Source organism: Saccharicrinis aurantiacus (assembly GCF_001660705.2).
In the GTDB taxonomy this organism is placed as follows: Bacteria; Bacteroidota; Bacteroidia; order Bacteroidales; family Marinilabiliaceae; genus Saccharicrinis; species Saccharicrinis aurantiacus.
Window position 1 is genome coordinate 57,672 of sequence record NZ_LYBV02000035.1, and the last position, 57,671, is coordinate 115,342.

46 protein-coding genes and 1 riboswitch (1 of these 47 only partly in view) are annotated in these 57,671 nt (G+C 33.8%); of the genes, 24 read left to right on the forward strand and 22 right to left on the reverse strand.

All coding sequences use genetic code 11. The annotated features are described in order from the left end of the window. The 3 genes from A8B35_RS18155 to A8B35_RS18165 all read right to left on the reverse strand — a co-directional run. Positions 1-2,991, reverse strand: the 5' portion of a protein-coding gene (locus tag A8B35_RS18155; RefSeq protein WP_075603619.1) for an efflux RND transporter permease subunit. 174 nt of this gene lie to the left of the window's left edge; the window shows 2,991 of its 3,165 coding nt (coding positions 1-2,991); it begins with the start codon at positions 2,989-2,991; its stop codon lies beyond the left edge, outside the window. A 78-nt stretch (positions 2,992-3,069) separates the two neighbouring features. After that, entirely contained in the window at positions 3,070-4,179 is a 1,110-nt protein-coding gene (locus tag A8B35_RS18160) for an efflux RND transporter periplasmic adaptor subunit (protein ID WP_075603620.1), read from the reverse strand. 717 nt (positions 4,180-4,896) lie between these two features. Further along, positions 4,897-6,126 (reverse strand): cytochrome-c peroxidase, encoded by a 1,230-nt coding sequence (locus A8B35_RS18165; protein WP_075603621.1) that lies wholly within the window; start codon positions 6,124-6,126, stop codon positions 4,897-4,899. A 194-nt stretch (positions 6,127-6,320) separates the two neighbouring features. On the opposite strand from A8B35_RS18165, the gene A8B35_RS18170 reads away from it, so the two are divergent. Further along, on the forward strand, positions 6,321-6,539 hold the full coding sequence (locus A8B35_RS18170; protein ID WP_075603622.1) for a hypothetical protein: 219 nt from the start codon (positions 6,321-6,323) through the stop codon (positions 6,537-6,539). A gap of 111 nt (positions 6,540-6,650) precedes the next feature. Here A8B35_RS18170 and A8B35_RS18175 read toward each other — a convergent pair whose 3' ends face one another. From A8B35_RS18175 to A8B35_RS18210, 9 genes are all read right to left on the reverse strand, one after another. Continuing rightward, entirely contained in the window at positions 6,651-7,061 is a 411-nt protein-coding gene (locus A8B35_RS18175; RefSeq protein WP_075603623.1) for a hypothetical protein, read from the reverse strand. A gap of 67 nt (positions 7,062-7,128) precedes the next feature. After that, positions 7,129-7,665: an SDR family NAD(P)-dependent oxidoreductase gene (locus tag A8B35_RS18180; protein ID WP_222844179.1), complete on the reverse strand. Its 537-nt coding sequence runs from the start codon at positions 7,663-7,665 to the stop codon at positions 7,129-7,131. A gap of 11 nt (positions 7,666-7,676) precedes the next feature. After that, positions 7,677-7,844, reverse strand: a complete 168-nt coding sequence (locus A8B35_RS23780) for an SDR family NAD(P)-dependent oxidoreductase (RefSeq protein WP_222844180.1) — start codon at positions 7,842-7,844, stop codon at positions 7,677-7,679. Between the two features lie 172 nt (positions 7,845-8,016). Next, positions 8,017-8,511, reverse strand: a complete 495-nt coding sequence (locus A8B35_RS18185) for a hypothetical protein (protein ID WP_075603624.1) — start codon at positions 8,509-8,511, stop codon at positions 8,017-8,019. 250 nt (positions 8,512-8,761) lie between these two features. Next, positions 8,762-9,613: a hypothetical protein gene (locus A8B35_RS18190; RefSeq protein WP_075603625.1), complete on the reverse strand. Its 852-nt coding sequence runs from the start codon at positions 9,611-9,613 to the stop codon at positions 8,762-8,764. Positions 9,614-10,012: 399 nt separating this feature from the next. Beyond that, on the reverse strand, positions 10,013-11,230 hold the full coding sequence (locus A8B35_RS18195) for a thioredoxin family protein (RefSeq protein ID WP_075603626.1): 1,218 nt from the start codon (positions 11,228-11,230) through the stop codon (positions 10,013-10,015). Positions 11,231-11,548: 318 nt separating this feature from the next. After that, the gene (locus A8B35_RS18200) at positions 11,549-13,234 is read right to left on the reverse strand and encodes a mechanosensitive ion channel family protein (protein ID WP_075603627.1); all 1,686 of its coding nucleotides are present in this window, start codon (positions 13,232-13,234) and stop codon (positions 11,549-11,551) included. Between the two features lie 172 nt (positions 13,235-13,406). Continuing rightward, complete coding sequence (locus tag A8B35_RS18205) at positions 13,407-14,060, reverse strand: tetratricopeptide repeat protein (RefSeq protein WP_075603628.1); 654 nt, start codon at positions 14,058-14,060, stop codon at positions 13,407-13,409. A gap of 236 nt (positions 14,061-14,296) precedes the next feature. Beyond that, a complete protein-coding gene (locus A8B35_RS18210; protein ID WP_075603629.1) occupies positions 14,297-15,289 on the reverse strand; it encodes a sugar ABC transporter substrate-binding protein in 993 nt (330 codons plus the stop codon). A gap of 315 nt (positions 15,290-15,604) precedes the next feature. Between A8B35_RS18210 and A8B35_RS18215 the strand changes: the two genes are divergently transcribed. From A8B35_RS18215 to A8B35_RS18225, 3 genes are all read left to right on the forward strand, one after another. Further along, the gene (locus A8B35_RS18215; protein ID WP_075603630.1) at positions 15,605-17,485 is read left to right on the forward strand and encodes an alpha-1,3-galactosidase-related protein; all 1,881 of its coding nucleotides are present in this window, start codon (positions 15,605-15,607) and stop codon (positions 17,483-17,485) included. A 442-nt stretch (positions 17,486-17,927) separates the two neighbouring features. Beyond that, positions 17,928-18,374 carry a hypothetical protein gene (locus A8B35_RS18220; RefSeq protein WP_075603631.1) on the forward strand — a complete coding sequence of 149 codons (447 nt, stop codon included), beginning with the start codon at positions 17,928-17,930 and terminating at the stop codon, positions 18,372-18,374. A gap of 139 nt (positions 18,375-18,513) precedes the next feature. Continuing rightward, positions 18,514-19,695, forward strand: a complete 1,182-nt coding sequence (locus tag A8B35_RS18225) for a MalY/PatB family protein (protein WP_075603632.1) — start codon at positions 18,514-18,516, stop codon at positions 19,693-19,695. Positions 19,696-19,784: 89 nt separating this feature from the next. Here A8B35_RS18225 and A8B35_RS18230 read toward each other — a convergent pair whose 3' ends face one another. Further along, positions 19,785-20,669, reverse strand: a complete 885-nt coding sequence (locus A8B35_RS18230; RefSeq protein WP_075603633.1) for a DMT family transporter — start codon at positions 20,667-20,669, stop codon at positions 19,785-19,787. 390 nt (positions 20,670-21,059) lie between these two features. Here A8B35_RS18230 and pyrB point away from each other — a divergent pair, with 390 nt between their 5' ends. The 6 genes from pyrB to A8B35_RS18260 all read left to right on the forward strand — a co-directional run bounded on the left by pyrB (position 21,060) and on the right by A8B35_RS18260 (position 26,648). Further along, positions 21,060-21,968: an aspartate carbamoyltransferase gene (pyrB, locus tag A8B35_RS18235; protein WP_075603634.1), complete on the forward strand. Its 909-nt coding sequence runs from the start codon at positions 21,060-21,062 to the stop codon at positions 21,966-21,968. A gap of 16 nt (positions 21,969-21,984) precedes the next feature. Then, complete coding sequence (gene pyrI, locus A8B35_RS18240; RefSeq protein ID WP_083634517.1) at positions 21,985-22,443, forward strand: aspartate carbamoyltransferase regulatory subunit; 459 nt, start codon at positions 21,985-21,987, stop codon at positions 22,441-22,443. Between the two features lie 112 nt (positions 22,444-22,555). Further along, on the forward strand, positions 22,556-23,143 hold the full coding sequence (locus A8B35_RS18245) for a flavin reductase family protein (protein ID WP_075603636.1): 588 nt from the start codon (positions 22,556-22,558) through the stop codon (positions 23,141-23,143). Between the two features lie 79 nt (positions 23,144-23,222). After that, positions 23,223-23,428, forward strand: a riboswitch (cobalamin riboswitch). Positions 23,429-23,452: 24 nt separating this feature from the next. Continuing rightward, positions 23,453-24,586 carry an ABC transporter substrate-binding protein gene (locus A8B35_RS18250; RefSeq protein WP_075603637.1) on the forward strand — a complete coding sequence of 378 codons (1,134 nt, stop codon included), beginning with the start codon at positions 23,453-23,455 and terminating at the stop codon, positions 24,584-24,586. A gap of 1 nt (position 24,587) precedes the next feature. After that, positions 24,588-25,634, forward strand: coding sequence for an iron ABC transporter permease (locus A8B35_RS18255; protein ID WP_075603638.1), 1,047 nt, complete (start codon positions 24,588-24,590; stop codon positions 25,632-25,634). A gap of 12 nt (positions 25,635-25,646) precedes the next feature. Next, entirely contained in the window at positions 25,647-26,648 is a 1,002-nt protein-coding gene (locus A8B35_RS18260; protein WP_075603639.1) for an ABC transporter ATP-binding protein, read from the forward strand. Between the two features lie 109 nt (positions 26,649-26,757). On the opposite strand, the gene A8B35_RS18265 is transcribed toward A8B35_RS18260, so the two are convergent. After that, the gene (locus A8B35_RS18265; RefSeq protein WP_075603640.1) at positions 26,758-27,192 is read right to left on the reverse strand and encodes an FKBP-type peptidyl-prolyl cis-trans isomerase; all 435 of its coding nucleotides are present in this window, start codon (positions 27,190-27,192) and stop codon (positions 26,758-26,760) included. Positions 27,193-27,363: 171 nt separating this feature from the next. On the opposite strand from A8B35_RS18265, the gene A8B35_RS18270 reads away from it, so the two are divergent. Continuing rightward, positions 27,364-27,915 carry a glutathione peroxidase gene (locus A8B35_RS18270; RefSeq protein ID WP_075603641.1) on the forward strand — a complete coding sequence of 184 codons (552 nt, stop codon included), beginning with the start codon at positions 27,364-27,366 and terminating at the stop codon, positions 27,913-27,915. A 15-nt stretch (positions 27,916-27,930) separates the two neighbouring features. Next, entirely contained in the window at positions 27,931-29,208 is a 1,278-nt protein-coding gene (locus A8B35_RS18275; RefSeq protein ID WP_075603642.1) for a cryptochrome/photolyase family protein, read from the forward strand. Here the strand turns inward: A8B35_RS18275 and A8B35_RS18280 are convergent. Both A8B35_RS18280 and A8B35_RS18285 read right to left on the reverse strand, forming a co-directional pair. Continuing rightward, positions 29,205-32,267 (reverse strand): ATP-binding cassette domain-containing protein, encoded by a 3,063-nt coding sequence (locus tag A8B35_RS18280; protein ID WP_075603643.1) that lies wholly within the window; start codon positions 32,265-32,267, stop codon positions 29,205-29,207. The genes A8B35_RS18275 and A8B35_RS18280 overlap by 4 nt on opposite strands. A gap of 54 nt (positions 32,268-32,321) precedes the next feature. Beyond that, a complete protein-coding gene (locus tag A8B35_RS18285; RefSeq protein ID WP_245820817.1) occupies positions 32,322-32,753 on the reverse strand; it encodes a hypothetical protein in 432 nt (143 codons plus the stop codon). 269 nt (positions 32,754-33,022) lie between these two features. Between A8B35_RS18285 and A8B35_RS18290 the strand changes: the two genes are divergently transcribed. The 8 genes from A8B35_RS18290 to A8B35_RS18325 all read left to right on the forward strand — a co-directional run bounded on the left by A8B35_RS18290 (position 33,023) and on the right by A8B35_RS18325 (position 45,014). Further along, positions 33,023-35,155: a S9 family peptidase gene (locus tag A8B35_RS18290; protein WP_075603645.1), complete on the forward strand. Its 2,133-nt coding sequence runs from the start codon at positions 33,023-33,025 to the stop codon at positions 35,153-35,155. Between the two features lie 93 nt (positions 35,156-35,248). Beyond that, the gene (locus tag A8B35_RS18295) at positions 35,249-36,061 is read left to right on the forward strand and encodes a hypothetical protein (protein ID WP_075603646.1); all 813 of its coding nucleotides are present in this window, start codon (positions 35,249-35,251) and stop codon (positions 36,059-36,061) included. 111 nt (positions 36,062-36,172) lie between these two features. Further along, positions 36,173-37,156 (forward strand): gliding motility-associated C-terminal domain-containing protein, encoded by a 984-nt coding sequence (locus tag A8B35_RS18300; RefSeq protein WP_075603647.1) that lies wholly within the window; start codon positions 36,173-36,175, stop codon positions 37,154-37,156. A gap of 5 nt (positions 37,157-37,161) precedes the next feature. Then, on the forward strand, positions 37,162-38,088 hold the full coding sequence (locus A8B35_RS18305) for a PorP/SprF family type IX secretion system membrane protein (protein ID WP_075603648.1): 927 nt from the start codon (positions 37,162-37,164) through the stop codon (positions 38,086-38,088). A 77-nt stretch (positions 38,089-38,165) separates the two neighbouring features. After that, positions 38,166-39,689: a tetratricopeptide repeat protein gene (locus A8B35_RS18310; protein ID WP_075603649.1), complete on the forward strand. Its 1,524-nt coding sequence runs from the start codon at positions 38,166-38,168 to the stop codon at positions 39,687-39,689. Between the two features lie 105 nt (positions 39,690-39,794). Then, positions 39,795-43,736 carry a T9SS type A sorting domain-containing protein gene (locus A8B35_RS18315; protein ID WP_075603650.1) on the forward strand — a complete coding sequence of 1,314 codons (3,942 nt, stop codon included), beginning with the start codon at positions 39,795-39,797 and terminating at the stop codon, positions 43,734-43,736. A 251-nt stretch (positions 43,737-43,987) separates the two neighbouring features. Beyond that, on the forward strand, positions 43,988-44,485 hold the full coding sequence (locus A8B35_RS18320; protein ID WP_075603651.1) for an RNA polymerase sigma factor: 498 nt from the start codon (positions 43,988-43,990) through the stop codon (positions 44,483-44,485). A 76-nt stretch (positions 44,486-44,561) separates the two neighbouring features. Continuing rightward, positions 44,562-45,014: a GAF domain-containing protein gene (locus tag A8B35_RS18325; RefSeq protein WP_075603652.1), complete on the forward strand. Its 453-nt coding sequence runs from the start codon at positions 44,562-44,564 to the stop codon at positions 45,012-45,014. A gap of 17 nt (positions 45,015-45,031) precedes the next feature. Here the strand turns inward: A8B35_RS18325 and A8B35_RS18330 are convergent, their stop codons facing one another. Continuing rightward, the gene (locus tag A8B35_RS18330) at positions 45,032-45,430 is read right to left on the reverse strand and encodes a NifB/NifX family molybdenum-iron cluster-binding protein (RefSeq protein WP_075603653.1); all 399 of its coding nucleotides are present in this window, start codon (positions 45,428-45,430) and stop codon (positions 45,032-45,034) included. 258 nt (positions 45,431-45,688) lie between these two features. On the opposite strand from A8B35_RS18330, the gene A8B35_RS18335 reads away from it, so the two are divergent. Both A8B35_RS18335 and A8B35_RS18340 read left to right on the forward strand, forming a co-directional pair. Beyond that, positions 45,689-46,981, forward strand: coding sequence for a carboxypeptidase-like regulatory domain-containing protein (locus tag A8B35_RS18335; RefSeq protein ID WP_075603654.1), 1,293 nt, complete (start codon positions 45,689-45,691; stop codon positions 46,979-46,981). A 76-nt stretch (positions 46,982-47,057) separates the two neighbouring features. Next, a complete protein-coding gene (locus A8B35_RS18340) occupies positions 47,058-48,086 on the forward strand; it encodes a threonine aldolase family protein (RefSeq protein ID WP_075603655.1) in 1,029 nt (342 codons plus the stop codon). A 257-nt stretch (positions 48,087-48,343) separates the two neighbouring features. Here A8B35_RS18340 and A8B35_RS18345 read toward each other — a convergent pair whose 3' ends face one another. From A8B35_RS18345 to A8B35_RS18365, 5 genes are all read right to left on the reverse strand, one after another. Further along, positions 48,344-48,994 (reverse strand): hypothetical protein, encoded by a 651-nt coding sequence (locus tag A8B35_RS18345; protein WP_075603656.1) that lies wholly within the window; start codon positions 48,992-48,994, stop codon positions 48,344-48,346. Continuing rightward, a complete protein-coding gene (locus A8B35_RS18350; RefSeq protein WP_075603657.1) occupies positions 48,978-49,484 on the reverse strand; it encodes an RNA polymerase sigma factor in 507 nt (168 codons plus the stop codon). Before A8B35_RS18350 ends, A8B35_RS18345 begins: the two co-directional genes overlap by 17 nt. A 14-nt stretch (positions 49,485-49,498) precedes the next feature. Continuing rightward, the gene (locus A8B35_RS18355) at positions 49,499-50,392 is read right to left on the reverse strand and encodes a TraB/GumN family protein (protein ID WP_075603658.1); all 894 of its coding nucleotides are present in this window, start codon (positions 50,390-50,392) and stop codon (positions 49,499-49,501) included. A 270-nt stretch (positions 50,393-50,662) separates the two neighbouring features. Continuing rightward, entirely contained in the window at positions 50,663-51,814 is a 1,152-nt protein-coding gene (locus A8B35_RS18360; RefSeq protein WP_075603659.1) for a BamA/TamA family outer membrane protein, read from the reverse strand. 219 nt (positions 51,815-52,033) lie between these two features. Then, the gene (locus A8B35_RS18365; RefSeq protein ID WP_075603660.1) at positions 52,034-52,915 is read right to left on the reverse strand and encodes a D-hexose-6-phosphate mutarotase; all 882 of its coding nucleotides are present in this window, start codon (positions 52,913-52,915) and stop codon (positions 52,034-52,036) included. A 451-nt stretch (positions 52,916-53,366) separates the two neighbouring features. On the opposite strand from A8B35_RS18365, the gene A8B35_RS18370 reads away from it, so the two are divergent. Both A8B35_RS18370 and A8B35_RS18375 read left to right on the forward strand, forming a co-directional pair. Continuing rightward, entirely contained in the window at positions 53,367-56,141 is a 2,775-nt protein-coding gene (locus A8B35_RS18370) for a TonB-dependent receptor (protein WP_075603661.1), read from the forward strand. A 34-nt stretch (positions 56,142-56,175) separates the two neighbouring features. Then, positions 56,176-57,606, forward strand: coding sequence for a right-handed parallel beta-helix repeat-containing protein (locus tag A8B35_RS18375; RefSeq protein WP_075603662.1), 1,431 nt, complete (start codon positions 56,176-56,178; stop codon positions 57,604-57,606). Positions 57,607-57,671: the final 65 nt, after the last annotated feature.

The window sequence follows — 57,671 nt, forward strand, 5'->3', positions numbered from 1 at the left end:
TAGTGATATAGCTACCGGAATTAAGAAACGTGCTTGCATACTTGTTTCAAGCAACATTGGCATCATACCCACTACTGTTGTTAAGGTGGTTAATATAATAGGGCGTAAACGCGATACTCCTGCATTAATCAAGGCATCTTGATATTTCATACCATCCTTAAGGTTAATATTGAGGGCATTAATGAGTACCAGAGCATCGTTAATCATAACTCCTACCAAGGCAATAATACCCATAAACGACATTAAACTAATGCTCATTCCGTGTATCCAGTGCCCAAACACTACACCCACAAAACTTAGCGGAATCATACCATAAACCAATATACTCTGACTTACTGAACGTAGTGTAAGTAATACGATACCAAACATCAGTAATAATACAACAGGTATTGTTGTTTTTGCAGAGTTGGCCACTTTGTCCGTTTCACGTTTCTGACCATCGTAAACTGCACTTACACTTGGATGCTCAAGGAATATAGGTTCAAAAACATCCTTTTGTAGTCCGGCAATGATATCAGGTAAGGAAGCCCTTGCATTGGTCATGTTTGCTTCAATCTGAACTTCTTTATCAAAATCGAGGTGGCGGATACTTGAAATACCATTTACTGTTTTAAGTGTGGCTAGTTCTGAAAGGGGATACGCTTTACCATCGCTTAAGCGAACTTTCATATTTTCTAGCTGACCGATAGAACGACGGTTTTCGATATCGTACTTCACCCAAACTTTAACTTCATCTTTACCACGTTGTAAACGCTGCGCCTCATTACCCCAGAAAGCCTCACGTACTTGTCCGATTACATCTTGAACGCTTACACCTAATAGGTGGGCTTTCTCTTTTAAAGTAATCTCTATTTCGCGGTTACCAATAGGTGTGTTATCCGAAATATCGGTTACCTCGGGGCGACTTTTCATGGCCAATTTAATTTTTTCCTTAGCAAGTTGAAGTTCTTTATTATCATCGCCAACCAGTGAAATTACAATGGCCTTACCAAATGGATTAAAGCCTGAGTATTGTAAAGTTTCGGCACCAGGGATATCACCTACAATGTTTCTAATTCGGTTGATGACTTCATCAGTAGTTGAGGTACGTAACTCGGCATCCTGCAATTGAACTTGCACAATAGCACTATTTCCGGCTCCCATGAAGCGTTGAAATACTTGTTTAATGATAGAAATATTTTCAGTACCATCTTGTTGTAACTCATCGTTAACTTGCCAAACGGCATTAAATATTCTATCGAGCTCAGCTTGCGTAACGGCATCTTCAGTACCAGCAGGTAATCCCAAGGTAATGGTGAAATCATCACCTTCAACATCAGGGAAGAAAGTGGTTGCCACCGTTCTTGAGGTGATCATACCAACTGATAAAATCATTAGGGCTGTAAATGTAGCCAAAGTAATGGTTCGGTGTTTAATAGTCCATTTTAGGATGGCCTTAAATTGGTTGTTGGCAAAATGCACAATACCACGTTCGGCCCAACCCATGTATTTATTCCACTTGGTTTCTGAATGATTTTGCATTGCCTTTGAGTGGGCAAGGTGAGAAGGCAATATGATTAAGCCTTCGATCAGTGAAACAAATAGAATAAATATTACAATAATGGATATCTCTTTAAACATATCACCCATTCTACCATCTAAGAAGATAAAAGTAGAGAAGGCCATCATAGTTGTAATAACTCCAGAAACCACAGCAGGTGTTACCTCAAGCGTACCATCAATAGCTGCTTTTATGGGCTTTTTACCCATCTGCCAGTGTCGGAAAACATTTTCAGCAACCACAATGGCATCATCAACCAAAATACCGAGTACCAATATTAATCCGAATAGGGATAACATATTTATGGTAGCGGTGGTGGCGGGAAGCAGAATAAACATACCAAATATTGAAATAGGTATACCCAGTGCTACCCAAAATGCAATACGCGGATTTAAGAAAAGAGATAGAAAAATGACTACCAGTATGATTCCGGTGATTCCGTTTTTATTTAATAAGTCGATACGCTGATTTAGCGTAACACTCATATCGTTGTTTATAATTCCTTGGAGGTGATGTTGTGATTGATTGAACTCTTCGAGGTACTCTTTTATTTGATCTGTTGATATTATAATATCTTCTTCAAAGGTATTGCTAATCTCAAATACAACAGCTTGTTTACCATTAAACAGTACCTGCGAAGGGGTATCGGCCCATTGATCTTTAATGGTAGCCACATCTTTTAGGCGAATAATACCATTGTTGGGCGAGCTTTTTATTACAATATTTTCAATGCCATCGCTATGGTATTCTTTATTACGCACACGTATAAAAAACTCTTCTTGTCCATCTTTTACACTTCCTCCCGTCATAATAAGGTTGGCACTTGCTACTGCACGCGCAATTTCAGTGAAAGTAAGTTGGTACGATTCTAATTTTTCTTCGTTTAATAAAATGGCTACTTCTTCATCGGGATAACCGCCTATTTCAATTTTTGATACACCCTTCATTTTAAGCATATCGTGCTCAATTTGTCGCGATACATCCTTCAACTGATGCAGACTAACCGATTGACCTTCTTTTGGCGTAATTACAAACGACATGGCTCTGTTTACATCATCGTGTTTGTAAGTAACCACCGACTCAATAGCAGCTGGGAAAGAGGCAATACGATCCACCGCATTTTTCACATCAACCAAGGCTTCATCCATATCCGTACCTTTCAGCATTTCAATGGTTACGGTACCTGTGTTTTCTCGTGAAACGGACGTAATTCTATCCATTCCTTCAAGGCCTTTCACATTTTCCTCAATCTTAAGTATGGCACCTTCTTCCACCTCTTCGGGCGAAGCACCAGGAAATAAAATATCAACATATATATTTCGGGTTGGTACGTTGGGGAAAAAGTTTTTCTGAATTCCTAACAAAGCAATAATACCGAAAATGGCTATAAAGCCCATTATTAGGTTAACGGCAAGCGGGAATTTTATAAAGTATTCTATAAGTTTCTTCATCTGTTTAAATTATTATTACAACACCACTGCTAACTAACTGTGTTTGTGGGTGAGCTATTAATGGTGTTATTAATAAATTTAGTTAATACGAACTGGCATACCTTCGTAAGCACTTTTAATAACAGTTTTCATAATCTGCGCATCTGCACTTAGGCCTTTAATAATGGCTTTATCGCCCTGTTTCATGAGTACTTCAACTTGTTTGTGGCGCAACACACCATTTTCCATCACAAATATCTTATTATCATCGCTTAGCATTTTACGTTGCACACTCATGGCATTTTCAAATGGCGACATACTAATAGATGCTGTTAAAAACATACCTTCTTTTAAATGCTCGCCCGAAACGCCTATGTACACTATTACGCTTTGCGATTGCTCATCGATATCACCACCAATTCTGATTACTTTACCTTGCCAGTTTCCCTTAATCTCAGAAGAATGTATTGTGGCTACAGTGCCCACTTTTACTTCGTCCATTGAGCTAAGCGGAAGTGTAATTTCTAATTCAAATTTATTTGGATTAATGAATACCCCTAACTCAGTACCTGAGCGCACAGCTTTTCCGGCCTCGGCAGTTGATTCTGTTACTATACCACTGTACGGAGCGGTAATCGTATACTTGTTTAGCTTCTCTTGTGCTGATTGAATTGAATAGTAACTGGTTAAGATACCCTTACCAGCCAAAAAGAATTTCTCCTGCGTGGTTTCTGACTTTGGTAAATCAGCCAAGGGTTTCTGTAAATCAAGATTCAATACATACTCTTTCCAAGCATTATAACTGTTTGGATAATCCGATTTTAAATCGGGTAGGATAGAAGTTATTGAAGTAATGAAATCACTTTTTTGTGCCAAAAGCGTCATCCTAAATTCCTCAACATCAACCTGAAGCATGGTTTCTCCCTTGCGATAGGTTTTACCCGGTCGGAATAAGTTGGCTGAGTTTAACAACTGTCCTTCTACCTGCGAAAAAATTTGCAAACGTTCTGAAGCAATTAGTTTACCTGTTGCTTCAAGTTCATAAGATACATCTTCAATTGCGGGCTTAACCACCTGAATTAAGGTAGCTTTTACTTTAGCGTTATTATCACCGGCTTTTTTCTTACCCGACGAAAGTGCTTTTACTATTAATATTGCTGCTATGATAATAGCAATAGATAAACCAATAGCAATTATTCTTCTCTTCATTATAAATGAGTTTATGTAAGTGTTTTAATAATTCAATTTTATGATGCTGCAAAAGTAGCTAGCTATTATATATAAGGAAACAAAAAAAAGATGAATAGGGTTTATTAGGGAGTGAAAACAAAATAAGTAGAGTTTAATGTAAAAACAATACTTACAAAAAAATATTAAAAAGCTTAATGTGCTATAGTTACAAAATATAACCAGAAGTTTTATATAATCTTGAAGTTTGGGCTAGTCGTTTTTTTAGAGGTTTAAGCTTTGTTTAATTATAGTAAATAGCTATAAGGATCATGACTTTTGATGTTATTTAATATTGGATAAAAAATCTTATTCAGGAACTGTATTAAGTATTCTCTAAGTAAGATTGAAGAAAGAGCTCATATATAACGAGTTAGTTAGTAATAGCAGACCGTTATCTTAATACTATGTATAATTATGGACATGCTTAGTGATTAGAAATGAATATAATAACACTAAATAGAACTACTAAGTAGTGCTAATAGATTTTGACTTTTATTTTTTTTTAAGTGTATTTATTAGATATTAAAAATCCCCAGAGTTATTAATACTGGGGATTCTCAAAGTAGTGTGTATGTCCTCGTTATAAATTCCTCATTCTACAACGGAATAAATGAAGCTGCATAAACCTTTGCAAAAGATACCTGTTTTTTTAATTGAGGTATTTAATAATTACAATTATCATTAACCATAATTTGACTAATTAAAAGGGTCACTATATTTTTCATCGTTAATCATATCTTCATCTGTTAGCGTTTTTAAGAAAGCAATTAAGGCATCTTTTTCTTCTTGCGTAAAATTAAATTGACCAACTTCCCCATCAGGGTTTACTAATGGAGAAATAAGATTTTGGTGATTTTGAATTCCTGAGCTATAGTGTTCAATTACTTCCTCCAAGGTTGAAAATCGACCATCATGCATATAAGGTGGACGAATGGCTATATTTTTTAAGGACGGAAATTTAAATTTTCCAATATCATTTACATTTCCAGTAGCTTCATTAACTCCTAGATCAGTAGTAGACGTAGCATCTAATCCGTTTGATGTCGCAAAGGTTGTAAGTCGACCTGGAGTACTAGGGAGAGGGCCTATAAATGCCTCTGTTTGGTGACAGCCAACGCAGTTTCCATTAACTCCATTTGTAAGTTGTCTTGGTAAATAAAAAAGTCGTTTTCCTTCATTCTCAAGTTCTGTAAATCCTGGAAAATTGAAAATGGGCGATTCAACTTCACTTCGTGCTTCGTCGTATTTTGAAGTAATACTCACCATACTTCTTATAAATTGTGCTAAAGCTTTTGAAATTCTGTCACTTGTTATTGTTGTATCCCCAAAAGCTTCAGCAAACAATGGAGGGTAATAAGCTTGTTCACTTGCAATGCTGATTAGTTCTGTTAGAGTTAAGCCCATTTCTACTTCATCTTGAAAAGGCATTAATACTTGCTCTTCTAGAGTTTCGGCTCTTTCATCCCAAAAGAATTGTCCGCCTGCATAAAATCGAGCATTTACAATTCCCATAGAGTGTCTGCGGGTTAAGTCACCTTCAAATCCTTCGCTGAATAAATTTGGATCAGAAAAACCATGTTCTGATTTGTGGCATGAAGCACAGGCAATTGTGCCATTTGCACTTAGTTTTATATCATAAAAAAGTACTCTGCCCAATGTTGCTCCTGCATCAGTTATTGGGTTATCAGCAGGTGTGTTATCATATGTTGTAATTGCCTCAAAATTAAATTGTGAAGGGAATTGATTTGATGTATAATAACTAGGTAGTTGTATATCGGCATAATTGAAGTGTTGATCTGGCAAATTTAGTTCAGTAAAGGGATCGTCGGCTAAAGTGTCAATTGAAACAGCATTATAACTGTCGTCTTTAGAGCATGGGCCAATTAATGTTATGGCGCTAATAAAGAATCCTGCAATTAATTTCATAGGGCATTGTTTTTAGTTAAAAATCACTTGTTAGTTAAATTTAGTGAAAAATAATGCGAGTTGGAAACAGAAATTAACAATTTTAGTAATTAGTAATTTTATTAAGTGAACCTAGCTTATCGGGCTGTAAAGATAGTTTTGATAATTTAGAAACAGCTGTAAACAATTTTTTAGAGAAACAGCGCTCTAATAATTTGTATAACGATGCCCGTAAAACCGAAGAGTCGGCTTCGAGCCTTAAAAAGAACTTGATTGCCATTATTAATGGCGATTTGATTGATTGCCTAAGGTATCAGCAAAAAGCCAATACCGCCTTGTATGGTGCCATTGCTCAATTTATTCATCAGCGTTTTAGCGAGGTGAATGCAGCAGTGCAGAGCAGAAGTAAAATGAAGGATGAAGTAGTCGCTTAAGCGGTGCCCCAATAAGAAATCCTGTAGCGTGGCTGCGGGATTTTTTTGTGGGGTAATAGGGATGCGTTATAGGTTTGGGCACTGGGGGCCTATTTAATGTGTGCGGTTTTTTTAATCAATCAATCCCACTTTTTTATAAAATTCATTCAATTTTGTCTTTTCCACCTCGTTATTTTCGTGTTCAATACGATTAATTAATCCTTCATTATTGAAAGTCAATATTTGTGCACATTTATGAACATGATTTTTGTTTTTATGAGTAAGGTAATCTGTAAAATGTACAACAAATTTTTTATCATCAATAACTTGCACCTTACTTTCTCCCCATTCCAGAACATCAAGCTTTCGTCTTCCTTCGATCATATTCTGTTTGTAAGCGTTACAAATTTTCTCAGGACCAATTATTAGATCATCTTCAATATAGTATTTACAATCATCACTGATGAGTTTCTTTGTCAACTCGAATTGGTCTTTATCAAGAGTTTGTCCAAACTTGATTGCTATTTCTTCATTTATTTTCATTGGAATTTTTTTACAGTAAAAAACCAAAATAGATTATTCAATATTGCTTTTTGTTGTTTTTAATCCATTACATTCTATCATATATAAATCGAGGTAGGATTTTTAATAGTCTACTTATCAATCCCCAACGTCTTGTTACGTAAACAACTTTTCTTCTTTTTTTAATTGCCTTAAAAATCTGTCTTGCAACTTTATCAACAGGCATTACCCAAAATAAGCCTTCTCCTTTAGCCATTTTGGTATCAACTAATCCTGGCCTAATGTCCGTTACAAAAATGGGCTTCTTTGATTTTGTTGATTTTTGTCTCAGTCCTTCTAAGTAGTTTATTTGATATGATTTGGTTGCATTATATGACGGAGCCTGACGACTTCCTCTTATTCCTGCCACAGAACTTATTGCCACGAGATGTCCAAAACCTTGTTTCTCATAATTATTAAATACCCAATCAGTGATATTAGTAAATCCTGTTACATTTAAATCAATGACTTTTCTTTCAATTTCAAAGTCCAATGTTTCATTTAAATCACCAATTCCTGAACTCAAAATCAACAAATCAAGTCCACCAAGTTCTGAGATAAGCTCTTCTAATTTTTTAATAGTCACTTTTGTGTCAGTTACATCAAAAGTCCTTGTAAAAAAAAATCAGGTTTTGTTTCTTTAAGTTCTTCTAATAATTCTGTTTTTCTTCCAGTAATTCCAACTTTATAGTCATTTTCGACCAACAGTTTTGCAAGCCCTTTTCCTATTCCAGATGATGCTCCTATTATTATTGCTTTTTTCATTCAATTTCTCACTTTTATTTTTTATGTGTGATGTCTATATTCAATAATCGCGAACCAAAATGTATCCCATCCAAAATGCAAATACATCTATATCATTTTTATTTTGTGTTAGGTATTTGTAAGTTAATAGCGCTGTATTCGATTGGAATGCGTTTTAATACATATTAGCTTTCTAAAATGCATATCCAAGTGAAATTCCACCAATTATTTTAGGAACAATACCTACGAATGCAGGATTTATACTTGTTCTAAAAATTAATCCTGATTTCTTTTGCTGGTATCGATAGCCTAATCTTAGAACATAAATATTACTAACAAGGCCAAATTTTTCATTATCTATTGCTATAGGCATACCAAAACCTGTCTCTAAATGATAATTCTTTTTTCCAAATAGAAAGTTTACTTGCAATGGAATAAAAAACTGATTGTCATTGATTGATTTAGTCCCACCAACATGAATAAAACTTGAAAGCGAAAATCCTAAACTTGGAGCAAAGACAACTTTGTCATTTAATGATATATTCCTTTCATAATTCAATGAAACCTCTCCATATCCAACTCCACCCAATTCGTAATAGATTAAATTGTTTGCTTTTTCTTGTCCATTGGTATTTAATCCTAAAAATAGGTTGATTACTAATATTACAAATATTTTTTGTCTAGTCATAGTTCTTTATTGAAGTCAAGGTTTTACTGTAATTTCGTATGGGTAACTATCAAAAATCATTATTCAGTTCAACTTTAATAAAACATAAGACGAACTTTTTTAAATGTATCCCATTCAAAATACAAATACATCTATATCATTTTTATTTTGTGTTATTGGTATTCGTGAGGCAATAGTGCTGTGTACGAAAAGGACAAGCGAAGCTACCTGTTGTGAGAGGGGCTCCGCTAGGCTATTCTATTGGCGGTAGTTATTCCTTGTTCGTCAATTCGTATTTTACATTGTTGCTTTCAAATAAAGTTTTCAAATCAACATTTTTTATATTATATACATCAATTGGCAGTAAATCAATATTTTCATTAAAGGGCTTCGCTATAGTATAACCATCAGGGATTAAATCTTTAATGCTTCTATTTGATGCAATCTGTATTTCAACTGAGTCATATACAGCGAAATTAACTAACTTATAATCAAAGTCAATAGAGCTAAATTCCTTTTTTATTTTTTTCTCTATTGACTCAAGCGATTTGTATTGTTCTATATTTGGGAAGGCTTCCCTTGTTGTTTTTATTGCAGTTACCCCGTTAAATCTCGCTATTCCCATTTCATTCATTCTTTCAATATTTTCGACCACAAAACTATTCTGTTGCAGGAGCTCAATGCCTTTTTTAAAACTAGAAACAGTAAGGAATTTGATTTTATATATTTCAAAGGGAATGAATTTATTTGAATACTTTTGTAAATCTTCGTTTTTTAATGCGTAATATGAATTAGAAAACAGAATTTCCTTTTGAACGTCATACATTCCTAAAAAATAGCTTTTATCTCTACCTTCCAATATAATGGTATATGAAAATCCTGAATTTACAGAAGGGCGACTTGTCTTTTCTTTTAATAGACCTTTTATACTATTTAAAGTACTTATGTCTGAAATGTAAAAATGTCCATGCCGTTTTTGAAACTCATTATCTTCAATTCTTAAATCCTCATATTTAAATACAAGTTTATCTCCATTTTTAAAATCTACATTGTCGAAATAACTACTTCCACTGCATGAAACTATGGTTATAAGAATTAGTGTTACTAATATTAGTCGATTCATTACTGTTATGTTTTTAAATTACCGCGAACTAAAATGTATCCCATCCTAAATTGAATACATCTATATCATTTTTATTTTGTGTTATTGGTATTTGTAAGGTAATAGAGCAGTATACCAATATTGAATTTGATGGAGTGTATGGCTTTAGCCACTGCGGAGTATTTTCATAGTTTGAGGTTTGGTACATGTTTTTCTTCGTTTCGACAATAGAAAAAATACCTCGAATAGGATTCGTTTAACAATATAAATTGAGAGTTAAGCATTAATTTATATCAATACTAAATACACGTGCGTATTGTTTCTATTAGCAGATTAATAATAGGAAATGCCGTATACGAGAACCTTACGTTCAGTGTTGTAAGAGGTGCACCAGTGGGAGATTAGCTCACTAGCCATCGATTAGAGGGCGTTTTTCCATTCTTCGATTTTATTATTGGCATTTTCAATGTATTTCGTATTAGTGTTTGGTTGTTTATATTGCAGGCTCTCATTCATTGTTGCAATGGCATATTGAGTGTTTCCCATTTGCTTACAAAAGTGAGCGTAAATAAATAGGTTCTCAAAATTTTTATGTAAATTAACGCTTGCTTTTGCCAGTGTATTACCAAAATCGATTTCAGACTTACCTACATTTCCTTCATGGGTAAGAATTACCCAAGCTGCCATATAATAATTTTTATAATCGTCATAGCCATATAAATGATACTGGCGAGCTTCCTTAATCATCTTATTAAATTTATGTTTTGAATTTTTTCGCCAAATTGCTCTTTGAATGCACACATCCATATCTACTTGGTTAATCACTCTTTCAGATAAAGGGTGTTTCGTTTTCCTAAGTTTTTTCTTCATTTTATTTCTTTGAAAATCGTTTACCCTCCACTCTGTCCAATGATTGACCATAAAAACCCAGTGGCTGATTAAAAAGTCATCAACTTCTTTGTTGCCAACATTTTTTCTATATTCAATCTCATTGTTCAGAATATGGTTAAAGTAGACACTATTATATGATTGAGTATTTTCTTTTAGTAACAACCAAGTTTCAAGACTAAATAATTTGTCTTCTTCGCAGTTTTCAAGATAAATATTAATCAAAGAATCTTTTTCTGGAACATACCCAAAACTGAAATAATTACGTAATGTTTCAGCACTTAAATCTCCTGCAGTAACTATCTGTTGATAATAATTAAAGTTTTTTGAGTCATTAAAAGCCGTTGCGGCAATTTGTATAAGCTCTTTGGGAGTTTTATAACCTATATCTTTATGCTGTAGGTTCCCTTCTTTGTCAAAATATAAATATGCTGGGTAACTAGCTAACTGATATTCAGATTCAAGATAATGTCCAAGACTGTCAAGGTTAATATCTAAAGAAAGAGATATAAACATATTGTTGTAATATTCGCCAACTTCATTCGTATTGAAAACATTTTTTTCCATTCTAACACAATGGGGGCAACCCACATAATGTAAGTTGGCAAAAATGTTCTTGTTTTCGTTTTTTGCTGTAGCAATTACAGTTTTTAAGTCATCAATTTTTCTAAAATCAATTCCACTATTTTGTCCGATTATTAGAACTGGTAGAAGTAAAAATATGAAATTTGTAATGTGAAATTTCTTCATCGTGTGTTAATTTTGTGTTTTTGGTATTTGTAAGGTAATCGTGCGGTATGCCAGTGTTGAATTTGATGGAGTGTATGGCTTTAGCCACTGTGGAGTATTTTCATAGTTTGAGGTTTGGTACATGTTTTCTTCGTTTCGAAAATAGAAAAAATACCTCGAATAGGATTCGTTTAACAATATAAATTGAGAGTTAAGCATTAATTTATATCAATACTAAATACAAGTGTGTATAGTTTCTGTGAGCAAATGAATAATAAGTTGAGCTATAATGTTAATTGTTTTACAAAAGGGTCGGAGAGAGGGGAATCATAATGCGTATTATTCTCCCTCAGTTTTCTTATTAATCTTATCATTAATGTTTAAACTCTCTTCACTCTTTTCTTCAAACTTCTCGGTTGGTATAGTAATATCACTACCATCACGGATACTTTGGTAATGTGGCGACATAATTTCTACATCTGCCTTGTTAAAGGCATCAAGTATGTTTCTATAAAGTTCTGATTGAATTCCGATATACTTATCAGCTTGTGCAATGTATGCGTTTATCTCATAAGCCACATAAAAATCATCTAAGCTCTTCTGAAGTACAAAAGATTCTTTGCCCGATTGCTCAATAACGCCATTGGTATTTTTTGCAGCGCTTAATAATAATTGATGCACAATACGCCAATCCACATCATAACCGATTGTTATGGTACAATGAATAATAAGGTTAGATCGTTCGGCTGCTGTGGTATAGTTTTTACTATGACCTGAAAGTATTTTAGAGTTAGGGATAGTAATAATCACATTTTTTGGCGTTCTCACTCTGGTAATTAATAAGTTTTTCTGAACAACAATGCCTGTAATGGTATCTACTTCAATTCTATCGCCAAGTTTGAAAGGGCGCATATAGGTCATGATAATGCCGCTTAGTCCGTTTGAAATAACGGATGTTGACCCAAGAGATAATAGCAGTCCCACAAAAACGGTTACTCCTTTAAAAACTTCAGAACCTGAACCTGGTAATAACGGAAATATAATGGTGAGTAAGAATGCGTAAAGGATAAACTTAATGATATTACTTGTTGGTGTTGCCCACTCTTTGTAAAAGCCTTTTATATTGATGTTACCACCTTTTAGTTCGTTAAAAAAGAAGTTAAGGAGCTTTAAGAATGCTCTGAATATGATGAGTATAATAATAATTTTAATTAGGGTAGGGATGTAGGCAATAAATACCTGTAGAAAGTCGAAAAAAGGATCGATGATATAACCAAATACTTGTTCGCCAACTTCGCTAGTATAGTGAAATATACTTAAGAAGGCAGGAAGCATTACATAAATAAGGAAACCAACAGTAAAATAATAAACCCAGGTAATTACTTTAATAAGGCTATTAATGGCATTTTCTTTATCCTCTTCTTTTAAACGGTACATTTTAAATAAGCGGGTGAGCTTATATATGTATTTGTCATTTCGCTTAATCAGTTTTTTTGTCCAAATAAAGAGTCTTTTTAATCCTATGAAAAGTAGAATAAACAGGGCTGCAAATAGCACTGCTTTTATAATTTTCACCCTTAATAGTTTTGGTTGAGCTTTATCAAGGTAAGCACTAATCTTTTTAATATAGCCTTTCGAGATATCTGCTTTACTGGCTTTTAATTTCTCTTTTGTAATTTCGCTAAACTCCGTTAAGGTGATGTGCCCATATTTTATCAGTATGTAGTTAAGGCTATCAGCAACAGTAAGAGAATCTTTGTAAAAGATGTCGTGTTTTAATATGGTATTAAATCTATTGGCACAAAAATGGGCATGTTGAGCAATGGAGCTCGAGGAACCTTTTTCGTAGATATTAAAAACTGTATCTCCCTCAATTACCACAGGGAAGGCTTCTTTGTTTGCCTTTAGCTTATTGATACGCTCTTTAGTTGCTTGGTATTGCGCCTGAAAAGCGCTATCTGAACTTTGTGCATTGCTCGTATATTGTAGTAAAAGTAAACAAAGAAGTAGAAGGTATTTATGCATCGTGATTTAGGTAAATTAGAATTCAAATGACATACCATCAATATATCATTTATTTCCCATAATATCTAGTGGTGCAGGTTTGGGTGGATATTTGGTTTTAAAATATTAGGCATAAAAAAAGAGCGTTTAAGATATACTTAAACGCTCTTTTATAAAATATTATAGTTCAGATCTATTCTGCACTTTTTAAAGAAGTACAACCAGCTTTAATTGCTTTCGCATTTTTGTCATTAGCATAAATAGCTAATGCTTCATCACAAAAAGCAATTGCTTTGTCACACTCTTCAACTGAAGCTGCTTTTAAAGCAGGCCATTGATCAGCATTGTCAGATGTTCTAGCATTTAATTTAGCTTGAGCTTTCTCGTAATGACCTTTAGCTTTAACAACTAATGGCTTTGCTAATTCTTTTTTCATTGCACTAGCATACTTACCATTAGGGAAATTTTCAATACCAGCTTGTAATGTTTTGGTCATTTCCTCTGTATTACCATTGGCTTTATGAATTTTGTATTGGTAATAATAGCAAGCATCACCTTTATATCCTGCCTCTTGAGCCGTGGTATAATACTTAAACGCTTTGTCATTCATTTTTAACTTGTACGCACACGTTGCTGTGTTGTATACAGTTGCAGGGTCAACTTCCTCACCTTCAGCATCCCATGATGCAATTGCAGCTTCATATGAATCCAATGCTGTTTTATAATCTTTTGCTTTTAAAGCAGCATTACCTTCATTTTTCAATTCTGCAGCACTCTTCTCATCTTGAGCAACTGTAGTACCTAATACTGTAAATAATAATAATGTTAATGATAAAATGTACTTCATAACTTAAATATTAATTTTAATTGTTTTTTTACAGAGTTTAAATTTAAGTCCGTAAAAATAATAGTTTTTTTAAAAAACACTTATAATTACGCACCAAATGTAAGTTTATAAACTCATTATTTATTACACGGTAACAAATCAATAAGTGTGCCATTGTATCTGTACTACCCGCCAATTAAAATTAAGGTATTTATTATTATATACTTATATATTGATATTGAATGAATAGTGTACTTCTATCTTTTCTTAATCTCTTCCTTTTTTATAAAACCTTCAGAGATTACTGTCATTTCAATATTTTGCTTGTTCACAATCTGGGCTTGTAATAAAATAGCCGGAACCAAGCGTTTGCCATTATTTACAGTTACACTGCCATTGCTTGGAGCTATCCCTTTACTTATTTTAATAGCAGCATCCGCAGCGGCATATGATAAGGATTCAATAGGCTTATAAATAGTTATTGTCTGATTTCCGATGACAATGTTTTTAATGGCCTCAATATCTGCATCCTGACCTGCAACAAGCACTTTGCCCTCAAGGTTGTGTTCTTTTAATGCCGATATAGCACCAGATGCCAAATCATCATTGCCAGCAATAATAGCATCAATATCTTCTGATTCTTGCAAATATTTATTTGTCATCTCATACCCTTCATGGATGCTCCAATGTTTGGTGTATGAATCAAATATTATTTCTATAGACCCATTATCAATTAAAGGTTGAAGAACGTTCATTTGGCCAAGTTTTAATAAATACGCATTGTTATCAGTAGTTGCACCACCAATAATGCCATATTTACCGCTAGGCTTAATTTTTGTGAGATAATTTGCTTGTAATTCACCAATACCAATATTATCAGTTGAAATGTGGTAGTCCAGATTACAATTTTTAATAAGGCGATCGTAAGAAATTACAGGAATACTGTTTTTATGAGCCGTTTTAACAATTTCACAAGCCTTGGTTCTGTTTACTGGTACAACAACCAAAACATCAACGCCATCAGCAATCATTTTTAAGGCTTGTTCATATTGAACTTTTTCATCAGAATCTGCTACAGCAACTATAGCAATACCACCAAGATCTTCCACGTTGGCTTTAAAATTATCGATATCTTTTTGCCACCTTTCTTGTTCTAAATTGGCAACTAAAAATCCGATTGTAGGTTTCATTTCACAACTCAATAAAAATATTGAGAGACTTAGCATTAAAATTTGAGAGAGACTTTTCATGATACTAAATTTTAGAAGGTGAAGTATTAAGTCAATTATTAAGGGAGAACAGGCAAACGCCTCGGAACTACTTTAAGGTATGAAATAATTATGTCAATTGAAATATAAATTTAGTTGAGCCGTCTATTTTTTTGTAATGCCAGCTGATTAAGCTAAACGTGGGTATATTACTTGAACTACAGGGTAATATTAATGTGTTTGCACGTGTCGTGTACAGGCAGACACAATTATATTACGGATAGAATAAGCTTGTTATAGTATTTTTTAGATCATTGTAGCAGTGATTTGATAATTCTAAATAAAACTAAATAATTCATGAAGTATATAAGCTTAGTAATGACTTTGTTTTTAGGTTTTACACTGTTGGTTTCGGCCAATAATCCTAATGAAAAAAGTACGGTTTTAATAAAAACAGATGTAAAGGGAGATGCAAGTCCCCATGTATTAAAAGAGGTACTATTGGCAAAGGAAAACGGTATTACCGAAATTAAATTTGAAAAAGGGGTTTACCATTTTTATCCTGAAAAAGCTTTAGAGATGTTTTGTTACATTTCTAACCACGAAGATGTGGTTACTCGAACGGCATTTCCTTTAATCGACTTTGAAAATATTACCATTGACGGACAAGGTTCTGAATTTATCTTTCATGGTTTAATGATTCCTTTTATTATTGAAGGGGGAAAGAATATTACCGTTAAAAATTTATCGGTTGATTGGAAGAACCCTTTCCATTCTGAAGGTACAGTAGTTGCAAATGATCCAAAAGCGAAAACTGTTGATATTGAGTATTCTTCTGATTATCCTTACGAGATCAGAAATGGGCAAGTACATTTTGTGCATCCTTATTACGAACATACAATAGGACAGTGTATATTCTTTGATCCTAAGCGTGAAGCTATTTTGTATAAAAACGAGTCTTACTTACCTGTTGAGCTCAATTCAAAAACGGCTAAGCAATTTAATATTGATAAGTTATCTTATAAATATGAAAATGATCCTCGTACCCCTTTTCATTCTCGACTAGGACTTGAAAGTAAAATGAATGCAAAGGAGATTAAGCCAGGTGTTATTCGTTTTAGTAAAATGAAGAGAGAAGTGCCTCCCGTTGGTGCAGTATTAGTAAGTAAGGGTAAAAAAGGCGATAATCGTATTGCTCCTGCGTTTAGAGTTACCGGAACCTATGATTTAAACATACAATCTGTTACGGTTCATCATGCTGGTGGAATGGGATTAATTTGCGAGAATAGTGAAAATATTACACTTGATGGATTTAACACTATCCCTGCCAAAGGACGCGTTTTAAGTGCCTCGGCAGATGCAACTCACTTTGTGGGGTGTAGAGGTAAAGTTGAATTAAAGAATTGCGAATTGCGTTGCCAAATGGACGATGCTCTTAACGTGCACGGAACTTATCAAAAAGTGATGGATATTATTGATGAGCACACCATCGGAATTCACGTAGGACACTTTGAGCAGCAAATGTTTTCCATTGGTCGTCCTAACGATACAATAGGTTTGGTACGATTAAGCGATTCGTTTTTTCCATACAATAAGTTAACGCTTAAATCAATTCAAAAGTTAAACGGACGCTACCATTTGGTAACATTTAACGAAAAATTGCCAGCTAATATTAAGGCCGGTGATCTAATCGAAAACCTCGATGCGTATCCAGAAGTTACAGTAAGAGATTGCGAAATTAATGGTAACAGAGCACGTGGTTTATTAATTTCAACGCCTCGTAAAACTTTAGTTACCAATAATTTCTTCCATACGCATATGAGTGCCATTCTTGTTCCTGTTGAAAGCGGATTTTGGTACGAATCGGGTAGCGCATCTAACCTAGTTATTACAAATAACGTGTTTCAAGATTGTGTTCACGGAAGCAAAGGTAAAGCAGTTATTCAGTTAGAAACCGACGACGATAATGAGAATATTGCATTTAAAGATATTACCATTAGCAACAACACCTTTAATCAATACGATAATTTAATTTTAGAGGTTAAGAATACCGATGGTTTTACATTCGAAGGAAATACCATAACAAATTCAGGTACATTTCCGCAGCTTCATAGCGATAGACCAGCTATTATTGTTGAGTCGTCTAAAAATGTAGTATTCAAAAAGAATAGCTACAAAGGTAATGCTAAAGAAATTTTACATACCGATGGTAAAAGCGGTAAATTAAAGTTCAAATAAAAAGTACCTTAATAAAGTAAGTTAAGCGAGTTATCCACTCTGGGTAACTCGCTTTTTTATGGCTTTACTTTTCATTAAAATTCCGATCCAATGCTATCTAGTGATTAGGGTGTGCCCTTGCAGGTCGCGCTTTGCACTATATCTTTGCTTCGCCATAATGGGCTCACAAAGGATGCCGTTTCAATCGCTCACACTCCGTCTTCGGGCCAAGCACATGTTAGTATAAAATCTATAATAATACCTATTATCTTTTTTATAGATATTTTGTTATGTCCTAATTGGTATCGTTTATAACAAATCTAATATCAGTTTATTATGTATTTAAGTCCTGCCTACATCAAAAAACTAATGAAGTTGAACTTAATTAGGACCTCATATTATAGCTTGTCTTAAAAGCAAAATACTATATTTGTCGCAGTTTTAATAAACAATAATTATACTTATGAGAAAATTTTTATCAGTATTAGCAATCATGTGTATTGCAATATCTATTAATGCTCAATCTGCAAAAGATGAGGTTATTGCAGAGTTTGTAAAAGGAGTAGTAAGCTTTGAAGCTGCTGAATTAAGTAAAAATTCTCCAATTTCAAGTTTCAACAAAAAAGCAAGTGAGCAAGCCAGTAAGTCAATTGTACTCACTAAAGAAAATGTAAAAGAGTCGCTTGCTGAGGCTAAAACATATTCAAGTTGCTTTATAACAGTAGGGGTTCATACCATTGTTAAGGTAACTGATTTTGATAAAAAAATAATGTCAGGTTCTTGGGGTACTGAAATGCCGTTTGGCGAAGGTTATATTCAAAAAGGAGAGCTTGTAAACAAGCAAGATTATATCAATAATGTTATTGGTATTCCTGATACCCAAAGACGCATGATGTTTTTGTTTAAATAACATTAGTATTTTTAAGATATGTAAAGGAGGCTTAGGTCTCCTTTTTTTATTTATACAATTTTAATAGGATATATAGTACCTTTGTATGCTATATATCTAATGGTAATTTAGTTCTTTTGTAGGATAAAATATTTGAAACATGCACAACTTTGATAGGATAATAAATAGAGAGGGTACCGATTCTTATAAACTAGATTTGCGAGATGCTTATTTTGGCACAAACGACGTATTGCCCCTTTGGGTAGCTGATATGGACTTTGCTGCCCCAAAAGAAGTTCAAGAAGCTTTAGCGCAAAGAGTAGATCATGATATTTATGGGTATACAATCCGTAAAGATGATTTTTCAAACGCAATTACATCTTGGCTCAGTAGAATGCATAGTTGGCAAGTAGGAAATGAAACCATTGAGTTTACGCCCGGAGTATTACCGGCAATTGTTGTGGCCATTCATGAATTCACCAATCCTGAAGACAAAATAATTATACAAACCCCTGTATATCCACCTTTCTATTCTATAGTAACAGATAATGATAGAGTATTACTGAAGAATAATTTAGTTGAAACAGATGGGTATTATAATATAGATTTTGAAAACTTAGAAGAGTTAGCTCAAGATCCTAAAACAAAAATGTTTGTTTTCTCTAACCCGCATAATCCTGTAGGAAGGGCATGGAAGCGTGATGAGCTTGCGCGTATCGTGAAAATTTGTTCAGACAATGATGTAATGATTGTATCTGATGAAATACACAGCGATTTGTGCTTATTTGGCAATAAACACATTGTGTTGGCCAATGAATTTCCAGAGTACGCACACCAAATAATTACTTGCATGGCGCCAAGTAAAACCTTTAATATTGCGGGTTTTTCAACGGCATATGCTGTAATTACCGATAAAAAGGTAAGAACACAGTTTCATAAGAGGTTAGTGGGTTTACAAATGCACATGGGTAATCTTTTTGGTGGAGTAGCTTTAGAAGCAGCCTATAATAATGGTGATGCATGGCTTAAAGAAATGAAAGCTTACTTAGAAGAAAATATACTAATGGTAGATGCCTTTATTAAGGAGCATATGCCAGAAGTGGGCTTCGTGGTTCCTGAGGCAACTTATTTATTGTGGTTTAATTTTAAGGCCTGGGGTTTACCGCAATCTAAATTAAAAAAGGCCATGATTGAAATTGGTAAAGTGGGCTTGAATGATGGTGTTTCGTTTGGCGCTGAAGGCAAGGGTTATCAAAGAATGAATATTGCCTCGCCTAAATTCATGGTTGAAGAAGGTTTGAATAGAATACTAAAAGTACGAAACGAAGTTTATAAGAAGTAAATTATGACTTATTGCTAAATAGTACTTCTAGCTATTCGCTATAATATTTTAAAAATACAATATTGGTCAAAATGTGCATTGGTGAAGCATCATGCCTTTTGGCCAATTCTTTTTTTATACATCGGGTAACAGAAAACAGATAATAATATGATTATTGTTCCAAGGTAAAATCCGGATGACATATATTCTGAATCACCAAAGAACAGAAAGGCTAATATAATTCCGTAAACAGGCTCCATATTAATGGATAATACTACCGTGTAGGCAGATACAACCTTCATCACATCAACACTTGCAGCAAAGGCAAATGCAGTACAAACAATACCTAAAATAAGTAGGTAAACTAAGTCGTTTGTGCTCACTTCAAAAAAGTGTCTATTAAAATTTCCTTTTAGGGCAATATATAAACTGATGCCAATAAAGCCGCCAATCATTTCATAGAAACTAATAATACTCGGGGCAACTTTGTGAGTAAACGATTTATTAAGGATAGTGAATGTGGTAGCCAATACCGTTGAAATAAGCGCAACAATTATTCCGTTTACATATTGTAATTCATATCTGAATATAAGGTATAAGCCAGCAATTATTATAACACCAATCAATACCTCTAATCGTTTTATTTTAGTTCGGAAGAACAAGGGCTCTAGTATACTCGCGAACAATGTGCCTGATGACAGCGTGCCAAGAGTTACTGATACATTGCTAATTTTAATGGCATGAAAAAAGGTGATCCAATGCAGTGCTACAACTATTCCTATTCCTAAGAGCTTAATAATTTGTTTTTTGCTAATTGAAATATCTAGCTTTTTAAAGCGTAGGTATACGAAAAGTCCAACTATTGCAAACAGCATTCTATACCACACAATTTGTATAGCATCTAAGGTAATAAGCTTACCTAGTATTGCTGTGAATCCGTATATGAATACAATAAAATGTAAAAGAATTAAACTATTTCGTAATGAATTCTTCAAAGTAATGCTTTATTAAAAGGCAGAATCTAGCTAATGACCTAAACTCTACTTGTTATGAATAATTTTGCAAATATACATTTACATTGAATGTTCAACCTTGTCAAAAATCATGCTTTTATAATACCTTGATATAGTTTGTATTGGTATGAGGCCCTATTTTTTTTGAATAAAAAGAATATAAAAATTTAATAAATGTATTACCTTTAATTTTTGGAATGAGAGAAATGATAATAACATCCAAAATAGATAATTGTAATACTAATACATTCAGTACTTATGTATTTGCTATCAATTTTGGTATTATTTAATATGTAGGCCTGTAATTCAGGTCTTTTTTTTGCTCTAAATTCTGGCATTTTAAAAATATTGAAAGTATTAAATACAATATAAATGAAGGATTTAAGTTTAGTTTCTATCAACGACTTCTCGAAAGAGGAAATTTTAAAAGTCGTAGAATTAGCAGCTCGTTTTGAAAAAGAACCTAATCAGGATTTATTAAAAGGAAAGGTTGTGGCTAGTTTATTTTTTGAGCCATCAACACGTACACGTCTTAGCTTTGAAACTGCTATAAACCGCTTAGGTGGCAGGGTTATTGGTTTTAGTGATGCTTCGTCTTCATCAACTACAAAAGGAGAAACGCTTAACGATACCATAAAAATGGTAAGTAACTATGCTGATTTAATTGTTATGCGTCATCCATTAGAAGGAAGTGCGCGATATGCCTCAGAGCAATCTTCAGTGCCTATTATTAATGCAGGTGATGGAGCCAATCAGCACCCAACACAAACGCTTTTGGATTTGTATTCTATTCAAAAAACGCAAGGTACATTAGAGGATTTAAATATTTTTATGGTAGGTGATTTAAAGTATGGTCGAACCGTTCATTCCTTGCTGCAAGCCATGTCGCACTTTAATCCTAAATTTAATTTTATTGCACCCGATGAATTAAAAATGCCTGATGAGTATAAAATTTGGCTCGACTCAAAGGGAATTCCCTACTACGAACATTCTGAATTTACGGATATCATCTCCAAGGCAGATATATTATATATGACTAGAGTTCAACAAGAGCGCTTTGTTGATCCAATGGAATATGAGAAGGTGAAAAATATCTATATCCTTAGAAATTCGATGCTTGATAATACTAAAGATAACTTGCGAATTCTTCATCCACTGCCTCGTGTTAACGAGATAAATACGGATGTAGATAGTAATCCGAAAGCATATTATTTTGAGCAAGCAGAGAATGGTGTTTACGCACGTATGGCAATTATTGCTTCTATTTTAGGTTTGGTATAACAGTTAAAATTTAATGATGAGCACAAAGAAAGAATTAAGCGTAAGCGCAATACAAGAGGGAACTGTAATTGATCATATTCCTGCTGAATACCTTTTTAAAGTGATTCGCATACTAGGTTTAGATAACTGTAGTAACCTGATTACTTTTGGAACGAACCTGGGAAGTAGCAAGTTTGGAAAAAAAGCTATTATTAAGGTTGCAGATAAGTTTTTTAAGGATGATGAGATTAATAAAATTGCTCTTGTTGCAAAAGAGGCTCGGCTAAATATAATTAAGGATTATGAGGTAGTTGAAAAAAAGCTAGTTCATATCGAATCTGAGATTATTGGTATTGCACGTTGTTTTAATCCTAAATGCATCACAAATAACCAAGAGGTAACTACACGATTATTGTTGGTTGAAAAAGAACCTTTGGCTTATAAATGCCATTATTGCGAAAAAATTACCACTGAAGAACATCTGGAAATCATATAAGATCCGAACAAGAAATACATTGTAACTCCCATGATATTTATTATTGTGGGAGTTTTTGTTGATACTAAAATTTCCCTGTACTATTTTTGCAGCGCATTAAACACAAGTAAATATGGCTAAAGTTGATTGGCGACCTGGGAACATGGTTTACCCATTGCCCGCAGTAATGGTAACTGTAGGTGATAAACCCGAGAATTATAACATTATAACAATTGCTTGGACAGGGACCATCTGTTCCGATCCAGCTATGTGTTATATTTCAGTGAGAAAAGCCCGTCACTCTCATGCAATTCTAATGGAAACTAAAGAGTTTGTAATTAATTTAACCACTAAAGATTTGGCTTATGCTACGGATTGGTGCGGTGTAAAATCAGGAAGGAAGTACGATAAGTTTAAAGAAATGAAACTTACTGCAGGTAAGGCAAGCATTGTAAAAGCTCCAATTATTGAGGAATCACCCATTAGCCTTGAATGTAAAGTAACTCAAGTTATTGAATTGGGAACGCATGATATGTTTATGGCCGAGATAGTTAATGTTAAAGCCGATGATAAATATCTTGATGATGAAACAGGTGCTTTTTCATTGGATAGCGCAAACCCTATTTGCTATTCCCATGGGCACTATTTCGAGGTGGGGGATAAGTTGGGAAAATTTGGTTTCTCAGTTCAAAAAAAGAAGAAGAAAAAAACAAAGAAATAAGCTGCTATTGCTCAGTAAAATATAAATACTCTATTTATGTTGTACTACCAGTAGAATAGATCATAGCAAAGAATTGTTGCATTGAAAAGAATAATGTAGTTTTGCAAGCGAAAAGATAATAGGTAATGATTGAAAAATCTAGGGAATCCTGTGACTGTAAAAACAGAATTCAGGAACTGTACCCGCAGCCGTAATCAACCAAGTATGGCGAGCGTTAACCACTGATATATCGGGAAGGTGCTCATAAATGAAAGTCGGAAAACCTGCTATTATCAGCATTCATTCACCTTTCGGGAAATAGAAGAAATAATGAGTAAAAGTATTTTAGTATTAGTGATTTTTAGTGCCTTATTATCCTGCACTAACTCCTCAAAAAAAACAAATAGTAGCACAGTTGATGTTGAGCCAGACTCAGTATACGTGCCTACTTATGCAAAGCAGTTTGTAATAAAGTATTTTCAGGATTACAAAATTGTTGAGGTAAATGACCCATGGGACGATGCTGCTCCGAAGCATCAAATTGTTTTATCCTCCTCCTCTGAATATCTGAAGAAAAATATAGATGCCATCCAGGTACCCTTAAAGCGATGGGTTGCTGTTGCATCAACTCAAATTAGTTATGCCGATAAAATTGAGGGGGCTATGGATGCACTTGTGGGCATGGCCGAACCTCAATATGTTAGTAATCCTACAGTAGTAAACGGATTAAAGACCGGTGCAGTACGTAATATAGGCACCGCCTTTGCGCCTGATTTAGAGTTACTCATTGATATTGATCCAAATGTTATGATGATTTCTCCTTTTAAGGAGGATTTTTACGGTCCAATCCGACAGGCAGGAATTAAGCTGGCGATGAATAGCAGTTATCTCGAAAATACACCGCTTGGTAGAGTAGAGTGGTTGGTATATGTTGCTGCCTTCTTTAATAAGGAACAAGAAGCAATTGATGAGGTACATAATATTGCACAACGTTATAATAATGTAAAGTCATTAACCCAAGAATTGACCGATAAACCAACGGTTGTAAGTGGTAAAATATACCAAGGGGTTTGGTATGCAGCAGCAGCGCAAAGTTACAATGCAAATTATTATGCTGATGCAGGTGCAGATTATATTTTTAAGGATAGGCCGGGTACTGGTTCTTTAAGTTACGATTTCGAAACCGTTTATAATTCAGGGGCAGAGGCCGATTATTGGGTGTTGTTGGTAAATTACAACGGAAATTACTCTTATGAAGCCTTAACAGATGAAGATGTTCGTTATAAAGATTTTGATGCCTTCAAGAATAGGAAGGTATTTTTCTCAAATACGAGTAAATCACTTTTTTATGAAAAGGGGTTGCTAGAGCCCGATGTTGTTTTAAGTGATATGGTTAAAGTTTTTCACCCTAATTTATTACCTAATTATATGCCACGTTATTATAAAATGATGACTAAAGAGTAATATGCAAGCTATTGATACAAAAAATAAAAAGAGTGTAATTTTTGGCTTGTTACTATTTCTGTTGCTGGCTTTATTTGTAATAAATATATCCTTGGGCTCAGTTTATATACCTGCCGAAAAAGTGCTTAAATGGCTAGTCGGTATGGGCATTGAAAAAGAAAAATGGCACAATATATTATTTAATACACGTTTACCACAGTCGTTAACCGCAGCCTTTGCAGGAGCAGGTTTAGCAGTAGGTGGACTGCAAATGCAAACCTTATTCAGAAATCCTTTGGCAGGTCCTTCTATACTTGGTATTAGTGCGGGTGCGGGTTTAGGTGTTGCTGTAGTTGTACTATTGATGGGTGCCATAAACGGAACGGCTTTGAGTGCATTCGGCGTATTCGGATCAGTAACAGTAACAATGGCAGCATTTGTTGGCGCAATGGTAATTTTGTTTATGGTTTTGTTTTTAGCTCGAAAGCTAAAAAATAATGCCATGTTACTTATTGTGGGTATTATGGTTGGATATGCTTCGAATGCCTTAGTTGGTTTAATGCAATTTTTTAGTACCAAGGATGACATACAAGCATATGTAGTATGGGGATTAGGCTCATTCGGAAATGTATCATGGGAAAAACATCAGGTTTTTATACCCGTAATCACACTTAGCTTGTTGGCATCTCTGTTTCTAATTAAGCCACTAAATATATATTTACTAGGCGAGAACTATGCCGCCAATTTGGGTCTCAATGTTAAGCGCTCGCGTTTGCATATTCTCATTGTTGTAGGCATGCTTACTGCTACTATTACTGCATTTTGTGGGCCTGTTGCTTTTTTGGGTTTGGCTGTGCCGCATATGACAAAAAACTTGTTTAAAACTGCTGATCACTCTGTTTTAGTACCTGCGGTTATGATTTTTGGAGCGGCTTTAGCTTTATTATGCAATGTTATTGCTCGCCTGCCAGGTTTCGACGGAACCCTCCCAATAAATGCAGTAACCTCGTTAATTGGTGCGCCTATCGTGGTTTCTGTAATACTCCGTAGACGAAGATTAGTTGATTAATTTTAGAAAGTGATGAATAAAACTACAAAGCAGCAATTACTTTCATTAGTAAACCTATCGGTTGGGTACTCTAAAGATGATGCACTTCATTCTGATATTAATGTATCTGTAAATGCCGGAGAATTTACTTGTTTGTTAGGCCCTAATGGGGCAGGAAAATCAACATTGATTAAAACCATATCGGGTTTTTTACCTAAGGTAGAGGGGGAGGTTTGGTTTGGAAAAGAGCGTATTGAAAATTTAAATGAACAGAAGAAAGCAAAGTTGGTAAGTGTTGTTCTTACTGAGCGAATTTCAGTTCCTAACTTAACGGTTTTTGAATTGGTAGGTTTAGGGCGAACTCCTTATACAGGATTCTTTGGAAAGCTTACCGATACGGATGTACAAAAGGTTTATGATGCAATAAAAGCCGTTGGCTTAGCTAAATTTGCGCATAAGAGTATTGATAAGATGAGCGATGGCGAAAGGCAAAAGGCAATGATTGCGAAAGCCTTGGTTCAAGAAACGCCTTTTATTATTCTTGATGAGCCAACAGCTTTTCTCGATTTTCCTGCAAAAATAGAAATCATGCAATTGCTCTTACAATTATCCCGAGACCATAATAGAGGCATCTTATTGAGTACGCATGATTTGGAGATGGCTTTACAAATTGCAGATAAAATTTGGCTTATTGGCCCTGATAGGAAACTAACAGAGGGTGTACCTGAGGATTTAGTGCTTTCCAACGATTTTAATGATTTCTTTGAACGTGATGGAATTCATTTTGATAAGCATGCAGGTAATTTTAAATTTCATAAATCAGTACAAAAACCAATTCAAATTGTAGGTGAGGGCATTGAGCGATGCTGGTTAGAAAAGGCGCTCAATAGAATTGGCTACATAGATTCTAATGAATCAAATGATTTAAAAGTAGAATTACGTAAAGACGACAATGCAGAGATAGAGTATCAATTAACAAAAACTGGTTTATCCCAAAATCATCAAAGTATTCAGTCCTTAATTGAACAATTATAAAGCTCAAAAGGACTTTCATTTAATACTTTGTAATATTCCTGACCAGGTAATTATTTACTTGTTCAAAGTTGATGAATTGATCCATTCTAGATCCACTATCAAGCAATGATTAATAAAACTCAACCAATGTTACATCGAAAATAACAACCGCATAAGGCCCAATTCTTCCACCAGATCCTTTTTTACCCCAGCCTAACTCAGGCGGCACAAAAAAACGATGGCGCGAACCCACATTCATCATCATTAAACCCTCTTGGTAGCCTTCAATCACCTCGTTTAGTTTAAATTCCATTGTGGAATTTTCCTTATACGTATCATCTAACATTTTGCCACCTAGTAGCATGGCACGCTGATGAACGGTGACTATACTTTCGGCATCAGGTTTAGGTCCATCTCCCGTTTTTATTATTTCGTATTGTAAACCAGTATCGGTTTCAATTATATTTGCTTTTTTAAGATTCTGTTCTAAAAATTCTTCCGATTTTTTTCTGTTTTGTCCAGCAGAACCTCCACTTGGTTTCTTTCCTTTTCCTCCTCTTGCCATTGTTTAAATTTAGGATAACAAAAATAGCAAATATCCTTAATCCTCAATTTTATTGTATTAGAATTTAATTGTTGTAGCAGGCATATTTTAATAGAACAATACGCCAACTATACCGTTTGGCTATTATAAATAAACATTAAGGGTTAAGACTTAAAAAATAATTTAAATTTTATGTTACAAGTAAATAAAACAATACTGTTACTGCTTATTCTATTCTTATCTATTGGAGGAATTTCAGCACAAAAATCTTTTTACGATTATACTGTAAAAACCCTTGAAGGGGAAGAGTATTCGCTATCACAACTTAAAGGGAAAAAAGTGTTGGTAGTAAATACAGCCTCAAAGTGCGGCTTAACTCCACAATATGAAGGGCTGCAAGCTTTGTACGAGAAGTATGGTGGTGATGATTTTGAAATCATCGGATTTCCGGCGAATAATTTTATGAAACAAGAGCCCGGATCAGCAGAAGAAATTAGAGAGTTTTGTACACTTAACTATGGGGTTGATTTTACAATGATGTCAAAGATTTCGGTTAAAGGTGATGATATGGCCCCAGTATACAAATGGCTTACGCAAAAATCGTTAAATGGGGTAGAGGATAGCAATGTTAAATGGAATTTTCAGAAATATTTAATTGATGAAGAAGGGCATTTAGTAAAGGTGATTTCGCCAAAAACTAAACCTGATTCGGATGAGATAATTGATTGGATAAAAAGTAATTAAAAAAATATTATTGTAATGAAGCATTCTTTCTTTTGGTTTAGACGTGATTTACGCTTAGAAGATAATACTGCATTGTATTCTGCTCTTGCCGAAAAAAAGAATGTAATCACGGTTTTTATTTTCGATGACGCTATTTTGAATGAATTGCCCCGAGATGATTCGCGAGTTACTTTTATCTATAATAATTTAAAGAAGATACATCAGCAACTAAAAAAATACAATTCCTCATTATTAGTATTAAAAGGCGATGTACACAAAGTTTGGGAATCGCTGCTTAACGAATATGACGTAGATTCGATCTATTATAATAAAGATTACGAACCGTATGCCATTGATAGAGATTTAAACCTCTACTCCCTTGCCTTAAGTAAAGGAGTAGATGTTTTTCCTTTTAAAGATCATGTTATATTTGAAAAATATGAGATTGTAAAGGCTGATGGAAATCCTTATACTGTTTATACTCCCTATAAGAATAAATGGCTTTCGGAATATAACGGTGTTCGCATTTTGCCTAATATTCAGTTCGATAATTTCTGCCCAGTTTCGTTTCCTTTCCCTCTTATTGAGGATATTGGATTTAAAATATCCAGAATTTGTGTTGAAGATTATAACATTAATGCATTAGATAACTATGCAATTCATCGCGATTATCCGATTCTGAATGCCACAAGTAAGCTAGGTGTGCACCTCCGTTTTGGTACAATAAGTATTAGGCAAGTGTTAAATCAGATACCCACTGATAATGAGGTTTTTATTAGTGAGTTAATTTGGCGCGAATTCTTTATTCAAGTTCTATTTCATCATCCGAATATTGTACATCATAATTTTAGAAGAAAGTATGATGGTATAACATGGCTAAATGAGACTAATGATTTTGAACGTTGGCAATTAGGATTAACTGGTTACCCGTTAGTCGACGCAGGTATGCGAGAGCTTAATGCAACAGGTTATATGCACAATAGAGTAAGGATGGTAACTGCCGGCTTTTTGTGTAAACATCTTTTAATTGATTGGAAATGGGGAGAGGCTTATTTTGCGCAAAAACTACTAGATTATGAGTTGGCTTCAAATAATGGTAATTGGCAATGGGCTGCAGGAACCGGTTGTGATGCTGCACCTTATTTCAGGGTTTTTAACCCCGAGACTCAATTGAAGAAGTTCGATAAGGATTTAGAGTATGTTAAGAAATGGGTTCCTGAGCTAGGAACAGACAAATACCCAAAGCCTATAATAGAACATTCGTTTGCAAGAAAAAGAGCTATTGAGAAGTATAAAAAGGAGCTGTTGTGCTAGTTGCGTTTAAATACCTTACTTATCTTATTAATAATGTATTTGGTGAAACCAAAGTACAGGGTAATAAACAGTGTTATGTTCAAAAACCAAATAATAATAGTATTCATTACTAATGTATCTACTTTTAAATTACCAAACCTTTTAAATGGACTTAAGAAATGTGCTTTAATAAAGCCAGGTTCAGGCTCTTTGTAAATAGGATCAGATTTCTGAATTAATCTATTTTTATGCTCAATAATTTTATTGGTGAAAATATCATTACTGTTTGTTACAAATCGATTCAATTCAGTATTGGTATAATCTCTTTTAAGTTTATTAAAATCTTCTATTGACGAAGCCTTAATAATATCTTTCCTTTTTTGATCGAGAACAATATCTGTATTATTAAAAAGTCGTTTATAGAAACCTTTTTTCCTCTCTAAGTAATCATTAACTGAGGCTGAGACTTCGCTATTATAATCATCAGTATTAAGTAGAGAAATAAAATTTGATTCAGTCTTTGATTTTTTTTCCTCTTTTATAATTTCATCCTGTATCAAGCTTAATATAGAGCCTAATAATTGCGTGTTTTTATTTGTATATGCTTTATCAGCTGCAGTTACTTTAGCTTCTAACAAAGGAATCCAAAACTCTTTTTTAAATTGTGCTTTGCTTTTAATTTTATCGTAAACATAAAAGTTTCTTTCATACTTATTGTTAATGAATTGATCAACACTTAATGCTTCAAAAGCCCATCGAGCAGTTATAATCTCACCAAACCAAGGTACAATATCAGGATCTGATAGTTTAGGATTTAGCTTATCGTAGCTAATAAAAACTCCGGATAAAATGATTTGGGGTATTATTAAAAAAGGAATCGTAATGTAAATATTAACGGCATTTTTAAAGCTATCTGAAATGTTTAACCCAAGTAAATTGGCGAAAATAGAACAGCTAAAAAGTATAATCCAATATTCCCAGAATAGTCCTTTGAGCTCGATAATTGAATTTCCTACAACAACAAATAGTAAAGTTTGAATAGCAGAGATGATACTTAAGATGAACACCTTTGAAAGGAGATAACTTAGGCGACTTAGGTTCAGGAATTTCTCTCGTTTCAGTATTTTTTTGTCGCGAATAATTTCTTCGGCACTAACCGTAAGACCAACAAATATGGCAATAATAACAGCCATTATTATATATACTATAATATTGGGGTTGTTTTGAAATACATAGGAACTATCAGTAGTTTCATCTATGTTATAGTATTTTATTATTGTGGCTAGTATTACTGCTAGTATAGGTGTTTCTATTAGGTTAATTAGTAAATACTGTGTGTTTGAAATTTTTGATAATACATCGCGCTTAACGAATACTAGAAATTGCTTCAGTTTATTCGGAATCTTAAAAGATATAGATGGGAGTACAACAGATTTATTATCGCTCTGTTTTTGTAGTTTGGACTTAAATAAATCATACCACTCCTGGGGTTCCCGCTTTCTTTTCTGCGTAAAACTTCCATATTCATCAACAACATTAGCCGATATAATATTTAGAATCTGCTCTGGGTTTACATTACCACATTTGCTACATTCATTTTCTTCGCGGTTAGCCAGGTTTATGTTCGATTTGAAGTAATTTATACTTTCAATAGGGTCGCCTTCGTAGGCGAGATAACCACCCGTATCAACTACTAAAAGCTGATTAAACATTTTAAAAATATCGCTTGAAGGTTGGTGTATAACTACAAATACTAATTTCCCTTTTAAGCTTAACTCTTTTAATAAGTCGATAATGTTTTCCGAGTCTCTTGAGGATAGACCCGATGTTGGTTCGTCCAGAAAAAGAACTGCAGGTTCCCTTATTAGTTCAAGAGCTATGTTTAATCGTTTGCGTTGACCACCACTAATCTTTTTATTAAGAGGAGACCCAACAACCATGTCCTTGGTTTCAAACAATCCAAGGGAGTTTAATAGGTTTAATACTTTTTTCTTAATGTGAAACTCCGAATAACTATCAAAACAAAGTTTGGCGTTGTAGTATAAATTCTGATAAACAGTTAATTCCTCCATTAAAAGATCATCCTGAGAGACATATCCTATTAAACCATTTACCTTTTCTTTTTCTTTATTGATATCAATTCCGCTAATTGACACCGTTCCTGATTGAGGTGAATTAATGCCACTCAGAACATTTATCAATGTACTTTTACCGGCGCCGCTACTGCCCATTATACCAACAAGATTGCCACATTCGGCTTGAAATGACATCTTTTGTATCCCATTATTATTGTTGGGATATAGGTAGCTTATATCTTTTGCCTCAAAATTAAATGATTGATGAAGGTTATCTGTGTTAAATTTATTTACGATATCACTATAGTAAATAGGTTCAAGGTTTTTAACTCTAACAGAACTACCTGGTTTTATTACATGAATCCTATCAGAATTAGCTAATTGCCCATTAATGGTAAGTTCAGTTCCTTGCTCTGCTTTAAGTAGAAATACATTACCCGATGTAATATTAGCAACTTGAATTTCACTTTGTAGTAGGCTTATGTTTAGATGCTTGGAATGTTTGAATTTGGAGTAATCTAATTTGTTAACTAACAGTATGTTTTTATTGTCGAAGGGATTGCTAAAATCATCAATAACAAAATGTTCAATGAGTAGAAATTCCTCATTACTAATATTAAAAGATTCGGATACTGTTTTTATAAAATCCCTTTCGTAACTACTGATATCAATTCCTTTTTTAAGAAATTCAATTAGTCTTATTGTTACAATAAGTTTCTGAAAGTGAGTAAGTTCTTTATTAATAGCTTTTGCTATACGTAAAGCTTTAACCGAGTTGGCAGTTAAACTCGGTTTAAGTGGATCTTTTTTTTGGAGTCGCTCTAATTTTGCAGCATGAACTAGATAGTGTTTCTCATAAAGTCTAAGATACTCTTTAGTTGTGCTACTATTAAGTTGATTATTAAGAAATACTTTTACGATTTCGCGCCTTTGGTTATTTTCTTTATTCGGGAATGCAATTAAAGCAAATAACTGTACTAAAGCCTTTAATATTTCTTCACTCATTCAAAATTATTCTAAAACCCTTTTGATTTACCAAGTGGCAAATAATGCTGTTATTTATTCTTCATCTAATTTTTGGAAACCAATATACAATAAAGCCATTCCTGATGATTTTTGAGATTCATCAAGTCTTGCTTCAATAATACATTCCATTGAACCAGCCATTTTAAAATCCCAATACTTGGCATTTTGATAATCTGAATTTGAAAATAATAAGTTATGATTGGTATCGTAAACTGAAAATAAAATTGGCTCTTCTGAGGCCGAACATGCCGAAATGCGGTAAACACTTCCGCTTAAGAATGTAGTTTTAAATTCGGCTACTTCATCACCAGTTAAGAATGCTTGTAAGGGTTGACTATTTAAAATGAAATCTGAACTAATTTGTTCTTTACAGGCTTTAAAAGGGTCGTCTTGGCTATTGATATTCGATATGGGTAGTAAAAAAAATGCTACCGTTAATATTAATAATGAAATGGATTTTTTCATAATTATTTGATTTTAGCTTCATTTATAAAGTTGTTTTATTCTTTATAAATGAGGCATTTGATTAATCAGTATTTAGTTATTTATTAAAAGTTCGTTGGGTTATAAATCATTCATTGAAATGAAAATAATAGCCCAATAAATCAAAATCTAAATTAGAAAATATTTATGAATATGCTATGGTAAAACTCTTAACCTGACTAATTTTATCTTTTTTATTGATAAAATAACTCATATTTGCGATTTGAACTAATAAGTAAACTATAAGAACAATGAATAAAAAACTCTTAATAATACCATTATTAATACTGGCATTTCTTGTTAATGCGCAGAATAGTAAAAAGTTAGATTTAGAGGATGTTATTTCTGGCGGTAAGAATTATGCTCAATTCAGGCCAGAATATAAAAAGTATAGTTTTTTAGGAACATCTGATATTATTACACGAAATTCAGGAGATACAATTTACAAGGTTTCTAAAGGGATTGAATCAATCTTGGTTACTAAGGCCAAAATTAACGAGGCTTTATCATCTCATAATATTGAAGAAAATACCTTATGGAATATTTCGTGGTTATCCAATTCTGTACTCTGGAATAAAGTTAAAGGAGGATTGTATGCCTATAATATTGAGAGTAATAAAATAGAATTTGTAATTAAACTTGATTATGACATCAAAGTTTATGATTTTAATGAAGAGAGTAGGTTATTGGCTTATGTTTTAAATGATGATTTATATATTTCAAATAGTAAAAATGAGCATCAATTAATATTAGAGGCAGGTGCCGATAACCGAGTGATAGGTCAATCGGTTCATAGAAATGAGTTTGGTATTACTAACGGTCTTTTCTGGTCTAATAAAGGAACCAAATTGGCATTTTACGATATGGATGAATCTATGGTAACAGATTATCCTCTTGTTGATATTACAACTCGTGTCGCCAGCGAGAAAGATATTAAATATCCAATGGCAGGGATGAAAAGTCATCATGTAAAAGTTGGAGTTTATGATACTGCTACAAAAGAGATCTCTTATTTATCAACAGGAGAGCCAAAAGAAAAATATTTAACTAATGTAAGTTGGTCATTCGATGATACTAACATTCTATTAGCTGAATTAAATAGAGGACAAAATCACATGGAGCTAGTAAAGTACGATGCATCCACTGGAGATAAAATTGCTATGTTATTTGACGAGAAGAGTACTAAATGGGTTGAGCCTGAACATCCGGCTTATAGTTATTCTAAAGATCGTTTTATTTGGCAAAGTGAGCGCGATGGTTATAACCATTTGTATATTTATAATACTCAAGGAAAATTGATAAAGCAATTAACCAAAGGAGATTGGGTTGTTACAAAATTCTGTGGCTTGGATAGCAATAATAAGTATGCTTATTTTGAAGGTACAAAAGATGGTTCTTTAGATCGAAATTTGTATAAAGTATCTCTTTCATCAGAAAAGATCACTAAGCTTTCATCTGTAAGTGCATACCATAGTTTTAGTTTGAGTAATTCAAAGAACTGGGCAATTGATATGTATTCAAATCAAAATACACCACGTGTTATAGGTTTGTTAAATACTAAAAATAGCAAGTTTACAGAATTGTTTAGAGCTGAAAATCCTTATGAGGGCTATGAGATTGGACAAGTAAAGTTAACTTCGATTAAGGCCGCAGATGGAAAAACTGATTTAAATGGTAGAATTATTTTGCCTCCTAATTTTGATGCATCAAAGAAATATCCGGTAGTTGTATATGTGTATGGCGGACCACATGCGCAATTGGTAACAAATACCTGGTTGGGCGGAGCTCGTGCTTGGCAGTTGTTAATGGCTCAAAAGGGTTATATTGCATTCACCATGGATAATAGAGGAACTCCGTATAGAGGAACTGAATTTGAGCAAGCCATACACCGTAGACTGGGCGAAATAGAGGCTGCAGATCAAATGGAAGGAATTAAGTATTTAAAGTCTTTACCTTATGTAGATTCTGAGAGAATTGGAGTGCATGGTTGGAGTTTTGGTGGCTTCATGACAATCAATTTAATGGAAAAGTTTCCAGATGTGTTTAAAGTAGGTGTTTCTGGAGGTCCTGTTACTGATTGGAAATATTACGAAGTAATGTACGGAGAGCGTTATATGGATTCTCCTGAAGAAAATCCTGAAGGATATGCAAAGAGTAATTTAAATACCAGGGTTGAATCTATTGAAGGTCGCTTATTAGTAATTCATGGTGCAATTGACCCAACGGTTGTATGGCAACATAGTTTATATTTTATAGAGGAGTGTATAAAAAAACGAGTTCAAGTAGATTATTTTGTTTATCCAACACACGAGCATAATGTTCTTGGTCCGGATAGGGTTCACTTGATGGAAAAAGTAACACGATATTTTGATGATTTTTTATAGCGTAAAGTACTAAATTATCATACAAATGTTTTAATTTGCCTGCTTTGATGACTCAAGGCAGGCATTTTCATTTATTAGATTAATTAAAGAATCATGAAACTAATTACAAGCAGCACTATATTTTCACTTCTAGCCCTACTAATATTCACTTCTTGTGGTCCTAATCCAACAGAAGAAGCCATGAAAAAATACAATAAGGCTGTCTCTTTATTTCAGGATGGATCTTATAATAGTGCTAAATTGGTTATTGATACCTTGCTTGTTGATTACGAATCGGAAATTGAATATGTTGTTAAGGCAGAAAACTTACTGCGTGAAATTAAAATTGATGAACAAAAAAGGAATTTACTATTTCTTGATACCGCTTTGCAAGAGCAACAAGTTATTTTAGATAAGTTGATGAAAAATTTTACCATATCTAAGGAATACGGATCGAAAGAAGTACTAATCCATAAGCGACAAAAGCCGCAAAACTCTTACAATAGAATATATTTACGAGCCCATCTGGACTACAAGGGGAACTTTTATATTTCGAGCCGATACTCTGGTGACCATTATATAAATCACAACCAAATTAGAGTTTATAATCAAGGACAGAGTGTAATTAGTTCTGAAGTTTCTCCTGATGGCTTTAATAACCGAAAATTTGAAGATAGTGGTTCATTTTGGGAAGTGGTGAATTATAAAGATGGTAAAGACAACGGAATAATTGATTTTATTGCACAAAATACTGATAAACCTTTAAAAGCAGTTTTAATAGGGAAGGAGCATTCTTATATTGTTCTTGAGAAATTCGATAAAGAAGCCATTAGAGATGGCTATGAGATATCATTCGTTCTAAAAGAGATAGCGAGTATTAAGGAGCAAATTAGTAATGTAAATACGGAGTTAAAGAGGTTAATGTAGAATTTCGTAATTTAAAGTTATAACTTAATCAAAAAAAAAAAACTCTTAAAAAAAATGGTTATATTTTTAAACTAGAAATATGTTTTTCGCATAGTTTAAAATAAGGAACCAATGTCCTATTCTAAAATACTATTAGTTAGTCTAATTATACTGATTCAAAGTTTTAGTGTAAATGCTCAAATAAACTCCCTTGATCATTACAAAGAAATTAATCAGAATAATACTGCAGAGGTAATACATTTTAATGATACCATTAATGTATTCAATGGCTACAATGTTGAGTTTAACATCTTTGATAATGATGTTATTCCTGAAGATACAGTTTTAGTAACGGAGTTAATTAACCCAAATGATCTTTATGGAGTTATAGATGATTTAGGAGATGGCAATTTTAGATATCAATCAATTGCAGATAATAAATGCCTTGAAGAATCTATAATCTGTAGAATATGTGATCGTTCGGATAATTGTCAAGAATCGCTAATATATTTTATTGTCACGTTGATTGATTCAGACGGAGATAATATACCCGATTATATTGAACAGGAGTATTGGAATACTGATGGAGATGATTTTCCTGATTATGGGGATACAGATTCTGATGGAGATGGAATACCTGATTTGATAGAAGGTGGAATCGAAGATCCTTGTAATTTCGATCCTAATATTTATCCTTTAGATACCAATGGAGATGGGATTCACGATTATAGAAATTTAGATTCTGATGGAGATGGTATTCCAGATTCGGTAGAAGGGATTGAAGATTGCGATGGTGATGGAATACCTAATTACAGAGACTACTATGATGATTGCGCCTCGCGATTGGCGGCTGTTGAAACTTTTTCTCCCAATAGAGATGGTATAAACGATTATTTCACAATTAAAGGTCTGGCTGATTTTCCTGATAATGAATTATTTGTTTACAATCGTTGGGGCGGAAGAGTTTATTATATGCAAAACTATAATAATCAGTGGGATGGTACATCTCAAGAGTCGGGGATAGGTACATCGGATTTACCAGAGGGTACATACTTTTATGTATTAAAACTAGTTAATAACCAAGTAATAAAAGGCACAGTCTTTTTAAAGCGATAAGAAGGATGAATAAAAGAACTTTATACAGCTTAATAGTATTTGTGCTTCTAACCATACTCGTTAGTCCAAAAAGTAGAGCACAACAAGATCCCATGTACAGTCAGTATATGTTTAATACTTTGCCTATTAATCCTGCGTATGCAGGTAGTAGAGAAATGTTAAGTGCTCTATTGTTAGGGCGTCAACAATGGGTTGGCTTTGATGGAGCACCAAATACAGCCACTTTTTCTATCCACTCCCCTTTGTATAAAGGCTTGGCCGGGGGAACCTCAATAATTTATGATACTTATGGTCCTGTAAAAAACACAACTTTTAATATTGATTTTGCATACCATTTAAAAACAGGTGAGCATTCGAAGTTGTCGTTTGGAATTAATGGAACTGCAAATTTTTATACCGTTGATTATACGCATTTAACTAAGCAAACGGCAATGGATGATGCCTACTTAAATGCAGTTCAGCAAGAGTGGTTGCCCAATGTTGGTTTTGGCTTGTATTTTTATGCTCCCAATTACTATGTTGGTTTATCTTCTCCTCGAATTATTGAAAATACTTACGACTCAGACTCCGATAGTGAATCAAAAGAAGTGAGACACTATTATGCAATGGCAGGTTATGTGTATCATTTATCAGAAACCTTTGTTTTACGTCCTTCTTTATTAGTACGTGCTTCAGAAGGTGGCCCATTTAATTTTGATTTCAATTTATATGCAATATTTTACGATAAACTATGGCTTGGAGCAATGTATCGATTAGATAGTGCTTATGGTGCAGCGGTGCAATATCAGATAAGCCCCCAAGTTAAGGTTGGCTATGCATACGATATGAGTACGAATGAGCTAAGTTCATACCATAGTGGATCTCATGAATTAATGATAAGCTACGATTTCAATTTTAATAGAACCAAGATTTATAATCCGAGGTATTTCTAGTTTTTTTAAACATTAAAAATTGGTAGGGTATTGAGTAATTCTTATAGAAGTAATTAATTGACTAGAATTCTAATTCCATGAAACTATTTAATGCAATGAATAATAAATATATCCTATTACTTACTCTAGTTATAATTTATTCGATCAATAGTTTTTCTCAGTCAAAAAAACTTATTGAGGCAGATTCATATTATAATGAGTTTAATTATTCAGAGGCTTTAAAAGCCTATAAAAAAGCTTTTAAAAAGAATGAATCAGTTTACTACATTTCTACTCGAATTGCAGACTGTTATAGTAGGTTAGGAGATTCTTATCAGTCTATTGCTTGGTATGAAGAAGCCACGGCTCTTCCTTCGGCTGATGAAGATGTTTTTCTCCGACTTTCATTAGAATATCGTAAAGTTAAAGAATACGAAAAATCCGATCATATTCTCGAAAAGTATCAAAAGAGAAAAGGTCTTTCTATCGATGATCAGTCTATAGAAGAGGAAAATAGTATTGATTACTTAATGAGTGATTCAAAATCCTATGAGGTTTTCCATTTAAACATTAATACGCCCTATTCTGATTTCGGACCAATGATTTATCAAGATCAATTAATTTTCTCATCGAATATGCCAGTTGAGGATGCTATAAATAGGTCTGATGTGCGGAATAAAAAAGGGTTTTATAAACTGTATAGCGCCAAAAGAAATAGTCTAGTAGCGTTTAGTAAAGCAAAACCATTTGATAAGGCTTTCAGAACTAAATATAATGATGGGCCAATATCCTTTAATACTGGTGCTACGGTGTCATTCATCACACAAAATAGTGAAAAAGAAGATGGTGCATCACATATGCATATCTATATGAAAAGGAAGGAAGATGGAGAATGGCCTAAAAAGTCCATTCCAATTCCGATTATTCAAAAAGGGTATTCCTTTATGCATGCATCATTTTCAAGCGAAGGCGATAAAATGTACTTTGCTTCAGACATGCCTGGAGGCTACGGAGGTACAGATATTTATGTCTCTCATTATCATAACGGCTTCTTAAGCCCTCCAATCAATTTAGGACCCAATATTAATACACCGGCTAATGAATTATTCCCTTTTTGTAATTCAAATGATGTTTTGTTTTTTACTTCAGAAGGACATTATGGTTTAGGTGGTTTAGATATCTTTTATGCTTATCCTGATAGTGAAATGTTTGGAAAAGCTAAAAATATAGGTTATCCAATTAATACTTCTTCAGACGATTTTAATTTAGTTATCATAAATGGAAAAAATAGTGGGTATTTCTGTTCTAATAGGGCTGGAGGTAAAGGTGATGATGATATTTATGCATTCACCCACAACAAAGAGTTTAAGAATTATAAACTAGCAGGTAAAGTTATAGCAGCAGCAGATAGGAGACCAGTTCTTGACGCTGAAGTTGTGGTTTTTACAAATGATAAATTAGTTAAAACTATAAAAACTACTCTTGAAGGAGAGTTCTTCTTCTATGTTGATTCTATTGATGATTGTAAGGTAGTTGTAAAGCATAAAAACTATGAAGAAGAAACTTACGAGATTGACTCTTCTTACTTGCAAGATAACTTCATTATCTACCTTGTTAAATAAAGGTTATATAATAAGTATCTCACATTAGTAACTTCTCATCTAAAACTGTTTATTCTCTATTAATGTGTATCTTTGTAAAAGTTATGCCAAATCTTTAACATTACTATGAGATTAAGATACATTACTATATTAAGTGTATTCGTTGTAATATACTTTACCATTATTACTGATTTTACGGTGATAAAGAAGGAAGGTAAACATTATGGAACTTCCGTTGATGAACTGCAGGCCAATTATAGAAATAAAAAGATTCAACGAAGGCTTAATGGTTACGCAAAGCCCGATAAGCCCGATAAGTATGTTGAATATTTTAACAATATTAAGAAGAGAGAGGGTAGTATAAATTATTCAGCAAATTACAAACAAGAAGCCTTAAAATCAGCGCTTAAAAGAAATCAATTACTAAAGTCTACTACAGAAAAATTAGATTGGAAACAATTAGGACCTGCTAACGTTGGCGGTCGAACCCGAGCCATCATTATTGATCCAGAAGATCCGAGCGGAAGTACATGGTTTGCAGGCGCCGTAGCAGGTGGGGTTTGGAAAACAATTAATAAAGGAGAAACTTGGGATATAATCTCACCCAACTTACCGAATTTAGCTATTTCAAGTATGGCGATGGCTAAATCAAACCCTTCTGTAATATATGCAGGTACTGGTGAAGGGTATTTTAATATTGATGCTGTTCGAGGAGATGGAATTTTTAAAACTACAGATAAAGGTGAGACCTGGCAGCAATTGGAGTATACTGCAAATAATGAAGAATTTAATTATATAAATAGTATTGTAGTTAGTAATGACGATGAAAATTTAGTTATTTGCGCAACGAATAGTGGTATCTATAAATCAGATGATGGCGGAATAAATTGGTTAAAAGTAAGTCTCATTGATGGGCGTTATCAAAAACTAATTCAACACCCAATTGATATTAATGTCTATTGGGCTGCTTGCCATAATAATGGAGTTTATAAAAGTGATGATGGTGGTGATTCGTGGTATCAAACAGAAACATTTGGTGGTGGTGCTAATAGAATAGAACTAGCCATTTCAAACAATAATCCAGATGTTTTATTTGCCTTAACGGAAGACTCAAAAGTATATTTTTCTGAAGATGGTGGTTTAGAGTGGGGAGAAGCCATTGACGAAGATGAAACCGATTTCTTAAGTGGTCAAGGTTGGTATAATAATGTAATTGCAGCTCACCCGAATAATACCATGTCTGGTTATATCGGAGGAGTTGATCTATTTTCCTTTACGATAGGTGAAGAAATTAAGACAAGCAATAGAGCTTACACAGTAAATACAACAAGTTCTGATTATTTTGAGCCTCATAATAGTAGGGGGAGTTTTCAAAATGGAGCAGTACTAGTATATGATGAGTATAATAATGTAAGTGATGAGATTGAAATACAATTCGGAACAGGAAAATCTCAAAAGGCACATGTTTTTGTAAATAAAAACTTATCGAATGATTATTCGCAAGATATTAAAGATGATTTACAACTTCTAAAGTACGATTCGAAATATGTGACTGTTCCGTTTGAGGTAATTAATAAACGTACAAATACGAAATTAAACGCCTCTTTTATAGATTCTAATAAGAATGGGAAATTTGATTTGTATGATGGAGCTTATGAAGTAATAATTGTTCATAACAGTACATATTCAAATTCTTACAATAGCCAAATAGTATCAAAAAATGGGAACGAAAAAATATTAGGAACAGCTTCCTTAACTTCTTCTAGTTGGGATGAAACCAATGTTCCTAACTATACAATTAGCATTAATCCTTACGAGTTAAGTAATCGAACGCTAAAAAGTGAGCGGATTACCAGATGGAGCCTACCCGTGGATGATGAAAATTATTCTCATGCAGATCATCATAGTATTAATGTTATAGATAAGTCAGGAGGTGATTTCGAAATATTAGTTGGAAATGACGGTGGGTTAAGTCTATCGGAAGATGGAGGGTATAATTGGAAAACGAGAATCAACGGCTACATAAGCTCTCAATTTTATGGTATTGATCGTCATCCATCAAAGTATTTATATTTTGGAGGGATGCAAGATAATGGAAGTTATATTTCTCCGGAAAACCCAGATAAAGATTCAGAATGGAGTGCGACTTTAAGTGGTGATGGATTTGATGTAGCTTGGCATAGCCGTAAACCTGATCATTTTATTGGAAGCTATTATTATAATATTCTTGAGAAATCTAGGGATGGGGGGGAGCATTTTCAGTCTCTAGAGAATGTAGTCCCTGATGTTGGAGATGGAAACAAGGCTCCATTTGTAACTTGTTTGGCAAACTCAGATGTAGATCCCGATTTATTATTTCTTGGTGGTGTGTCTGGCATTAGTCGTTCGGATGACTTTGGCAGTTCATGGTCTATTGCTGAGATGGGATCAAATTGGGGATATAGTATAGGTTATGCACCAAAAATTGAAATCAGCCAGGCCAACCCCGAAATAGTTTGGGCTGGTGTTAAATTATCGTCAGACTCTAGACTGCAGTTATCAGTGGATGGAGGTAGAAGCTTTAAAGAAATAGCTAACCCTGTAAATAACTATATTATATCCAATATAGTAACGCATCCTCTCTATCCTCAAACCGCATATGTTTTATTTTCTCATGCCAATTTCCCAAAAATACTAAGAACAACAGATTTAGGTGAAACTTGGGAAGATATAACCGGGTTTGGGACCTCTGGTAGTAGTACAAGTAGTAATGGATTTCCTAACGTAGCTACCCTTTCTATGTTAGTAGCACCCGAAAAACCAAATGAATTATGGGCAGGTACTGAAATAGGTCTTTTTATTTCTAAAGATAATGGTACCTCATGGGAGTATTCTGATAATGGATTACCAGCAGTTTCAATTTGGGATATGAATTGTAAAGGAGATGAAATAGTACTTGCTACACATGGTTTAGGAGTTTGGACACTTAAAAGAGAAGGCGTTACAAATACGCTTAAACACCCATATATCGTAGATGCAAGCTCTAGTCCTAAGCAAGAACTGATAATTAGTTCTATCGCTGATGTTGAGTATGATTCCTTGCAAATATATATAAATGATGAAATAGTTAATATAGAGTATAACACACCTCTAGGTAGCAGAAATAATATTATTAGTATTGAATCCTTAAATGATATTAAGCTTAAATTAGTTGGTTATATAGGAGAAGTGGCTTATATATCAAACACCAAATATCTCAGTTTACTAGATATCAAAGATCCTGTAAATTCATATGTTAACAATTTCTCCTATAAATTTGAAGATTTCTATGGTGATGGTTTTAAAGTCTCGCGAGGTATTTTAGATAACAATGCTATTCAATCAAATCATCCCTATGAAAAAGATGTAGATCTAACTTATCAATTGAAGTATCCAATTATAGTTTCTGACGATGAAGATACGGCATTTATAGAATATGAAGATATTGCATTTGTTGAAGAAGGAGAGGTAGGTGCTACATTTTTAGATCAATCATTTTATGATTATGCAATAGTTGAGGCTACATTAAATGGAATCGATTGGATACCTATTATTGAAGGTTATGATTATTCATATAATGCTGAATGGAAGAGTTCTGGAAGAAATGTAGACTCATCGCCAAAACAAAGCGATTATACAAAACATCATATTAATCTTTTAGATTTCTTTAATCCTCAGGATACAATTTTGATTCGGTTTAGGTTGTTTTCAGATGAAGAGGTAACAGGCTGGGGTTGGGCTATTGATAATCTTAAAATTCAGGATTCCACATTTCTTAGAGTTGATGATATCGAATTTGAAGTCTCGATTAAACCAAATCCAATTAAAAACGGACTTCTCCATATTGATATAGAAGATGCTTATCAAGGAAATTTAGATCTAAAGATTTATGATTTATCAGGTAAAATTATTTATTCAGAACTTGTAAATAAAAACCTAGGTAGTTTTAAGCTTACTCGAAATATTAATTTTCCTACTGGGGGGGTGTTTATTGTGAACCTAATGATGAACGAAAGAAATGTGACTAAAAAGGTACTTGTTATACATTAATGATAATTCACCTTTAATTATATTAAAAGGAGATTGTCTTTTACTTCTAAAAACTATTTTGTAATTTAGAATGAACAAATAGTGCTCGCATTAGTTATCTGATCTTCTGATTTTTATATTAATCTTATTTAGATTGATTAAAAATAAAATAAAAAAAGACTTGTGTATCTTTTGTTAGTGAGATAATATCCTTTATATTTGTTTAATAATTGATCCTAGATTATAAACGAAACAAACAAAACGACGAAATAATGACTCCATCACAGTTCAACGAAAGCCTACTAGGCTTACAAGAAAAACTTAGGTATTTCGCTTTGAGTTTAACAGCAAATGAAGACGATGCTAGTGATCTCCTACAAGAGACAACGTTAAAGGCATTAACATATAGGAAGCAATTTGTTTCAAATACAAATTTTAAGGCTTGGGTATTTACTATTATGAAGAATACCTTCATAAATAACTACCGTCGTGTTCAAAAAACACGGAATACATTTGATTCTGCAGAAGATGCTTATAGAGTTGCCTTTAAAGGTAATTACGCATCAGAAACACCTGAATCAGTGCAAGCGGTTAACGAAATGAATAATAGCATCGCTAAACTAGATGATGATTTTAGAGTTCCATTTACGATGCATACATCGGGTTACAAGTATAAAGAAATTGCTGAAAAACTTGAGTTGCCGATAGGAACAGTTAAAAGTAGAATATTTTTTACACGAAAGAAACTTCAAGGTATGCTTGAAGATTAATTAAGGTTTTATTAATGATTATATACGGTGCAAATTAACTCTTTAGTTAGTTTGCACCTTTTTATTTTAAGATATTATGAGTGCTAAGTTAAAAAGATACGATAGAATTTATACCCAAGCTGCAGATCTTGTAGAACCAATAGATAATCCAATTTCCAGAATGTCAACTATTGCTTCTTTGTTGCATCATAAGATGAGTAATTTTTTTTGGACTGGCTTTTATTTAATTGATAAAGGGGAATTATTAGTAGGACCTTATCAAGGTCCCATTGCGTGTTTAAGACTCAAGAAAGATGTTGGAGTATGTTGGGCAGGCTTAAATACATCGAAGACAGTAATAGTGGATGATGTTGAAACTTTCCCTGGCCATATTGCTTGTAGCTCATTAACAAAATCTGAAATAGTAGTTCCAGTTATTGACAAAAAAGGTAATACTATTGGCGTATTAGATGTCGATAGTAAAGAGTTATCAAATTTTGATGAGGATGACAAGCAGGGCCTAGAGAAACTGGTTTCATTAATATTTTAATTATTTATAAAAAAGTATTAACCACAACTACTTGAAGAACATGAAGAGCAAGAATCGGAAGAACAGCTCGATTTTTGCTCTATCATAGCTTCTGTAAAATCTTTTAGAGTGCCCTTTTTAAAGAAATTTATATTTTCTTCAACTACATTTCCTAAGCTCTGATATACTTCAATTTCGTTTTCAAATAGAATTTTAGCGGCCATTGGACGCAAATTAGGAGTTATAATAGCTTTAATTTCAAGTTTCTTTAACTCAGACATAGATAGATAAATGGTATTAGATGTATCTAGAGTATACACTTCCGATGAATTTTCGCTAATATCAGTAATACAATAATGATTCGCTTTATAGAAATCATTCGCTAATAATTCCTTGCTTAGTCCTTTTTCTCCTAAAATTGGGATACATAATTTCATAATGATTTGCTTTAGGTTAATATCTCGTAATTTCTACATAATTGTAGCTTGTATGTTATAATTCTTACATATCAGTAATGATATCTTGATGCTTACTTGCTATAACTAGTTGTTTTATAATGAATTTCAATAATGTTATTTATTCACAACTATATATAATCCAAGTTATATGCCAAGTTTCTTTTAGTTAGAGTGGGGGATATTCGTATATACTTTGTCTTATAATAAACGATAAAGTTTAATGTAAAATCTACCATCATGAAAAATGTACCTTATACCACAGTAATAAAATCATTGATGATTGTAATTTGCTTATCAGCGATAAGTATTGAAACTTCTGCAAGATCTTATTTTGAAGATATTGGTTCTGATACAATTAATGTTGTTGAATACCGCGCTAAAATAATCGATGATGATTCAGGAGATCCACTAATGTTTGCATCGGTTGGTGTGGTAGCTTCAAATATCTCAACAGTTTCCAATTCCGAAGGCTATTTTGTTATTAAGGTGCCTGAGGAAATAAAAAATGAAGCTTCCATTAAGATTAGTTATTTAGGATATGAAGAGAAAATAATTAAACTTTCTACGCTTTCTGAAAATAGAAACAAGATACGATTAACATCTATTTCGGTTTCATTAGAAGGAATTAATGTAGCTCCAAAAGATGCTGATGAAATTATGCGAAATGTTTTGAGTAGGAAGCATCTTAATTACATGCAAACGCCACTACAAGTAACTGCATTTTACAGAGAAACCATTCAGCGACGCAGGTCTTATGTTTCCTTAACTGAGGCTATAGTAGATATTTATAAGCAGCCATATAACAATTTTAGGTACGATGGTGTAAAATTATATAAAGCACGTAAAGATGCCGATTATTCGAAAATGGATACATTAAGTTTTAAACTTCAAGGAGGTCCGTACTCAACATTAATGCTCGATGTAATGAAAGATCCGTATGCTATACTTAGTTATGAGGATTTGGATTATTATATTTTTAATGTAGATAATGTAACTAAGGTTAAGGATCGAATTATATATGTATTGTCATTTGTTCAAAAACCATATGTTATTACGCCACTTTTTTATGGTAAGCTATATATTGATGCAGAAACATTAGCAGTTTCAAGTATTGCTTATAGTATTAATATTAGTGATAAAGAGGAGGCCTCTGCAATGTTTATTAAACAGAAACCTGCAGGTGCGGTTGTCTACCCTACAGAGGCAAGCTATTTGGTTAAATACAAACAAGAGGGCGACAAGTGGATGTATAGTTACTCTAGAGGGAGTATAACATTTAAAATTAATTGGAAGAAGAAGTTATTAAGCACAAATTATACTTCAACGATAGAAATGGCGGTTACCGATTGGAAAACTGCTGAGGTAAAACCATTTAAAGCTAACGAGAAGATTAAGAGAAATGTAATTCTTCATGATCAGGTTGAAGGCTTTAGAGATGATACTTTTTGGGGACAGTATAATGTTATTGAGCCAGAGGCATCTATAGAATCAGTAATTAAAAAAATTAAGAAGCGTTTAGATAAAAGATAAAATAATTACTTTTAGGGCATGGAAAACAGAAAAGCAAGCAATATTATTGCTTGCTTTTTTATGTAAAAATATATTGATGAGTTATATAAGAGGTTTTGCGAGTGATAATAATTCTGGGGTTCATCCAGATGTATTAAAGGCAATTGAGGCAGCCAATGTTGGGCATGCAATTGGTTATGGCGATGATGTGGTTACTCATAGATGTGAAGAGTTGTTTCGTTCTATTTTTGGTTTAAAAACAGATGTGTTTTTCGCTTATAACGGAACGGGAGCTAATGTAATTGTGTTGCAAGCATTAAGTCGTACTTATAATGCTATTATTTGTCCTGAGACAGCACATATTAATGTTGATGAATGTGGTGCACCAGAAAAGCATTCAGGGGCAAAACTATTACCTGTTAAAACGGATAACGGAAAATTAACGGTTGAAGGTATTAAGCAATATATGCATGGTATTGGCTTTGAGCATCATTCACAACCAAATTTGGTGAGTATTACGCAGGCCACTGAGCTGGGCACTTTGTATTCGTTAAATGAAATAAAGGAAATTGCAGATTACGTTCATGCCAATAATATGAAATTACATATGGATGGCGCTCGTATTTCTAATGCCGCAGCTGCTTTAGGTTGTAGTTTAAAGGAAATGACTGTAGATGTTGGTGTGGATGCCTTATCTTTTGGAGGAACTAAAAATGGCTTAATGTTTGGTGAGGCTGTGCTGTTTTTTGACTTGCCCACTGATGATGTAAAGTTTATTAGAAAACAAACAGCTCAGTTACATTCAAAAATGCGATTTACAGCGGCTCAGTTTGAAGCTTTACTAACTAATGATTTATGGCTAAAGAATGCCTTGCATGCCAATAAAATGGCTCAATTATTAGCTGAAAAGGTTGGGGAAATTGAAGGAGTAGAACTAACTCAAAAGGTTGAAAGTAATGGTGTTTTTGCCATTATTCCGGAGTCTGTAATTGCAGATTTACAAAAAGAATTCTTCTTTTATGTTTGGGATGTTTCTCAGTCAGAAGTTCGCTGGATGACATCATTTGATACACAAGAAGAAGACATCTACAAATTTGCAGATTTACTTCGATCTAAATTGGCCTAAAAGAATTTCTAGCATTAAAGAATTTTTTGGTTTAATGCTAGAAATTATATTATCAATTTAAAAAGGATATAAGTAGGGAATGCGAATAGTCTTCTGACTGATTATTGATTTCAACACTAACATTAGCAGTATTACTGTAAAAGAAGCTGCACACAAGATTGGCTATAAATCAAGTTCTAAGTTTACTGCTGAGTTTAAAAAACAGTTTGGTGTTTTACCAAAGGATTTAGTAAGTATATAAATCATAGAGGATGTTATTACTCATCCATAATATCTTCATGCTCCTCGGCTTTATTAATATCATTTTTTAGTTCGTCCAAATTTTTGATGTGTTTTAGGTAAATAGGGTCGTATACAAATCGAAAACATAGATACATAAATAGCAGCGTAACCACATAAACTACGGAGCCAATAAATATAGGTGTTTTAAAAAAGGCAGTATGGTCTGGATTCTCAGAAACCGAATACCTACTAATACATGCTAATGCAGAACAACATAAAGGCATAATGAAAATTGCAATCCATTTGAACTGTATGTATATTCTTTTTAGTATTGGTACCGTACTGTTTAAGAATGATGAGGTGGTGGTTTCAGATAGCTTTTTAATATTAAATAATCCCAACAATGGTATTATATACATAGTCAATATAACAAACACAAAAATATCAAAATGGACAGCAGATTTCTCGTCAAATTTAAAATTAGCGAATAGTAGAATTGCTATTATCAATACAAATGAGATACTATTTTCAATTAAAAATTTACGTTTCAAACGATTTATTTCGTTTTGGCTTTTCTTGCGTGTAATGGATTCTATTTCTTTGAGAGTTAATTTCACTTTAAGTTGATCTCTCGTTTGTTTCTTCCAATTCTCCCTAAGTTTTTCAATACTAGTAAAGTCTTTCATCCTGCATCAATTTTTTAAGGGTTTTCTTTACTCTGCTCATTTTCACTCTCACATTAACTTTTGAAATTCCAAGTATCTCGCTAATTTCACAATACGAGGTCTCCTCTAAATAAAGAAGAACAAGTGTTTTATCTATTTCTGATAAATGGTTGATGGCTCTATAAAGGGTGCTAATCATTTCTGCTGATTCGGCCTCTAAATAAAAAGGAGATTCATCATAAATACAATCACGTTCAGGCATAGGGTCATTCTTCGAATGCTTTTTTTCTTTTCTAATCCATGATACAGCAGTGTTAATAGCTACCCGATAAATCCAAGTAGAAACTTTACTTTGGTGTTTAAAGGAAGCATAGCCTTTATAAAGCTGTATGCATATTTCCTGAAACATGTCTTTTGCTTCGTCGTCTGATTTGGCATAAACCAGCGCTACCTTGTGTATTAGCGCTTGGTTCTGTTGTATCAGTTCTTCAATAGTAAGGTTATTTTGCACGTTAGGTTATTGATTTATTTGTTCATAGAGCTTACTGTGTATCCTTTTTGTTTTAATAAATTTATGATTCCGTTGTCACCTGACAAGTGCGCTGCACCTACTGCAATAAATGAAGATTCATTTTGCATAATAGAATCTAACTTTGGAATCCAATTTTTATTTCTGTCTTCTAGTAGTTTGGCTTCAATGCTTTTATCATCATCTTTATCTAATTCTGCTTGCATAAATTGATGCAACGAATCAAGGTTCTTAGTTAAATATACTTCCTTCAGTTCTTCAAACTGTTTAATCATAAATATTTCGTCCTTATTGGGGATGTACATATCTAATCCTGAGGCTTCGATAATGTTAAATTGTTCATCAATACTCTCTAGGGAATTAATGTTGAGCTTATTCTTTTTCGCGATTTTAGTAAATACCTTCTCATAGTTTTCAATATTATCATAATACTCCATACAGGCGAGGGATACTAAATTGAATGGTTTTAGTTTAAAATAGCGATCTATTTTACTTTCTTTTATCTGTAACGTATCTGCAAAGTAACTATAAAGTATGTCGTAGTCTTCTTTGCTCATATAATCTTTTAAAGATTTCCCATCCGGAAGCATCAAACGTTGCGCCATTTTAACCTGCTCTTTTATGGATAGATCAATATCAACTTCTAACGTTAAAGAGGTGGCTGATTTTAAGGTTTGTAAAGCATCTTCGCCAAGAAAGAAGTCCTTTTCGGGCATTAGGTGGATGGTGCCGTACAAATAGGATGGTTCAGTTTGTTTATCAGAAGATATTTTCCAAAGCAAGGTACCCGAATTTGCCGTTGTACTAGTGGGGGCTTTAAAATTTACTAAGGTGAAAAATAATATAATTGCAACAATTACAACTGAAGAGCTTATTATTAGTTTTTTCATTTGTTTTGAGTTATTAGCTTATTAGAATTAAAAATAATTTGTTTGAGCTCAATTCATAAGTCGTAAACTAATGATAATTGTTACAAGAAAAACGGAAAAATATTATGAATGTATGATTTAAGGATTAATTGGAGCTTAGAATTGCGAGTAAAATTGCCATAGGCCATATAGGCCGATAATCTCGGTATATAAATGATTACTTCAAAAAAGGGGTCAAGTTTAGTGGTCTTAACCATTGTACCTTACTAATCATTAGGTAATGATTAGTTGTTAAAATGACTCCGTCATATTAAAGTATAAGAGCGTTTGATTGTTTATTGGGTCTTTACCTATGTCTAATCTAAAATTCATGCGTGGTTGTACCTCTACTCTTAATCCTATACCATAATTGGGTAGGGCATGTATTTCTCCTTCAGTTCCCAAATCAACAGTTCCAACTCCTGCCCAAGCAGCAAAGCCAAGTTTAGATAATAGCTTGCGCATTTTTGTTTCATCTCCTAGGTTGAACATATGTCGGTATTCTGCAATTGAATAAACAGAATGTTTGTCTCTGAACTGACCTTTATAATATCCTCTTAAATCGAAAGGTGATCCTACCATCGACAATTCAGTTAAGGGTACATCGCCAACAGTAAACCTCCCGTTAACTGTCCATGCTAAAATTCTTCTATCGCCAAGGAACTTTAGTTCTTTAAACTGTCGGTAATCTGCATTTATTACGGCAAACTCATTGGTGCTACCAAAAGCCTTAGAATAATACGTGGCATTTAATTCCATTAACATTCCGCTATATGCATTGGCTGGCAAATCGCGTGTATCGTAAAGTATATTTACTCCAATACCAACGTTGGTATAAGTGAGGCCTAAAGAATCACCTCCAGCAGATATATAATCGGTGTTATTTACAATACCTTCACTGGGGTCTTTCATTTTATTATGAGTAAAATCAAATGATGTCCCCCAAAAAAGATCCGAATCTTTATACCTAAATAAGAAAGTAGGATTAACCTGAATATTCATATCTCGGTATTCTGTGGTTTCAGTACCTCTCTCAATGCTAATGTTATCATCATATCCCACACCATAATAGTGATTGAGCGTGTTCATGTATGATATTTGTCCAAAAATTCGAAATCTATCCTGATTAAAGAATAGTTGAGGTTTGATCATAAAACTACCGCCACCATTTGCCATGTAAGCAAATGCGAAAGGCAAAACGGAACGTTTTAAAAGCGAATCTGCTGGGTTTGTTGAGAAGGTTAATAAAGTACTTCCTCCAATTAATAAACCATAATCAGGGGTATAACCTGGGCCTCCGAGTATGCTAAATTTTAGATTTTTACTTTTTATTGAGTCTGTTTGTGTTTGCGAAAAGGTTAATGTGCTTGCTGTGATTAGTAGAAAAACTAATATATATCTCATTTCAATTCTTACATTTTACGATTACAAACTTACGAAATAACTATTTTACTATTGCAGACATTATAAATGAAGCGGATAAAAATGTGATTGAAAAAAGGTATTTGCAGTAATGAGATACTTCGTTGTGTATTTTTCTATCCCAAATTAATTGGAATGGAAACTTTCACTTAAGCATTATTAAAGAAGTAAGAATAATGCTTAAATGAAAGTTATGGTAATTTATTGCTTATAAATATATGTGCTTAATGTATGTGTTTGATTTGGTTGAATAGTTATAATATTATTCAAACTATTGGTTGACTCAACACATAACATTTTTTTGTAATCCGTATCTCCTAGATCCGCCATCTCAATACATAATTCTTTACCTGGATTCCAAACTACAGTTGTTTCACTTCCGTCCTTATCCATTACAATTTTCTTATTCGTATCGTGTATGATACAAGCATTATTTGTATTACAATAATGTCTATCTATTCGCTCACCAAAGCTTAAGATTGTTTCGTTTTGAGTTTCATTTTCTTTGTTGACATTATTAAAATAGTCTTTTGAAGCAAGTCCTTCCAGTTTTGTTGTGTCAATATCGTTAATTAAAAAGTAGGTATGTAGAGCAGCACTTACTTCAAATGCCTTCGAATCTTTATTTGTTGTACTTAATGACACGCTTAGCTTTTTACCAACGACTACTTTAAGTTGAGCTTCGAACTGATGTGGCCAAACTTTTAAAGTGTTTTCATTCGATTTTAAACCAAGAACTAAAGTTACTTCATCATTAGCGATGGTCTCAATTACTTCCCACTCGGTTGTACGGGCAAAACCGTGCGATGGGAGAGATGGGTCATTTGTATTTGCCCCAAACCATGGCCAACAAACAGGAATGCCACCACGTATAGCTTTTCCATTTTTAAAGATACATTCGCTACTCATAAAAAGTAATTCTTCGTTATCTTCATTAATGAAGCTTAACACCTGTGCTCCGTATAACGAAATTTTTGCTTTTGAATAATCACTTTGGATATTAGCGATGGTGGTATGTTCGTATTTAGCAAAACTAAGTTTGTTACTAATGCCAAATTCCTTATTCATTGCTTCTGTTTGCATACTTTTTACTTTAATAAATGTAGATACTAATTCAGATGATCATGATTGTAAATCACACTTTGCAAACATATAATATTTTTACAGAGTCTAATGTTAATTTATTGTTAGAAAGTGAAACTTTTAAAGCGAAATGTTAAGCTAAAACAATGTGTATTTGTTAAAAATACCTTCATTTTATGCGGAGGTATTATAAAAATTATTCCAAATATTAAGGTGCTCAGATATATATGTAATCGCGTTATTGGTAACTTTCTTTAAAGTATAGTTAATATTAAGGAAATATAAGAATTGATTTGCTTCCATATTTTTGCCATCGTTAAACAACACCAACCTACCGTTCTTTATTAAACTCTCTTCATTTGATCTTATAGATAAACAACACGCATACACACACACTACCTACAACATCTATGAAATCTGTTATTACAAATAATGATTTCAATTTTATTAAATGAAGCAGTTTTTATTACTAAGTCTTTTATTTTTTTCAATTACAGTTTTAGCTGAAACACGTGAGGTAAAAGGCCTCGTGTTAGACAAAGGAAATGAGCCCCTAATAGGAGCTACAGTTCAGCTATCGGGTACTCTTAAAGGTACTGTTGTTGGCTTTGATGGTTCTTTTAAATTAGGAGGTTTAGAGCCTGGTAAACACACCATCAATATTTCTTTTATGGGATATAAGGAGCAAGTACACGTTATCAATATCCCATTTGATGAGGATATAGTTATTATACTTGATGAAGATGACCAGATGGTAGGTGAGGTTGTTGTTACCGGAACTATGGCAAAAAAAACAGCCACAAGTGCAAGGGCAACAGAACGTATGGCTAGCAAAGTAGTAAATGTGGTTTCAGCACAAACTATTGAGTTGTCGCCTGATTTAGATGTGGCTAATGTAGTAAAACGTATCTCTGGTGTAAGTTTAGAGCGTAACAACTCCGGTGATGGTCAGTATGCCATTGTTCGCGGAATGGATAAGCGTTATAACTATACTTTAGTTAATGGCGTTAAAATACCATCGCCTGATAATAAAAACCGCTATGTTCCCTTAGATATTTTCCCATCTGATTTAATGGATCGTTTGGAAGTAACCAAAGCTTTAACTCCTGATATGGAAGGTGACGCTGTTGGAGGGGCCATTAACTTGGTAATGAAAGATGCACCCGATAAATTCGAAGGGCAGTTTAATATGTCGGTTGGTGGTAACACACTATTTAATGCTGATAATCCGTTTATGTCATGGGATCAGTCGGGTATGATGCAATCTCCGCCTACTTGGAGTGGTGCCAATCGTGCTACTGATGGAGATTTTTCTGTATCTCATATGAAAAATCAATACCAGAACTATGTACCTAATATTATTGCTGGTGGTTCAATAGGAGATCGCTTTTTCGACGATAAGCTTGGTGTAATTGTAGCTGCTAGTTACCAACAAACAGCTCGTGGATCGGAGAGTACTTGGTATCAAACAGGAATGCAAACCAATAACTCTACGCGTTTGGATAATATGGAAGAACGTAATTACTCACAGTTACAAAAACGTGCAGGAGTTCATAATAAAATCGATTTACGTATCAACCCAAATCATAAACTAAACTGGTATAACGCCTTTGTTTATTTAAGAAACGATCAGGTACGTGATGTAACAAGAACAAGAACATGGGGTAGCTACGATCCAATTAATGGAAATGCCGGTGAAATGAGTTTTAATACGCGTTACCGTAGTACTATTCAGCAAATATTTAATAGTACACTTTCAGGCGAACACAGAGTTGCCGATAAAGTAGTTATAGATTGGTCGGGAGTTTACTCAAAGGCTACCAATGATATACCAGATAACCTTCGTTTTAGCCGTTCAGGAGAGATGAACAATTGGGTGGTTTCACCTGAGCGTATTGCTGAGATTAATGCATTAAGACGTAGATGGGATAAGAACGATGATCAGGATATTGCCATGTATGCAAATATTACAATGAACCCTGATGTGAGTTTTGCTACTAAATCGGAGTTTAAATTCGGAGGATTAGTTAGATATAAAGATCGTACTAACGATTATGAGAGCTTTACTTTTAGTGCAGGAAATCGTGCGCTAGTACAGGGTGTAGATTGGAATGATATTACTGATGTTGATTGGAAAATGAACGGAAATGGTAGTGGAGTTACCGCTTCACCAAATACTTATAATTCGCACGAAAACATTAAAGCAGCCTATGGTCAATTTCTATTTGATATAAACGATCGTTTAGAGATTGTTGGTGGTGTTCGTATGGAACATACAGACATCGGTTATTTTCTTCCAAATCCTACCATGGAAAATGAAGACAATAATGAGGTAGAGATGAACGAAACCTATATGGATTTTTTACCGAGTATACATTTTAAATATAAACTAGATAAAAATCAGAATATACGAGCATCTTACTTTAAATCGGTTATTCGCCCTGGATTTGCAGAGTTTGTGCCAATTAGCAATACCGATACTGAGGATGATTGGGAAGAAAGAGGAAATCCGAATGTACAACGTACCATTGGACACAACCTTGATTTGCGCTACGAGTTTTTCCCTTCAGGCTTAGATAAATTTATGATAGGTGGATTTTATAAGCAATTAATCGATCCTATTGAGTATGCCTTAAATCGCACAGCAGGTTATATTATGCCAGATAACTTTGGTACTGCTACCAATTGGGGTATTGAATTAGATGTAGTTAAATACTTCAGAAACTTTGGTATAAGCGGTAACTATACATATACAAATTCAGAAATTACTACTGATAAATCCTATTACACACGTGTTGATCCAGACGATTCAAGCTCGGATCTAATTTTAGCAACACGCGAAGAAACAAGATCATTACAAGGACAGGCAGCACATATCGGTAACTTATCATTACTATATAAGGACAGTAAACGTGGCCTAGATATACAATTAGCAAGTGTATATACAGGAGATAGAATCCATAGTCTTTCGGCTTTCTATAAAAACGATATGTGGCAACGAGGATTCTGGCAGCTCGATTTTTCAGCTGAGAAGAAAATAGGAAACGTAACTGTATATACGAAGCTATATAACTTACTGAATAATGCTTACGAAATAGAAATTCGTCAGCCAATTACATCCGATCAGGCGATGTTCCCTCAACAGGGTGAAACAGGAGATAATGTTTTAGTACGCCAGGACTTCTACGGACGTCAGTTTTTAATTGGATTGAAATATAAATTTTAACGCATACTACACTAACAAATTACACTATTAACAAATGATTAAAAGAAATTTTTTCGCAAAAGCAATGGTTGCTGCTGCTTTAATAGCTGCACCTGCAATGTTTACTTCATGTTCTGATGATGATTCTTCAAAACCAGGTGGAGGAGACGATATTGATTTAGATGAAGGTCGCCCAACAGGTTCCGTTGCAATTGGTGGTGCTTTAGATGAAGATATGACACTTATTTCAGATAGTATTTATTGGTTAGCCGAAAACTTGATTATTGGAGAAGGTGTTACTTTAAACATTGAGCCAGGAACAGAAATTCAAGTGAGCCCTTACACCAACCCTGAGATTGTTGTGGCTGGTAATATTTATGCTTGGGGTACTGAGCAAGCTCCAATTACTTTTACACTTTCTGAAAATCAACCAGAGTATTTCGAATACAATCGTTACAACTGGGGTGGTATTGTTGGTCGCGATATGGATGATCCAAACCAAGAAATTGGTATGACTTACGTTACTGTTGAGTACGCAGGTGGACCAGCAAATAGCAACTCAGAAGCAGTACGTAATGGTAAATTAGAGCCAGGTGAGTTAGGTTACTCTATTTTCTTTAACAACAACAAAGGGCAAGTTTATATGGAGAACTGTACTGTTGCTCACTCAGGTGGAGATGCCATTTACATTGAGCGTGGTAAAGTAGCACTTTTTCATAATGTTGTTGCTTATGCAGGTACAACAGAAGATGAGGCTTTTAACTTTAAGCAAGGAACTACAGGAGACTGTGCTTTTAACTTAATGTATTCAGCTGCTACAAACGGTATCAAAATTAATAACTCTAAACCTATCGATGGTGACCCTCAAACAAACGTAAACATGTACAACAATACAATGGCCTATTGTGGATGGAGACGTGATGGTGAGCGTGGTGGATCTATCAACATCGAAAAGGGAGCACGTGGTTTAATTGCCAATAACTTAATTGTTAACTCTAAGTTTGGTGCTAAGGTTGATGAAGGTGCTGACCTTCAGAATCTAACTGTAACTAACAACTATTACTATGGTCAAGTATTTCAAAGCGACCAAGGTGGTAATGGTTACTTACCGCATCATGGTATTCTTATTGGTGATGTAATTTACGAGAAAGACGAAGATGGTGAAGATACTGATGTAGTTTGGGCTACTTTTGATGATGTATTTAACTTCACTTGTAACTTCTTCGATGGGGAAGACCTTACTAATGATTTAGAAAGTCCTCAGTTTGTAAATTTCAACAATCAACCAGCAAATGAACATGCTGATCCTTCTAAAGAGTTAGATTATAAGGATATGGATTTTGCCATTTCTTCAGCTTCACCAGCTGCAACACACGGAACCGAGGAGCAATCATTATTAGCCGATCAGGTAGTTGAATCAGTAGGTGGTAAAACTATTGTTCGTCCAGGATTATCTGCTGTTGTTGGTGCCTTTGGTGCTAAATAATACGCTATATTGATTACTTAAAATATCTTACCTCGGATGGCTCCTGGCCATCCGAGCTTATTAAC

Coding starts and splice junctions, on each gene's coding strand:
- A8B35_RS18160 (WP_075603620.1), bottom strand. CDS start 4,179: ATGAAGAGAAGAATAATTGCTATTGGTTTATCTATTGCTATTATCATA.
- A8B35_RS18165 (WP_075603621.1), bottom strand. CDS start 6,126: ATGAAATTAATTGCAGGATTCTTTATTAGCGCCATAACATTAATTGGC.
- A8B35_RS18175 (WP_075603623.1), bottom strand. CDS start 7,061: ATGAAAATAAATGAAGAAATAGCAATCAAGTTTGGACAAACTCTTGAT.
- A8B35_RS23780 (WP_222844180.1), bottom strand. CDS start 7,844: ATGAAAAAAGCAATAATAATAGGAGCATCATCTGGAATAGGAAAAGGG.
- A8B35_RS18185 (WP_075603624.1), bottom strand. CDS start 8,511: ATGACTAGACAAAAAATATTTGTAATATTAGTAATCAACCTATTTTTA.
- A8B35_RS18190 (WP_075603625.1), bottom strand. CDS start 9,613: ATGAATCGACTAATATTAGTAACACTAATTCTTATAACCATAGTTTCA.
- A8B35_RS18195 (WP_075603626.1), bottom strand. CDS start 11,230: ATGAAGAAATTTCACATTACAAATTTCATATTTTTACTTCTACCAGTT.
- A8B35_RS18200 (WP_075603627.1), bottom strand. CDS start 13,234: ATGCATAAATACCTTCTACTTCTTTGTTTACTTTTACTACAATATACG.
- A8B35_RS18205 (WP_075603628.1), bottom strand. CDS start 14,060: ATGAAGTACATTTTATCATTAACATTATTATTATTTACAGTATTAGGT.
- A8B35_RS18210 (WP_075603629.1), bottom strand. CDS start 15,289: ATGAAAAGTCTCTCTCAAATTTTAATGCTAAGTCTCTCAATATTTTTA.
- A8B35_RS18215 (WP_075603630.1), top strand. CDS start 15,605: ATGAAGTATATAAGCTTAGTAATGACTTTGTTTTTAGGTTTTACACTG.
- A8B35_RS18220 (WP_075603631.1), top strand. CDS start 17,928: ATGAGAAAATTTTTATCAGTATTAGCAATCATGTGTATTGCAATATCT.
- A8B35_RS18225 (WP_075603632.1), top strand. CDS start 18,514: ATGCACAACTTTGATAGGATAATAAATAGAGAGGGTACCGATTCTTAT.
- pyrB (WP_075603634.1), top strand. CDS start 21,060: ATGAAGGATTTAAGTTTAGTTTCTATCAACGACTTCTCGAAAGAGGAA.
- pyrI (WP_083634517.1), top strand. CDS start 21,985: ATGAGCACAAAGAAAGAATTAAGCGTAAGCGCAATACAAGAGGGAACT.
- A8B35_RS18245 (WP_075603636.1), top strand. CDS start 22,556: ATGGCTAAAGTTGATTGGCGACCTGGGAACATGGTTTACCCATTGCCC.
- A8B35_RS18250 (WP_075603637.1), top strand. CDS start 23,453: ATGAGTAAAAGTATTTTAGTATTAGTGATTTTTAGTGCCTTATTATCC.
- A8B35_RS18255 (WP_075603638.1), top strand. CDS start 24,588: ATGCAAGCTATTGATACAAAAAATAAAAAGAGTGTAATTTTTGGCTTG.
- A8B35_RS18260 (WP_075603639.1), top strand. CDS start 25,647: ATGAATAAAACTACAAAGCAGCAATTACTTTCATTAGTAAACCTATCG.
- A8B35_RS18265 (WP_075603640.1), bottom strand. CDS start 27,192: ATGGCAAGAGGAGGAAAAGGAAAGAAACCAAGTGGAGGTTCTGCTGGA.
- A8B35_RS18270 (WP_075603641.1), top strand. CDS start 27,364: ATGTTACAAGTAAATAAAACAATACTGTTACTGCTTATTCTATTCTTA.
- A8B35_RS18275 (WP_075603642.1), top strand. CDS start 27,931: ATGAAGCATTCTTTCTTTTGGTTTAGACGTGATTTACGCTTAGAAGAT.
- A8B35_RS18280 (WP_075603643.1), bottom strand. CDS start 32,267: ATGAGTGAAGAAATATTAAAGGCTTTAGTACAGTTATTTGCTTTAATT.
- A8B35_RS18285 (WP_245820817.1), bottom strand. CDS start 32,753: ATGAAAAAATCCATTTCATTATTAATATTAACGGTAGCATTTTTTTTA.
- A8B35_RS18290 (WP_075603645.1), top strand. CDS start 33,023: ATGAATAAAAAACTCTTAATAATACCATTATTAATACTGGCATTTCTT.
- A8B35_RS18295 (WP_075603646.1), top strand. CDS start 35,249: ATGAAACTAATTACAAGCAGCACTATATTTTCACTTCTAGCCCTACTA.
- A8B35_RS18300 (WP_075603647.1), top strand. CDS start 36,173: ATGTCCTATTCTAAAATACTATTAGTTAGTCTAATTATACTGATTCAA.
- A8B35_RS18305 (WP_075603648.1), top strand. CDS start 37,162: ATGAATAAAAGAACTTTATACAGCTTAATAGTATTTGTGCTTCTAACC.
- A8B35_RS18310 (WP_075603649.1), top strand. CDS start 38,166: ATGAAACTATTTAATGCAATGAATAATAAATATATCCTATTACTTACT.
- A8B35_RS18315 (WP_075603650.1), top strand. CDS start 39,795: ATGAGATTAAGATACATTACTATATTAAGTGTATTCGTTGTAATATAC.
- A8B35_RS18320 (WP_075603651.1), top strand. CDS start 43,988: ATGACTCCATCACAGTTCAACGAAAGCCTACTAGGCTTACAAGAAAAA.
- A8B35_RS18325 (WP_075603652.1), top strand. CDS start 44,562: ATGAGTGCTAAGTTAAAAAGATACGATAGAATTTATACCCAAGCTGCA.
- A8B35_RS18330 (WP_075603653.1), bottom strand. CDS start 45,430: ATGAAATTATGTATCCCAATTTTAGGAGAAAAAGGACTAAGCAAGGAA.
- A8B35_RS18335 (WP_075603654.1), top strand. CDS start 45,689: ATGAAAAATGTACCTTATACCACAGTAATAAAATCATTGATGATTGTA.
- A8B35_RS18340 (WP_075603655.1), top strand. CDS start 47,058: ATGAGTTATATAAGAGGTTTTGCGAGTGATAATAATTCTGGGGTTCAT.
- A8B35_RS18345 (WP_075603656.1), bottom strand. CDS start 48,994: ATGAAAGACTTTACTAGTATTGAAAAACTTAGGGAGAATTGGAAGAAA.
- A8B35_RS18355 (WP_075603658.1), bottom strand. CDS start 50,392: ATGAAAAAACTAATAATAAGCTCTTCAGTTGTAATTGTTGCAATTATA.
- A8B35_RS18360 (WP_075603659.1), bottom strand. CDS start 51,814: ATGAGATATATATTAGTTTTTCTACTAATCACAGCAAGCACATTAACC.
- A8B35_RS18365 (WP_075603660.1), bottom strand. CDS start 52,915: ATGCAAACAGAAGCAATGAATAAGGAATTTGGCATTAGTAACAAACTT.
- A8B35_RS18370 (WP_075603661.1), top strand. CDS start 53,367: ATGAAGCAGTTTTTATTACTAAGTCTTTTATTTTTTTCAATTACAGTT.
- A8B35_RS18375 (WP_075603662.1), top strand. CDS start 56,176: ATGATTAAAAGAAATTTTTTCGCAAAAGCAATGGTTGCTGCTGCTTTA.